Annotated in this window: 45 protein-coding genes and 1 pseudogene (1 of these 46 running past the window's edge); 22 read left to right on the top strand and 24 right to left on the bottom strand. The window is 42.2% G+C overall.

The window, feature by feature from the left end; genetic code table 11:
* The 4 genes from V7K40_RS13720 to V7K40_RS13705 form a co-directional block, all read left to right on the top strand.
* On the top strand, positions 1-364 hold the 3' end of the coding sequence (locus tag V7K40_RS13720; RefSeq protein WP_334960392.1) for an NAD(P)/FAD-dependent oxidoreductase. Its footprint begins 941 nt before the window's first position; the window shows 364 of its 1,305 coding nt (coding positions 942-1,305); its start codon lies off the left edge, out of view; its stop codon occupies positions 362-364.
* Positions 365-367: 3 nt separating this feature from the next.
* Entirely contained in the window at positions 368-1,183 is an 816-nt protein-coding gene (locus V7K40_RS13715) for a glycosyltransferase family 2 protein (RefSeq protein ID WP_334960390.1), read from the top strand.
* A gap of 327 nt (positions 1,184-1,510) precedes the next feature.
* Positions 1,511-2,983, top strand: coding sequence for a TldD/PmbA family protein (locus V7K40_RS13710; RefSeq protein WP_334960388.1), 1,473 nt, complete (start codon positions 1,511-1,513; stop codon positions 2,981-2,983).
* Between the two features lie 150 nt (positions 2,984-3,133).
* Positions 3,134-4,474: a TldD/PmbA family protein gene (locus V7K40_RS13705; protein ID WP_334960385.1), complete on the top strand. Its 1,341-nt coding sequence runs from the start codon at positions 3,134-3,136 to the stop codon at positions 4,472-4,474.
* A gap of 71 nt (positions 4,475-4,545) precedes the next feature.
* On the opposite strand, the gene V7K40_RS13700 is transcribed toward V7K40_RS13705, so the two are convergent.
* From V7K40_RS13700 to V7K40_RS13665, 8 genes and pseudogenes are all read right to left on the bottom strand, one after another.
* Entirely contained in the window at positions 4,546-4,986 is a 441-nt protein-coding gene (locus tag V7K40_RS13700) for a pentapeptide repeat-containing protein (RefSeq protein WP_334960383.1), read from the bottom strand.
* Between the two features lie 236 nt (positions 4,987-5,222).
* On the bottom strand, positions 5,223-5,693 hold the full coding sequence (locus V7K40_RS13695) for a Clp protease N-terminal domain-containing protein (RefSeq protein WP_334960618.1): 471 nt from the start codon (positions 5,691-5,693) through the stop codon (positions 5,223-5,225).
* Positions 5,694-5,834: 141 nt separating this feature from the next.
* Positions 5,835-6,080: pseudogene (locus V7K40_RS13690) on the bottom strand (metalloregulator ArsR/SmtB family transcription factor); the annotation flags it as partial.
* A gap of 118 nt (positions 6,081-6,198) precedes the next feature.
* On the bottom strand, positions 6,199-7,254 hold the full coding sequence (locus V7K40_RS13685) for an aspartate carbamoyltransferase catalytic subunit (protein WP_334960381.1): 1,056 nt from the start codon (positions 7,252-7,254) through the stop codon (positions 6,199-6,201).
* Positions 7,255-7,553: 299 nt separating this feature from the next.
* Entirely contained in the window at positions 7,554-8,906 is a 1,353-nt protein-coding gene (gene mgtE, locus V7K40_RS13680) for a magnesium transporter (RefSeq protein WP_334960379.1), read from the bottom strand.
* A 941-nt stretch (positions 8,907-9,847) separates the two neighbouring features.
* A complete protein-coding gene (locus V7K40_RS13675; RefSeq protein ID WP_298904763.1) occupies positions 9,848-10,048 on the bottom strand; it encodes a hypothetical protein in 201 nt (66 codons plus the stop codon).
* A 58-nt stretch (positions 10,049-10,106) separates the two neighbouring features.
* Positions 10,107-13,493: a maltose alpha-D-glucosyltransferase gene (gene treS, locus V7K40_RS13670; RefSeq protein ID WP_334960376.1), complete on the bottom strand. Its 3,387-nt coding sequence runs from the start codon at positions 13,491-13,493 to the stop codon at positions 10,107-10,109.
* A gap of 533 nt (positions 13,494-14,026) precedes the next feature.
* Positions 14,027-14,227, bottom strand: a complete 201-nt coding sequence (locus V7K40_RS13665) for a hypothetical protein (protein ID WP_334960374.1) — start codon at positions 14,225-14,227, stop codon at positions 14,027-14,029.
* Positions 14,228-14,508: 281 nt separating this feature from the next.
* On the opposite strand from V7K40_RS13665, the gene V7K40_RS13660 reads away from it, so the two are divergent.
* Positions 14,509-17,715, top strand: a complete 3,207-nt coding sequence (locus tag V7K40_RS13660; protein ID WP_334960373.1) for a glycoside hydrolase family 15 protein — start codon at positions 14,509-14,511, stop codon at positions 17,713-17,715.
* A 62-nt stretch (positions 17,716-17,777) separates the two neighbouring features.
* Here the strand turns inward: V7K40_RS13660 and V7K40_RS13655 are convergent, their stop codons facing one another.
* On the bottom strand, positions 17,778-18,092 hold the full coding sequence (locus V7K40_RS13655; protein ID WP_334960370.1) for a YkvA family protein: 315 nt from the start codon (positions 18,090-18,092) through the stop codon (positions 17,778-17,780).
* Positions 18,093-18,145: 53 nt separating this feature from the next.
* Here V7K40_RS13655 and V7K40_RS13650 point away from each other — a divergent pair, with 53 nt between their 5' ends.
* From V7K40_RS13650 to V7K40_RS13635, 4 genes are all read left to right on the top strand, one after another.
* On the top strand, positions 18,146-18,598 hold the full coding sequence (locus V7K40_RS13650) for a hypothetical protein (protein ID WP_334960368.1): 453 nt from the start codon (positions 18,146-18,148) through the stop codon (positions 18,596-18,598).
* Positions 18,599-18,782: 184 nt separating this feature from the next.
* A complete protein-coding gene (locus V7K40_RS13645) occupies positions 18,783-19,511 on the top strand; it encodes a MotA/TolQ/ExbB proton channel family protein (protein WP_334960366.1) in 729 nt (242 codons plus the stop codon).
* A gap of 41 nt (positions 19,512-19,552) precedes the next feature.
* Positions 19,553-20,233, top strand: coding sequence for a biopolymer transporter ExbD (locus V7K40_RS13640; protein WP_334960363.1), 681 nt, complete (start codon positions 19,553-19,555; stop codon positions 20,231-20,233).
* A gap of 305 nt (positions 20,234-20,538) precedes the next feature.
* Positions 20,539-20,901 carry a phage holin family protein gene (locus tag V7K40_RS13635; RefSeq protein WP_273766785.1) on the top strand — a complete coding sequence of 121 codons (363 nt, stop codon included), beginning with the start codon at positions 20,539-20,541 and terminating at the stop codon, positions 20,899-20,901.
* A 61-nt stretch (positions 20,902-20,962) separates the two neighbouring features.
* Here the strand turns inward: V7K40_RS13635 and psb29 are convergent, their stop codons facing one another.
* On the bottom strand, positions 20,963-21,670 hold the full coding sequence (psb29, locus tag V7K40_RS13630; protein ID WP_334960360.1) for a photosystem II biogenesis protein Psp29: 708 nt from the start codon (positions 21,668-21,670) through the stop codon (positions 20,963-20,965).
* Positions 21,671-21,873: 203 nt separating this feature from the next.
* On the opposite strand from psb29, the gene V7K40_RS13625 reads away from it, so the two are divergent.
* Complete coding sequence (locus V7K40_RS13625) at positions 21,874-22,479, top strand: chromophore lyase CpcT/CpeT (RefSeq protein WP_334960358.1); 606 nt, start codon at positions 21,874-21,876, stop codon at positions 22,477-22,479.
* An 81-nt stretch (positions 22,480-22,560) separates the two neighbouring features.
* Here the strand turns inward: V7K40_RS13625 and V7K40_RS13620 are convergent, their stop codons facing one another.
* Together V7K40_RS13620 and hemF are read right to left on the bottom strand one after the other, a co-directional pair.
* Entirely contained in the window at positions 22,561-22,929 is a 369-nt protein-coding gene (locus V7K40_RS13620; RefSeq protein WP_334722308.1) for an STAS domain-containing protein, read from the bottom strand.
* A gap of 243 nt (positions 22,930-23,172) precedes the next feature.
* A complete protein-coding gene (gene hemF / locus V7K40_RS13615) occupies positions 23,173-24,216 on the bottom strand; it encodes an oxygen-dependent coproporphyrinogen oxidase (protein ID WP_334960356.1) in 1,044 nt (347 codons plus the stop codon).
* Positions 24,217-24,605: 389 nt separating this feature from the next.
* Between hemF and V7K40_RS13610 the strand changes: the two genes are divergently transcribed.
* The 8 genes from V7K40_RS13610 (at position 24,606) to V7K40_RS13575 (ending at position 34,783) form a co-directional block, all read left to right on the top strand.
* The gene (locus V7K40_RS13610; protein WP_273766779.1) at positions 24,606-25,130 is read left to right on the top strand and encodes an SRPBCC family protein; all 525 of its coding nucleotides are present in this window, start codon (positions 24,606-24,608) and stop codon (positions 25,128-25,130) included.
* Between the two features lie 278 nt (positions 25,131-25,408).
* On the top strand, positions 25,409-26,479 hold the full coding sequence (locus V7K40_RS13605; RefSeq protein ID WP_334960355.1) for an Mrp/NBP35 family ATP-binding protein: 1,071 nt from the start codon (positions 25,409-25,411) through the stop codon (positions 26,477-26,479).
* 272 nt (positions 26,480-26,751) lie between these two features.
* A complete protein-coding gene (gene rodA, locus V7K40_RS13600; protein WP_334960353.1) occupies positions 26,752-28,068 on the top strand; it encodes a rod shape-determining protein RodA in 1,317 nt (438 codons plus the stop codon).
* Between the two features lie 535 nt (positions 28,069-28,603).
* The gene (locus V7K40_RS13595; RefSeq protein WP_334960351.1) at positions 28,604-28,801 is read left to right on the top strand and encodes an NAD(P)H dehydrogenase subunit NdhS; all 198 of its coding nucleotides are present in this window, start codon (positions 28,604-28,606) and stop codon (positions 28,799-28,801) included.
* Between the two features lie 143 nt (positions 28,802-28,944).
* Positions 28,945-29,601 (top strand): HAS-barrel domain-containing protein, encoded by a 657-nt coding sequence (locus V7K40_RS13590; RefSeq protein WP_273766773.1) that lies wholly within the window; start codon positions 28,945-28,947, stop codon positions 29,599-29,601.
* A 141-nt stretch (positions 29,602-29,742) separates the two neighbouring features.
* Complete coding sequence (locus V7K40_RS13585) at positions 29,743-31,884, top strand: cation:proton antiporter (RefSeq protein WP_334960349.1); 2,142 nt, start codon at positions 29,743-29,745, stop codon at positions 31,882-31,884.
* A gap of 416 nt (positions 31,885-32,300) precedes the next feature.
* The gene (locus V7K40_RS13580) at positions 32,301-33,251 is read left to right on the top strand and encodes a UDP-glucuronic acid decarboxylase family protein (protein ID WP_334960346.1); all 951 of its coding nucleotides are present in this window, start codon (positions 32,301-32,303) and stop codon (positions 33,249-33,251) included.
* Between the two features lie 140 nt (positions 33,252-33,391).
* Positions 33,392-34,783, top strand: coding sequence for a UDP-glucose/GDP-mannose dehydrogenase family protein (locus V7K40_RS13575; RefSeq protein ID WP_334960344.1), 1,392 nt, complete (start codon positions 33,392-33,394; stop codon positions 34,781-34,783).
* Between the two features lie 228 nt (positions 34,784-35,011).
* On the opposite strand, the gene V7K40_RS13570 is transcribed toward V7K40_RS13575, so the two are convergent.
* The gene (locus V7K40_RS13570; protein ID WP_334960342.1) at positions 35,012-35,806 is read right to left on the bottom strand and encodes a DUF2993 domain-containing protein; all 795 of its coding nucleotides are present in this window, start codon (positions 35,804-35,806) and stop codon (positions 35,012-35,014) included.
* Between the two features lie 202 nt (positions 35,807-36,008).
* Between V7K40_RS13570 and V7K40_RS13565 the strand changes: the two genes are divergently transcribed.
* Positions 36,009-37,541, top strand: a complete 1,533-nt coding sequence (locus V7K40_RS13565; protein ID WP_334960339.1) for a hypothetical protein — start codon at positions 36,009-36,011, stop codon at positions 37,539-37,541.
* 135 nt (positions 37,542-37,676) lie between these two features.
* Here the strand turns inward: V7K40_RS13565 and V7K40_RS13560 are convergent, their stop codons facing one another.
* The 6 genes from V7K40_RS13560 to V7K40_RS13535 form a co-directional block, all read right to left on the bottom strand.
* A complete protein-coding gene (locus tag V7K40_RS13560) occupies positions 37,677-37,871 on the bottom strand; it encodes a type II toxin-antitoxin system HicB family antitoxin (protein WP_334960337.1) in 195 nt (64 codons plus the stop codon).
* Between the two features lie 272 nt (positions 37,872-38,143).
* A complete protein-coding gene (locus tag V7K40_RS13555; RefSeq protein WP_334960335.1) occupies positions 38,144-40,150 on the bottom strand; it encodes a cytochrome c peroxidase in 2,007 nt (668 codons plus the stop codon).
* 1,251 nt (positions 40,151-41,401) lie between these two features.
* Positions 41,402-41,530, bottom strand: a complete 129-nt coding sequence (locus tag V7K40_RS13550; RefSeq protein ID WP_334960333.1) for a hypothetical protein — start codon at positions 41,528-41,530, stop codon at positions 41,402-41,404.
* 134 nt (positions 41,531-41,664) lie between these two features.
* On the bottom strand, positions 41,665-42,915 hold the full coding sequence (locus V7K40_RS13545; RefSeq protein WP_334960331.1) for a competence/damage-inducible protein A: 1,251 nt from the start codon (positions 42,913-42,915) through the stop codon (positions 41,665-41,667).
* Positions 42,916-43,372: 457 nt separating this feature from the next.
* On the bottom strand, positions 43,373-44,656 hold the full coding sequence (glyA, locus tag V7K40_RS13540) for a serine hydroxymethyltransferase (protein ID WP_334960329.1): 1,284 nt from the start codon (positions 44,654-44,656) through the stop codon (positions 43,373-43,375).
* Between the two features lie 415 nt (positions 44,657-45,071).
* Positions 45,072-47,849: a pitrilysin family protein gene (locus V7K40_RS13535; RefSeq protein ID WP_334960327.1), complete on the bottom strand. Its 2,778-nt coding sequence runs from the start codon at positions 47,847-47,849 to the stop codon at positions 45,072-45,074.
* A gap of 411 nt (positions 47,850-48,260) precedes the next feature.
* On the opposite strand from V7K40_RS13535, the gene V7K40_RS13530 reads away from it, so the two are divergent.
* The gene (locus tag V7K40_RS13530; protein WP_334960325.1) at positions 48,261-48,746 is read left to right on the top strand and encodes a hypothetical protein; all 486 of its coding nucleotides are present in this window, start codon (positions 48,261-48,263) and stop codon (positions 48,744-48,746) included.
* Positions 48,747-49,287: 541 nt separating this feature from the next.
* Here V7K40_RS13530 and V7K40_RS13525 read toward each other — a convergent pair.
* From V7K40_RS13525 to V7K40_RS13505, 5 genes are all read right to left on the bottom strand, one after another.
* A complete protein-coding gene (locus tag V7K40_RS13525) occupies positions 49,288-49,785 on the bottom strand; it encodes a hypothetical protein (RefSeq protein ID WP_334960322.1) in 498 nt (165 codons plus the stop codon).
* 395 nt (positions 49,786-50,180) lie between these two features.
* Complete coding sequence (locus V7K40_RS13520) at positions 50,181-50,654, bottom strand: Uma2 family endonuclease (protein ID WP_334960320.1); 474 nt, start codon at positions 50,652-50,654, stop codon at positions 50,181-50,183.
* A gap of 173 nt (positions 50,655-50,827) precedes the next feature.
* Positions 50,828-52,921 carry a prolyl oligopeptidase family serine peptidase gene (locus V7K40_RS13515; protein ID WP_334960318.1) on the bottom strand — a complete coding sequence of 698 codons (2,094 nt, stop codon included), beginning with the start codon at positions 52,919-52,921 and terminating at the stop codon, positions 50,828-50,830.
* Between the two features lie 419 nt (positions 52,922-53,340).
* The gene (locus V7K40_RS13510) at positions 53,341-53,556 is read right to left on the bottom strand and encodes a DUF2839 domain-containing protein (RefSeq protein WP_334960316.1); all 216 of its coding nucleotides are present in this window, start codon (positions 53,554-53,556) and stop codon (positions 53,341-53,343) included.
* Positions 53,557-53,672: 116 nt separating this feature from the next.
* Complete coding sequence (locus V7K40_RS13505; protein ID WP_334960314.1) at positions 53,673-55,286, bottom strand: ATP-dependent DNA helicase; 1,614 nt, start codon at positions 55,284-55,286, stop codon at positions 53,673-53,675.
* Between the two features lie 144 nt (positions 55,287-55,430).
* Here V7K40_RS13505 and V7K40_RS13500 point away from each other — a divergent pair, with 144 nt between their 5' ends.
* Both V7K40_RS13500 and V7K40_RS13495 read left to right on the top strand, forming a co-directional pair.
* Positions 55,431-56,393, top strand: a complete 963-nt coding sequence (locus V7K40_RS13500; RefSeq protein WP_334960312.1) for a M48 family metallopeptidase — start codon at positions 55,431-55,433, stop codon at positions 56,391-56,393.
* A gap of 482 nt (positions 56,394-56,875) precedes the next feature.
* Complete coding sequence (locus tag V7K40_RS13495) at positions 56,876-57,301, top strand: hypothetical protein (RefSeq protein WP_334960310.1); 426 nt, start codon at positions 56,876-56,878, stop codon at positions 57,299-57,301.
* Positions 57,302-57,671: the final 370 nt, after the last annotated feature.

The raw sequence follows: 57,671 nt of genomic DNA, 5'->3' as shown, positions 1-57,671 counted from the left end.
CTTAGTTTCTTTGCAAGAGACAGCAGGATATCACATGACATTCCTACCAAAATATATACTTTCCACTGACGCGTTATTAAAACAGCCAGATGATGAATTGCGTCAAGTATTTTTCCAGGGTATACGTTTGATGTTCCCGGAACTCAAAGCAGATGACATTGTAGCAGCACACATTAATCGAGCTATTAAAGTACAGCCACTACAAGTTTTAAATTATTCAAGCCTTGTTCCAAAAGTGAGTACTGAAAACGATGATTTTTTCGTCGTCAATACCTCACAGTTGGTCAATGATAGTGTCAACAATAACGCAGTTGTGCGACAAGTTGATGATTTTCTCAAAAAATCAACATTACTGAATTCTTGAAATTTGAGTAATGATATTTTCTTTTCTAAATCACACGAGGTCTTTATGAGTCTTTTTGTTCTTTTACCCGCATATAACGAGCAAGAATCAATTCGCCCCTTGTTCAAAAAGTTTCAGATATTGCAGCAAATCTCTAATATGGAGATCCGACTGATTCTTGTTGACGATGGCAGTAGTGATGCAACTGCTCAAACTGCTTTAGAAGAATCTCAATCATTGGGGATATTACTGAAATTAGTCCAACATTCCAAAAATGCTGGTTTAGGTCAAGCAATCAAAACAGGTTTCACAACTTTCTTAGAAGTTTCCAAAGAAGATGATTTTTTAGCTGCTATGGATTGCGACAACACTCAACCACCAGAACTGTTAATAAAGATGTATGACACGATGATAGCTGGTAGCTATGATATTGCGATCGCATCTAGATATCGAAAAGGCTCTAAAGTCATAGGCTTATCAACATTTAGACAGATAATGAGTTACGGAGCCAGCTGGCTTTTTAGAATTGCAGCCCGTGTAGCAGGTGTAAGAGACTATACTTGTGGTTACAGACTGTATAACCGAACTTTCGTCAGTAAACTGGATATGTATTATGGGGACAGTTTATTTACTGAAAGTGGATTTGCTTGCATGATAGATTTACTGCTGAAAGCCAAAGTGCTCAAACCAAAAATCGTAGAAATTCCAATGGTTTTGAGATACGATCAAAAGCCTACTGCTAGCAAAATGAAAATTATTAAAACTATTACTCGAACTCTAAAGCTCCTGTTTAAGAATCTATTATCCACAGGACAAATTTCCAATTTGATGAGGTCATAGCCAGTATAATGAACCAGAAGGTTACGTGAATTATCTGAATTGGGCGTATTAAACTGTTTAAGCGATCGCTGTGCTGCATTTTTAGCAATAGGATGGACAGCATGAAACTGAGGATTTAAGGGATTTGCGGTTACATCAAAATAGCGATCGCTCTAGAAAGGGCGTTACTTATAATATTTCACTGACTTTTAAGCGAGGAGTGAGTTTCCCAGGTGAGGAAACCTCTACTGCCTTTCTACCGACTGTGGCTTTCACTGATTTGTTAGACTGAACACACCAGGATTTTTCAGTCAAATCTCTGAATTACGCCAGCAGACGAGGCTACCCATGATTACAAGTACGCTACTTCTCTCGAATCAACTTCCCACCCTGCAATATTCCTCCACACTAGAGCGTTTCGATGAAACCTGGGAAGCCCCCCTGGCTACCCTCTTGGGACTAGGACGCGCCGCTGGCGCTGACTTCATCGAATTATTTTTAGAGCGTCGCAACTATATTAGTTGTCTTGCAGAAGAGGACTCCATCACCAGTATTTCACCCAGTCTGTCTACAGGTGCGGGAGTCAGAGTATTTCGCGGTAAAGCTGACTGTTATGTCAGCACTAATGATCTTTCTTTTTCCGGCTTGAAAGCAGCCTTAGAAAAAGGTCTTTCTATCTTGGGATTGCAATTACCTACTCCTAAAGCTTTCATCCCAGAAATCAACCTAGAATTATTGAGAGATTACGCCACCAAAAGAGGCAAAGATGCCTGGCTACCAGTGTGTAGCTCCATCCGAGAAATGGGAGAAGTCCTCCTTGATGGTACTGCCCACCTGAAGCAAAAAGCTAGCCACGTCCAATCCCGGCGTGCTAGCTATTTCCGGGATTGGCAAGAAGTCTTAGTTGCTGCCAGTGATGGTACTTTTGCCCGTGACATTCGTCTTACCCAATCAGTAGGATTTAACCTATTGTGTGCTGATGGTGCTAATCGTACCTCAATTGGCGATCGCGCTGGTAACACTAGCGATGCTAACTTCTTGAGAACTTGGGATTCTCAACAAGCCGCTGAGAAAATAGCAGAATCTGCTGGAAAAATGCTCTACGCAGATTATGTGGAATCAGGTACTTACCCGATTATTATGGCCAATCACTTTGGCGGCGTAATCTTCCACGAAGCCTGCGGACACCTGCTAGAAACCACTCAAATTGAACGCAATACCACTCCCTTTGCTGACAAAAAAGGCGAAAAAATTGCCCACGAAAGTTTGACGGCCTGGGATGAAGGGCGCTCTGAAAATGCCTTCGGGACAATTGACATGGATGACGAAGGTATGCCTGCTCAAAGAACCCTATTAATTGAAAAAGGTGTTCTCAAAAACTTCTTAGCAGATAGAACAGGTTCTGCACGTACCGGACACCCCAGAACTGGAAGTGGACGCCGCCAAAATTATACCTTTGCCGCTGCTAGCCGGATGCGTAATACTTATATTGATTCTGGTGAATATAACATTGATGATTTATTTGCCTCTGTTGATAAAGGTATTTATTGTAAAAAGATGGGTGGTGGTAGCGTTGGTGCTACAGGTCAATTTAATTTTGGTGTCGATGAAGCTTATTTGATTGAAAATGGCAAAATTACCAAACCGCTAAAGGGAGCAATTCTGATTGGTGAAGCTAAGGAAATTATGAATAAAATTTCTATGTGTTCCCAAGATTTGGAAATTGCACCAGGTTTTTGTGGCTCTGTTAGTGGCAGTATTTACACCACAGTAGGACAGCCTCACATCAAGGTTGATTCTATTACCGTAGGTGGACGATAACCTCGTCAACTCGTTTAACTCGTTCCCAGGTTCCACCTGGAAACGCCTTCCTTGTGGTGCCACTTATTTTCTCTAAGAGGCAGAAGCCTTCCAGTATTACACTCCCGATGTTAACCAGGGAGCGACAAAATCCCAAATTAAAAATTGACTATGCCGAATATCAATGAGATTGCAAATTCTGCCAAGGACAATGCTGAGAAGCTTGGTATTAAGAAATTTGACATTTATGGCTCAACAGTAGATGACACTAGCGTGCAAGTAGACCAAGGTGAGCCAAAACAAGTCAAAGCCTCAAATCGCTCTGGTGTTACTGTTCGTGTCTGGAATGAAGAGAATACAATGGGTGTCACCAGCACAACAGATGTAGATCCCAAAGGACTGGAATTAGCTTTGAAAACTGCCTACGAAGCCAGTTTCTTTGGTGTTAAGGAAAATGTTCCTGATTTTAGTCCCGAAGCCACTGTTACTATTCCAAATAAACCTCAGGATAAGACACCTCAAGCACCTGTTGCTGAACTTATAGAAAGATTGTTGGTAGCTGAAAAAGAATTATTGGCAGCTCATCCAGCAATTAAAGGTGTGCCTTATAATGGGTTATCGCAAAGAGATATTGATAGGTTTTATCTAAATAGCGACGGTGCAGTGAGAACTGAATCTCATTCCTTAGCATCAGTTTATCTTTACAGCAAAACTGAGGAAGAAGGGAAAAAACCTCGTAGTGGAGGTGCTTTTAGAATCAACCAAAGTTTAGCTAATCTAGACATCAATGGTTGCATTAAAGAAACTGCCGATAAAACTATCAGCCATTTGAACTATGAAAAAATCAAGACTGGTAAATATCGAGTTGTTTTCTCACCGGAAGCTTTCTTAAGTCTATTGGGTGCTTTTTCTAACTTGTTCAATGCTCAAAGTATTTTGGACAATCAAAGTCTATCTACTCCTGATGATTTAGGTAAGCAAATAGCTTCTCCTCTACTTTCGGTTTTTGATGATGCACTTCACCCAGCTAACGTAGGGGCAGAGACTTTTGATGGTGAAGGAACTCCTACTCGTCAGATTTCGCTGATTGAAAATGGTGTTTTAACAAGCTTTCTCCACAGTTCAGGCACTGCTAAAAGGCTAAATACCCAGCCAACAGGTAATGCCAGTATTGGTGCAAAAGTCAGCGTTAGTCCCAATTTTTATCACGTTTTTACAACAGCAACTCATAAAGAAGAGTTGAGCTTAGAAACGGCTGAAAATGTGATTTTTATCGATGAGTTACAAGCTCTCCATGCCGGAGTAAAATCCTTGCAAGGTTCTTTTTCTTTGCCGTTTGATGGTTGGCTAGTTAATAAGGGTGTCAAGACAAGTATTGAGTCAGCAACAGTTGCTGGCGATTTTTTAGAACTCTTAAAGTCAATTATTTATGTAGAAAAAGAGCCAGAGTTAACGCCAGGGGGAGTTTGCCCGAAAATCTGGGTTAATGAACTGTCAATTACTGGTGAATAAAACTTACCAAGTACAGAGTTAGGAGTTGAATAGTAACTCTTAACTCATCACTTTGAAATCATAACTCATCATTAGTATTCACCACCAATGCTAATGGCAGTATTAAATACTTTAGCACCGCTTAAATCAATATTAGCCAAAACTGCGCCATTTACGTCACTATTATATAAACGGGAATTACTCAAATTAACGTTGGTGAGATTGGCTTTATTTAAGATAGTATCGCTGACGAATGCTTTTGTGAGATTAGCAGACTTCAAATTAGCACCAGTTAAATCGGCACCTTCTAAGTTAGCACCTTCGAGATTAGCTCCTTTTAAATTTGCATTTCTCAGGTCAACACCTATTAGATGAGCGCCTTTGAGGTTTGCACCTGCTAAATTACATCCCAAACATGCTCTAGTTTCCAGCAAACGCCGGATAGGGGCGGAGTTTTCTGCTTTGACGGGAATGGGAGCAGCTAAAGATAGCGTGCTGAGTATGGCTGCTGCCGTCAAAAAAATTCGTTTCATATTTACCTCCGACACTTCTAGAAGTCTTTAAATTCTTAACTTCTACGCTACTAGTGTGCCAAGATTACAGATTTATGTCCTCATGCGATCGGAGGAATACATAATTTCTATGAGACTATGTATTTTTCTGTAAGGTAGTCCGATCGGACTAAAATTAAAAGATTATTAGTATTAATTTTACGTATATAGAGACGTAAAATATCGCGTCTCCATATACGTAGAAACGTCTCATCATCTTAAGTCAAAGGTCTTCGCAGTCGTTGTTCTAATGAAACCAGGTCTACCCCAAGATTTTGCAGAACCCTAATTGCTACTCCCTGTCCTCTACCTATTGCAGCTTCACAAAGAATACCTAACAGCAGATGCTCTGTGCCAATATAGTTAACGCCAAGTTGCCCAGATTGTTCTACCGATAGTTCTAATGCCTGCTTGGCTCTGGGTGTGAAAGGAATATCTAAAGGTGTATTACCTTTACCTCTGCCAATAATTTTTTCTACCTCTATCTGTGCATTTTCCAAATTTACCCCCACAGAGATGAGAAACTGCGATCCCAAACTGCTACCTTCGCCAAGCAATCCCAGCAAAATCTGTTCTGTACCAATATATTGGTGTCCCAAGCGGCGAGATTCATTTTGAGCAATAGAGATGGCTGTAACAGCTGTTTGAGTAAATCTTTCAAAACCTCTAAGGTGAAATCTGGTAGACATAAACCCAAAAAGTTTATCAAAAATAGACTCAAAAAATGTTTCAAACATAAACCCTTCCTGTTTTGATATATTGTTGACTGGCTCAATAATGCGATCGCATTTATTTTTCCCTGTAGTTAAAAAAGACAGCAAATTCTCCATCGTCTTAGCATTTGCTGAGTACCATAGAAATTGCTTCTCTCTTCGGCTATTGACTAACTCTTCAATCCGTAGCTTCTCCAAATGATGGGATAGCGTTGAGTTCGGGATTTTTAGCTTTTCTTGAATTTCTCCTACGGTCATCCCGTCTGGATAAGCCGCAAATAGCAGTCGCATAATTTCCAGCCGAGGCTCCGACCCCAATGCTGCAAAAATGTCTGCATACCGGGCCGTTTCTTTATTATCCATATTTCTAGAATAATAGAAATGAGCAATTTGTCAATAGCAGCATCACAGGTTAGAGACTTGCTTTACCTGATCGCGCTCTTTTTTCATTTTGACTTTTGTACTCACCTAAGGATACCAATTAAGCCTTGCCGCTACCTAACAAATACAGCAAGGCCATGCGAACGGCGACACCGCTGGTAACTTGCGATTGAATAAGACTAAATTCCGGGTCATCCATCAACTCAGAACTAATTTCGACACCACGGTTAACTGGGCCTGGATGCAAAACTTTGACATTAGGTTTACAAAGTTGCAACTTTGTGCGTGTAATGCCAAATAGCTGATGATATTCTCGCAAACTTGGCAGCAAATGAGCCGTCATGCGTTCCTTTTGCAGGCGCAAAGTCATGACAAAATCAGCATTCTGCAAAGCTGGTTCTAGCAGCCAATGTAGAAAAAGTTGTTGATTTGGGGAAGTGGAAAATGAGGGGGATAAGGGGGATGAAGAGATAATAAACTCTTGACTCCTGATTCCTGATTCCAAGATAAACTCGGCAAATAACTTGGGTAAGAGGGTGGGTGGCGCTGCCAGATGCACTTCGGCACCACTGGCAATTAAACTCCAGATATTCGATCGCGCTACGCGAGAATGGAGAATATCCCCAACAATAGCAATCTTTCTACCCTTTAAAAGTTCAAGTCGGGGGTGATCTGGGTCAATTAAAGTACAAATGGTAAATAAATCTAGCAGGGCTTGGGAAGGATGCTCATGTTGACCATCACCAGCATTGAGGACGCTAACTCGTACACCTAAACGATCCATTTCAGCCGCGATCGCATTCGGTACTCCTGCCTCTCGATGGCGGACTACCATAATATCAGTTCCCATGGCCAAATAGGTTTTCGCCGTGTCGAGAATTGTCTCTCCTTTAGTCATAGAGGAAGTGGCTGCGGCGAAGTTCAGTGTATCAGCACTTAAGCGTTTGGCAGCGATTTCAAAACTGCTACGAGTTCGGGTAGAGGGTTCAAAAAATAAATTTGCCACCACCTGTCCCTGCAAGGTTGGCACTTTCTTCGTCCGCCGTGATAGCACCTCTTGAAAACTGGCAGCAGTTTGCAAAACTGTATCATATTCAGCGGTAGTGAAGTCAGCTAGGGAAAGAATGTGATGACGATTCCAGGTGGTAGTAGGCATAAATAGCAATCAGTTTCCTGCATAGAGAGCGATCGCGTCTCTACAGCTTTTTAATTTACATATGCAGAGGAAATAATACCACCTGTCTTCTATCAAATTAGATATCTATTGTTTTGTCACTAGTCATTTCTATTCACAAAGGACTAGTAGAGCACAGCGCAAATCCAGCTACCATCTTAATTAACCAGACAAGTTGCTTTGAGCAACTGGTTAAAGGTAGGCAAACTTCCGCCACGGTGTACTAGTGACTAATGACAGTTTTCAGGAAAAAATCCGCTATTTGAATGCACATTAGCTGATTAACTTGGTAAATGTAATACCTGCAAAGCAAACGAAATCAGGGTAAGAAACGTTAAAAACCCAATAGTATCTAGCATTGTAGTCACCAACGGCCCGCTAACTAGGGCCGGGTCAAGCTTCAGTCGTTTCAAAGCCATTGGCAGTAAAGTACCAAGTGTAACAGCCACAATTGTATTAGTTGCCATTACGATTCCGGCAATTAAAGCCACCCATCGCTCTTGAGGTCGTGCCCAAATTAAGGAAAGCAGGATCATCGTTGTGGCTAAAACTAGGGCTGTGGCTAAACCAGCTAAAAGTTCTTTGCGAAGAATTTTCAAGGTATCTTTAGGTGTTACCTCACCTACTCCCAAGCCGCGGATTGTCACCGTTAATGATTGAATACCAACAGTGCCACCAGTGTTGGAAAAAATCGGCATGATTACTGCTAAAACCGGCACTGCGGCAATTACAGATTGAAAAGGCGCGATCGCACTGGCGGCACCAATATACAGTGCCATGATGCCCAACAGCCAAGGTAAGCGGTTGCGGATGGTAAGTAGGGGAGAGGATAAAGCTGCTTCATCACCACCCACACCCGCTAGTTTTTGAATATCTTCTGTGGCTTCCTCTTCCAAAATATCCATTACATCATCAATGGTGACAATGCCAACCAATCGGTCTTCTCGGTCAACTACGGGGATAGCGATTAAGTCGTAGCGCTGCATGATTCGCGCCACTTCTTCTTGCGGGGTTTCGGTTCTAACTTTGATGACGCGATCACTGGAAATATCCTTGATGAAAACATCGGGAAAGGTAAACAGCAACTGGCGCAATGAAACTACCCTCACCAGTGTCCGGTTATCATCTGTGACGTAGGCGTAGTAAATCGATTCCTTGTCTTCGTCCTGACGGCGGATTTTACTTAAGGCTTCACCTACAGTCAATCCTTGCCGCAACCGGACATATTCGGTTGTCATCACCCGCCCAGCAGTGCCTTCTGGATAGCCGAGAATCGTTGCTGTTGCTTGTCTTTGTTCTGGACTGAGTTCTTGCAATAGTCGTTTGATTACGCCAGCAGGTAGTTCGTCAAATAATTCTGCCCGTTCATCAGGACTCATTGCTTCTACAAGATGCACTACCTGGACATCATGCAGAGAATTAATTAGTTCCTGCTGCACCTCTGTGGGCAAATATTCAAATACATCAATTGCCTGACCTTTGTTGAGTAAACGGAATGCGATCGCACGTTCTTTTTTAGGCAATTGTGTAATGTATTCTCCTACATCCACAGGTTGTAAGCGATTTAAATCCCATTTCAACTGGTTTAAATCGGTAGTATCAGTCAGCAAATCACGAATATCTTCTGTGAGCATAATATATATCTCCTAAGTCTCCCCCGCGCTGGGAGACTTCCTCGCCAGATCAGAGGAGGTTTATACTGCCATCTTGTGGACTATGGTCCATAAAATCTCAACAATTCAATATCGATATCTAATTCAAGGCATCGCTAGTCATCATCCTAACCCGGAATAGCCCTCTCCGGTAGATACTGAATATTAGTATTCAATATTTGCAACAATTGTTACTATAATTTACTTGATTACCCTTAGTTTCAGGTAATTTTCATTAGGGCTGATATCATGTTCGGTAAATCACTTACGATTAAGCTCCAATTTTTATCCACCATTGAAAACTAGTTAATCCTTGAATCAAATCTTGCTGTTGAAGTAAAGTTTGACAGCGATGAAATAAAATTTATTCCAAATCATTGAGTGTCTTAAATGAACGAGAAGGTAATTGGTTCGTTAACTAAAGTCCACAATCTAACTGAAGAGTTGTAATTCGGGTGAATATCATAAGTCATTATCCGAACATGATATTACGTAATAACTCTCTAAAACTCTTATTCCTACCCTGCGGGAAGCCGCTGCTTCGTCTATGTGTACTTTGCGCCCTTCTCTGCGAGACGCTGCGCGATCACGGTTCGTTTTTTCGTAAGTCCAGTTCGTGTAACTTAAAGTAGATTTTACAATAGCCTCCCACTTTTTAAACACCCTCTAATAAAGCAGTCATTTCGCGATACATAATAGTAAAAACTTACAATTCAAGCTCTTTTATTACTGTTATTAGAGAATATTTAAACCCTTGTTTTTTGTACTTGATTACTAATATTAATCCTGAAACATTACGAGAAATAGTTCATTAATCTTGAATTATCTTCGTGTCTTTGTGCCTTAGTGGTTTCAAAATAAATTTTATTAACCACCAAAATACAAAGACACTAAAATTAGTTGATTCAATAATACTGGTGAAACTATTTATCTCCCAAAATAATAGTTATGTCATCTATTTCGGGAGTATAAATAATTCTCTTCACTAGCCATGTTTTGTTTTTTAATTGTACTTCTTCACCTATTCTCGGAATAAATTGTAAATTATAATACTTACCGAGAAATTCTTCTGCATTCCCTTTCCAAAAAATTGTTCTTGTCAGTTCACCAGTTTTGTTGCTCATTTTTCTTACTTCTGATATTATTTATTTCTTGCAGTTATTTTGTACTATGAAAAACTGTTTAAGCAGTTTCACTCAATAATTGCAGAATAAATTTGAGTGGAATTTCTACCCAATCAGAGCGATTATTTAGTTCATCGCCTAGTGCATCAATCGCTTCCTCTAGAAGATAGGCAAAAAGTAGCACATCTAGTTCTTCTGTTGTCTTTGGAAGGAAAGATTCTTTATTAGCAGTTTCTAAATAAGAATTCAAAAAGCTAGTACTGACCCAGGTATACCAAAACTGTCCCCATTGTTCTATAAGGGGTAAATTTTCAGGGAGGATCATGCCAGATTCTTTTTGATAGTGGAGAGCTTCGTTAACTGCATAGTTGAAAGATAGCAACATTCCTGCGACATCTCGTAGAGGTGATCGCTTTATGCGTCGTTCGCTGAAACTACGATCTGCTTCGCCTTCAAAATCAGGAATAATAAAGTCTTTTCCTGTGTAAAATACTTGCGATAAATGGTAGTTTCCATGATGACGAGTACGCAATGCAGTAATTTTTTGCCCGACAATTAACTGAAAGCGTTCTAAGATTTTCTGTTGGCTATCAAGAACTTCTAATGCTAATGGTTGAGTATCGGTTGGCAAGTAGTTTGCTCGTTCTTTTAACAACCGAAATACTTGTCCAGTTAAGTTACGTGCATTTTGATATATCGAACGTTGATAAAGTGATGAAAAAGATTCTGGAGCAAAGTCTGAGCTATCTATATTTGTAGCCAACGCTATATGGAATTCAGCTGTGGATTTACCCAACAGTTCAACACTTTGCAGGTAAGAAGTGATGGTTGCAATTGCCAATTCTGGAATCTCAACTCTTTGTAAATCCAACAAGGAACCTGATGGCAGAGGCACTTCGGTAATAGTGACGTGTTCTGTGGTCACTAAATCAAAGTACTTTTGCAAACTATCAAGGGTATAGTCCCAGCCACTACGAATATCTGAAATAAACTCTTGTAATATGCCTATAGTCGTGGGTAGGGCAGTTTTATTACCTGTTTTATTTGCACGACGGTACTCTAAAGCACCAGCTAGAAAAACTGAGTTTTGCAAGCGTTTTTTCTGGTATAGGAAACGCCGGATTTCTAAATCTGGGTGCAAACCTTCCTCAACTTTGCGGAAGAGTTTCAACAACAAGGGATCGCCATAAACTATATAAGTATTGGTTTGTTCTTCTTTATTTAGGACAATCGGCTCATGATTGCTTAACTGTCGGCGCAATTCGGAGAATGAATCAGTAGTAGTGCCAAATAATTCTCCGGTTATCCCTTTATAAGAATGATGATTAGCGATCGCATCATCTAGCAGTGAGGTGAGAAAGTTCTTGTCTGCTAAAGCATCAAATAAAATTCCAACTTCTTGAGTATTAGGTGGAGGAGGGTCTATTTTACCTTGCACCCCAAGCCGTGCAATTATAGCTTGCGGCATTTCTGCCAAAAGCTGTGTTGCTTGCTCACCTTCTGCATAAGCGAGAAATAACAGATAAGTTTCGTGGTTTCCTTGGCTATAATCTACCTGCAACCAAACAATTTGAGCTATCTGCTGATTATAGGGTAAAGAAATCGCTTCAATGATTTGTGTTGATTGTACAGTCTTAGTTTTGCCGCCAAACCAGCTACAGGTATAGAGATAATCCCGCAGTGTTGATTCTAGAATGCTTTTTGACTCTCGTTGCCCAATCACATTCTCCCATGAACCATTTACCAGCAGAGTTACTAAATCTGCTTGGGGTTTAGGGGGTTGAGTTGAGCTAGGTTTGCGTTGTAAGGTGAACCAGTAAAACCCGTAAGGACTTAAGCTGAGGAAATAGGGCGATTCTGTAATCGGTGGAAACTCAGTGGAACCAAAAATTTCTACTGGTAGTAGCCCATTGAAGGTTGATAAATCTAATGCCACCGTTTGCACATAATGAGATAAATTTGCTACTACCAAGACATCTTCTTCAGAGGTAATCCGGCTGAAGGCAAAAACTTTGCGATTATTAGACTGTAGTAATTCAAAACGCCCTTCACCCAATGCCGGAAACCGTTTGCGAGTAGCAATTAAACGTTTCATCCAATACCAGAGAGAATTGCTATTAGTCCGTTGTGCCTCGACGTTGAGTGCTTCGTAGTGATATTCTGAGTCAACGATGACGGGTAGATATAAGCGTTGCGGGTTGGTGCGACTAAAACCGGCGTTGCGGTCAGAACTCCACTGCATAGGCGTGCGAACACCATTGCGATCGCCTAGATAAACGTTATCTCCCATGCCAATTTCATCACCGTAGTAAAGTACGGGGGTTCCTGGTAGAGATAACAGTAAACTATTGAGTAACTCAATTTGGCGGCGATCATTGCCTAAAAGCGGCGCTAATCTGCGGCGGATGCCTAAATTTACCCGCATCATTGGGTCTTGTGCATAGGCCCCATACATAAAATCCCGGTCTTCATCTGTCACCATTTCTAGAGTCAGTTCGTCATGGTTGCGGAGGAACAATGCCCACTGACAGTTATCAGGAATCGATGGAGTTTGCTGAAGAATATCTACAATCGGGAAATTATCTTCCATCCGCACTGCCATAAACAAACGCGGCATTAAGGGAAAATGAAAGTTCATGTGACACTCATCCCCTGCACCGTAATATTGCGCTGCATCTTCAGGCCATTGGTTCGCTTCAGCTAGTAACATTCGGTTAGGAAATTTCGCGTCGATGTGCGATCGCAACTCTTTCAAATACGCATGGGTTTCGGGTAAGTTTTCGCAGTTCGTTCCTTGCCGTTCGTATAAATAAGGCACAGCATCCATGCGTAGTCCATCTACACCCATCTCCAACCAAAAATCTAGAACATCAAATACTGCCTCGCGCACCAAGGGATTGTCATAATTCAAATCCGGCTGATGGGAATAGAAACGATGCCAGCAATAAGCTTTAGCAACTGAATCCCAAGTCCAGTTTGATGTCTCAAAATCTTGGAAGATAATTCGCGCTTCTTGGTATTTTTCAGGAGTATCACTCCAAACATAAAAATCTCGCTCCTGACTTCCTTTCGGGGCGCGACGTGCCCTTTGAAACCAAGGATGTTGGTCAGAGGTATGGTTAATAATTAACTCAATAATTACACGAATACCGCGCTGATGAGCAGCGCTCAAAAACGCTTTAAAGTCTTCTAACGTGCCATAGATAGGATTGACACTAGTGTAATCGGCAATATCGTAACCATCATCTCTGAGGGGTGAAGGGAAAAAAGGTAACAACCAGATAGCAGTAATACCTAAATCTTGTAAATAGTCTAGTTTTTCTGTCAGCCCTTGAAAATCACCAATACCATCACCATTACTGTCAGCAAATGTCCGAACACCTAGTTCGTAGATAATTGCATTTTTAAACCATAATGGGTCATCTTTCAAGCTGGAGTTTGGCATTTTAAAAAGATATGCGATCGCATATCTAATAGAAGTATATTTTTACTTGATACAATCGCTGAGATTATCAGCTTATTTATCTTACACGAGGAATGTATAAACTTTCTTACTTAAGTAATCAAACTATCAAACTAGCTATATTTAGTGATAAGTAATCATACCAACTATGTATATACATTTAATTTTTATTTAAATTTTTAAGGTGTAAATATGTAACAAAACTTATCCCACTTTTCTAGGATCTAGACAACGCGAAGCATCCACCCCGCAGACTGGACAGATATCTTTTGGCGGTTCCTAATACCCTAGATGTAGTTTTTTTAACAATTTATATGAGTAGATCACCACTTGACAGTTACCCAAAGTCCTAAATATTTATTCTCTTGCGTGAGTGCTAGCACAAGTCTTAGTTTAGAATCTATATTCTTATTTTGGGAATATAACTCGACTACACTACAGGTTGTATGCACAGCTTTATCTTTGACCGTTTGGGAACGAGGGGCAAATTGGCCCAGGGCAATATCAGATTTTGATCAACCACTCCCTTTGTTAGCAGCCATTGGTTGGCGCGTGTAGGAAAGCGGGTATAAGAGGATTTCTGTTGGTGTTACTACGGCTATTACATTCAGGACATAAACCAGCAGCAGGGTGTAAATAGAAAGCATTGCAGCAATATCTGCGACAATAAAGGCGTTTACGCACCGATATCCTTGATTTTTAGCCGACGGTAGCATTAAATAAAGTTTATTTGGATTTTTGATCCTTCTTTAAAATTATAAAATAATATAGGTATAAAGTGTAACATATATGAAAGAGGATTTGAACAAATATCGTATTTTAGCTTAGGAATCACTAAAATTCAGTACCCAGAAACTTTTTAATACGAGATAATAATAAACTCACACCACCCTTAGCTGTTGTCCCATCAACCATTACAGAACTTGTTTTGGCTTAGTTTAAGTAATTCATTTCACAGCCATAAGGTCGAATTCTGCAAGTAGTTCTAAACCAAATCATGAAAACATCTACCAAATTGCTAGCTCGCCTGGAGTATTACTACCAGCAAATCAAAACGATCATTCTAACTCGGCAGAATCCGATTACTGGTTTACTACCTGCGAGTACAGCGATTACAGCCCATGGTGATTATACTGATGCCTGGGTGCGAGACAACGTTTACAGCATTTTGGCAGTTTGGGGTTTAGGACTTGCATACCGCAAGATTGACGACGATCAAGGACGCACCTATGAACTAGAACACAGTGTGATCAAACTGATGCGCGGGTTGCTCTTTGCGATGATGCGACAGGCTCATAAAGTAGAGACATTTAAACATACTCAGTCGCTACTGGATGGACTGCACGCCAAATACAATACCGCGACTGGCGACATTGTTGTTGGTGATGATCAATGGGGACATTTGCAACTTGATGCCACATCTATATTTTTACTGATATTGGCGCAAATGACCGCTGCCGGATTGCAAATAATTTATACGATTGATGAAGTGAATTTTGTCCAAAATTTGGTTTACTACATTGGACGAGCTTATCGCACACCAGATTACGGCATTTGGGAACGTGGTAATAAAATTAATCGTGGTAATGCTGAGTTAAACGCCAGTTCTGTGGGTATGGCAAAAGCTGCTTTAGAAGCTATCAATGGACTAGATTTGTTTGGTGTGCGTGGTAGTCAAGCATCGGTGATTCATGTGCTACCAGATGAAATCGCCCGCGCCCGAATTACTTTAGAATCCTTATTACCGAGGGAATCTGGTTCCAAAGAAATTGATGCGGCGCTGTTAAGTATTATTAGTTATCCTGCCTTTGCAGTGGAAGACTCGCAGTTACGCGATCGCACTTTAAACGATATTATCAACAAACTCGCTGGTAAATACGGCTGCAAACGCTTCCTGCGTGATGGACACCAAACCGTTTTAGAAGACAATCACCGCTTACATTACGAACCGTGGGAACTGAAACAATTTGAGCATATTGAATGCGAATGGCCATTATTTTTCACTTATTTAGTTCTAGATGGATTATTTTGCGGCGAGCCAGAACAAGTTAAAAAATACCAAGAGCTTTTAGAATCATTACTTATAGAACAAAATGGTTTACGTTTATTGCCAGAACTTTATTATGTCCCAGCCGAAAGTATAGAAGCAGAAAAGGTAGCACCACAAACGCAACCACGTTTGCCCAATGAAAATATTCCCTTAGTGTGGGCACAGAGTTTATATCTTCTCAGTCAAATGTTGAGTGAAGGGTTACTTGCTGTTGGTGATATCGACCCTTTGGGAAGACATTTGTGTGTGGGAAAACAGCGTGAGGCATTGGTACAAATTGCTTTATTAGCAGAAGATGAAGATTTACAGACGAAACTAGAAGTTCATGGAATCGAAGCACAAACACCTACCCAAGTAGAACCGATTCAGGTGAGAAAAGCTGGAGAGTTTTCCGCTATTTATACCCAAATTGGACGTAATGAAAAACTTGGTTTAACTGGGCGGCCAGTGCGGCGGCTGCGGAGTTTGACAACATCTAGAATCTTTCGGATTCGCGGTGAAACAATTGTATTTTTACCTTCATTTTCAGACTCTCAACAGTTTTACTTAACCCTTGATTACCATTTTTTGCTGGATCAAATTAGAAGCGAACTAGCTTACATTCAAAAATATTGGAGCGATTTAGGACGTCCGACTCTGACTTTAATGTTGACGCACACCATGTTAGAAATCGGTTCTGAGGCATTACTAGAACTGATGCAAGAACTAAAAGATGGTGTTTGTAACGGTGTGCGGGTGAAATTAGGGCGGCTAAATCAGCTAATGCTGACAGCTGGAATCCAAAGAATTGATTTTCTCCCAAATGCAGAATTCTCGCGATCGCCAGTGAAAAATGCTGGACTACGTTGCTATTATCTAGCTTATCATCCTGAGAAAAACTGGCGCTTAGGACATACCCAAGAATTTCAAATGGAGTGTGAAACCAACTTAGGATTATTACTTTCTTATTTGCGCTCATCAGAGAATATCTACGAGCAAATTGAGTTATTGCAAACTTTAATTCGCTTACAGGGAATGAAATTTGATACGGGCTATGGTGGCCCAGGATATCCTGTTACCGTAGCCGATTTACTCGATGAAGTTTACACCAAAGCTGGAGATTTAAGTATTTGGGCAGTGGTACGCCGGGCTGCGGGGTTACGGCAAATGGTTGATATCAGCCTATCAGATGCAGTAACGAGTATTTTGGTGCGGGGTAAGCAAATTGCTGTGGGTAAAGCTTACAGTGAGGCGTCTCTGATTACCGTACCCATGTCTCATAATGAAATTGCTGATAAAATTAATCATTTTTGTCGTGAAGATATACGCGATCGCGTCCTCACTCAAGAGATTTTAATCTATCTTGGTATTTTAATTCGCTCAGAACCCAAACTATTCCAGGGACTACTAACGTTGAGAGTCGGCTATCTCATCTTATTGATTACCAGCGAACTAGCGCGAGAATTGCATGTTACCCAAGATGAAGCATACGATTACTTAATGCAACTTTCACCCTTTGAAGTAAAAATGCGCTTGCGTCAGGTATTAACTGGATATAGTGGCATGAGTAACCTGTTGCGCCAGCAAGAATCATTGCATGTCAAACAAAAAGAAAGTGATATTGCTTGGGTAGTGTTACCAGCAATCGCCGAAGAAATACAAGTCCCACCAGGCGGTTGGCGGCGGTTCCGTCAAGCCGAGGGTGCGACGGGGCGCGTACCAAAAGAGTTTTTTAAGCAGGTTTGGCTATTAATGCGACATTGCAAAGGGCTAGTAATTGGGGATAAACTAGAGCGGCGCAATCGTTTAGATAGTGAGATAATGCTGTCGGAAATGACAGCGGGGGAAAGAAATTTTGCTTTGTTAGTTGAGCATCTGTTGAATAAAATCGAAGCTTCAGAATACCGCCAAGTTAATATTGAAGCATTAATAGAATTAGGAGCGATCGCAGCTAATAATCCCAACCTCCAAATTGAAGAATATATCGTGTTAGATGTGTTAATAGGTCATGCAGTGCGATTAGCATGGCTAGAAAACCATACTCATCGCAGCGATCGCTATGATGAAGATAAGGCGAGTGCGTGGCGATCGTTTTACAATACCTCTCCTAGAGATTGTGCTAGTTATATTTTGAAGGCATTCAGGTTCTTGACGGAATTTGTGAAAGATTTTTAAACGCATAGGCGTTAAAAAAATATCCCCCACCTTAGATTTCAAAAGCAGGGGTTTTATTAAATCTACTTAACAGAAACAGCATCAACATCAATCGTACTTCCATTAGAGGTAGAAGCCTCAGTGGTATTAGGTGCTTCAGTGCCCACATCACCCTTACGAGCTTTCCAGCCCTCAATTACTAACCCAGACACCTCAGAAACCAGCAAAGTCAAAAGGAAAACATCATCAATCTGCCCGACAACGGGTATAAAATCTGGAAGAATATCAATTGGGCTAGCCAAATAGACTAGTGTTCCTAAAATTGCCCACCAACGGTATTTAGGGTTACGAAGCAAATCGCCATACCAGGTGTAAAGTGATTGGATTGAAAATTTCATATTTTGAACCTCCAGTTATCTTTAATTTTGACAAATTATGCTAAAAATTCCTGGTGGGAATAACCGCCCTAGTTAGTCTGGAAGACGCTACTCGTAATCTGTCACCAAATATCTACTCTGTGACTCTGCCTAGTACGACAGGAGTTGCTCGTTTCGCTCCCAAAACCGTCACGATTGATGATTGGGGTGTCAAGCCTCCAAAAAATGTCTCTACTTATGCAACAAATAATCAGGGCGATCGCACCCATATCACTACTATTTATGATTGGGACAACTTTAAGGAAACTTGGTATACCGAAGCCATAAAAGCGGGTAAACCTATCTGGTTGCGGATTTTCACCTGGAATTATCCCAATCATCCATACATTGTTGCTTCAGCAGATCGTCCCATTTATGATGTGCAGAATCGATTCCTGGGGATGGTTGCAGCTGATATCCATTTATTATCGAAAAACATGGTGACAAACTGGAATGTTTTTCTACTCTTGGTGAAGGAAGTGAGTTGATCATTCAATTGCCTTACCCAGCAGCAAGTTTGTCCAGCAGTCTAAGTCAAATACGCCATGCTTACACTGTCTTTTTAGGTTTTCGAGAAATTTATATTTTGGAAGTCCCTCATTTTGCATTAATCTCTAGAATTAAAATGCTTTAGCACATTTGCTCTAGTCATAGAAGGAGGAAATTTAAACAGTGGATATTTTAGATTTGTTTTATAAGGGCGGGCCAGCGATGTGGCCTTTGTTAGTTCTGTCGATTCTGTCTTTGAGTGTGATTTTCGAGCGTTTGTGGTTCTGGTTGCGAATTTTGACTCAGGAAAAGCAAATAGTTGATCGCATCCTGGATGCTGCACAGGATAATTGGCAACTAGCTGCGGACATTGCAAGACAAGCAAGCCATCAGCCTGTCGGGCGTTTTCTCTACGCCCCCTTACGTTTTCCAAAAACTGATGCCGAAACCTTTCGACTAGCACTGGAGGCTACAGCAGAAGACGAATTGGCTGGAATGCGGCGAGGTGAAAAACTTTTAGAAGCCGTAATTGCCCTAGCGCCACTGCTGGGATTGTTGGGCACGGTTTTGGGTTTAATCCGCGCTTTACGAGCAATTCGGATTGGCGATTTGGGAACTGAATCTACAGCTGGGGTCACTACTGGTATTGGTGAATCACTAATTGCTACAGCAACAGGGCTAATAGTTGCCATCATCAGTTTGGTATTTTACCGCCTATTTCAAAGTTTTGCAGTTAACCAAGTCAAAGTTTTTCGGAAGGCAGGGAATGAGATGGAATTGCTCTATCGCCAGTCTCCGCCTGATTTTAGTAATAGTACATCTGCAATTGTGCCGGAAAATTTCACTCCACCCCGCAAGCCAGGAAAGACTAAGGTTTCTGAACCTCCTGAACCGCCGAATACATCTAATTAGTCAAGAATTCAACCCCAAAACCAGGCGTTTAAATTGAGAAAATGAAAGTTAATCTACATACTCCAATTGAAGAAGTCCAAATTCAAATCATCCCTTTAATTGATGTCGTTTTTTGTATTCTGACGTTTTTTCTATTAGCGGCTTTACAATTTACACGGCAACAGGCAATAAATGTTGATTTGCCCAAAGCCAGCGCCAGTTCAGTATCTGGAATAACATCACAGAGTGGAAGTCTGATTGTAACTATCGATGCTGTTGGCAATACTTACATAGAAAAACAGCTTGTCAAACGGGAGGATTTGGGAGCGAGGTTAAAACAGTATCTCCAAGCAAACCCTAGTGCTGTTGTGGTGCTGAATGCTTCGCGGACAGCAACTTACAATGATGTAATTGAGACATTGGATTTGCTGCGACAAGTAGGGGGCGATCGCGTTTCTTTGGGAATTATTCCTGGCCCATCTCAACCACCCACAAACTTACTCAACCAGCCTAATATCCCCTCTTTCCCAATCAATCCTGGTGCTGCACCAATTCCAGGCATCAATCCCCAAGGGAATCTTAACCCTAAATTTCCCTTAGCACCCAATTCCGTCCCCTTTCCTGGCGTAAGTCAACCTCCAACTGGACAAGGCATCAGTCCTATCAATCCTGGTATTTCCAACCCACCAGCATCTCAAGCGCCTGTAGCACCTAAAAAAACCCAACCTCCTCTTAAAAGATGAGATAGGGCAAGGGGGAGCATACAACTCTACCAGAGGCTGCGCTCTAAGCGTAGCTATGTCGCAGGCTTTACGGCTAGACTCAGGACAAGCTCAGTAACCAGGGGAGCAGGGGAGAGTTAGAATTTCTTTCATCTTTCCACTCCCCTTCAAGCTCTTTCCCAAACCTAAAGATATCTAAAATAAAATTATGTTAGAGAAAAATCTCCTGCTAATTTATAGATAATTGGTTGAGCTTTAAAGATTTTTCCATCGATAAACTGAAGTAATTTATCACCAATTGCCATTCACGTTTCAGGGATTGTGGCATGAATATTATGACGCTTTTAATTGTTTGGGTAGTAACAGCTATCAGCTTGTTGATAATTAGCAAATTGCCTCTGGGAGTTGAAATTGACACTCCAGGTAAAGCCTTCCTTTCTGCCGCAGTGCTTGGTATCGTAACAGCAATAGTTAGACCGATTTTAAGTATCGTTTTTGCAGTCCCAAATTTACTCACATTGGACTTGTTATCCAGCATTTTCACATTTATGATTGCCGTAGTTTGCTTTAGTATTGCTGCTTTGTTAGTAGAAGGCTTTCGCTTGCGTTACGGGATTTGGAGTGCTGTTATTGGGGCATTTATGCTGACTATAATTAACAGCTTAATTTACAAATTATTGGGCGTCTAAAGTTAATAGTTAGGAGTTCTTAGTAATTCCTAACTCCTAACTATTAACTTTTAACTCCTAACTATTCGTTAGAACTTGGGGGAGCAACTGGAGTAGTTGATTGTTGTTTACGTTGTTCGCGTTTTTTGCGATCGGCTGAGAGCATATCTGCCATCACCACCAGTGCTTGCGCCATCTTATCCAGATTAGAACGGTATAGTTCCAAATCTTTGTTGAGTTTGTCATCAGACAGGTGCAAGCCAGCAGCGATCGCTTTCAGCGCCTCCGTAAGTTGCTTTTCATCTTTGACCAATTCGGGATCTGACTGTTCCAATAACGAAAATACACCAATTGCGAACAAACGGTTGTATTTAAAGTTAGAGTTATTGGCGATCGCTTGCAGTTGCGCTTGCAAGTCACCATCTCGATCTAAGAAAGTAGTTTGGCCCAACCATGCGATTAAATCTTTAACTGGCAAACCTTTAGCTACAGCTTGCAATCTTGCGGCATCCTGTCGATAGTGTTGCGGATCTTGTTCTATAGCCCGACATAGGGCGTTAAAAATTGATTCTTGATCCCGTTCTGGTAGATAGCCTTGCATGAAGCGGTCAAAGGTAGTGACGACGCCCAAGGCATAAATTGGATTGTAGCTAAAATCGATATTTACTGACAGCAGATGCATTTCCACCATCAATTCTTCAACTACCCGACGATAAATAGTGTTGATCGGACGGGTGTGAAGATTGTAAAAAGTTCGTTTTGTATCAGAGACAGTACGGACGTTATTCACAAAGAAAATGTTAAGGGCGACGTATTCTTATTTTCTCGCTTAAAGGCTACTTTGCCAAGTTTAGCTTTTGGCTGGTGACGGTTTCATTTACAATATAGATAAATCAGAAGTATTTTCTCAGCTGGTAGCCACAGGGGATAAGACCCTTTCCTCTAAAAAACTAGCCAAAAATTATCATCTTTAATGATTCGTTTTTCACATTTATGAATTTCTCGCCACACTTAATTGCTTTAGGTGAGTACCTAGCTGGTGAATTTGATAATCGAGAACAAGCCATAGGAGAACCAGTTTGGTATGTCCACCTGCGCCTGTGGCAAAGACCAGTTAATTTGTTCACAGAAGATAGTATCACCCTGTTTGCCGAACAGGCTAACGTTATTAACCTAGATAAACCTTACCGCCAGCGAATTATCCGGTTACGTCAGAGGAGCGACTCTGACACATCTCTGGAAGTGCAATACTATATGCCTCAAGATCCAGGTGCATTAATCGGCGCAGGTCATAACCCAGCTTTACTAAACACACTGACACCCGAACAATTAGATTTACTACCAGGTTGTATCCTAACAGTAATTCAGGAAACACTAGCCCGCGATCGCTATAAGTTTACCACTACCCCACTACCAGAAACTCGTTGCAGCTTTACTTATCTTGGCAATAGCGTGGATGTTTCCTTGGGATTTGAAGCCACAGCGGCAGAATTTCGCAGCTACGACAAAGGAATTAATCCAGCAACTGGAAAAGCAACTTGGGGAGCGATTATGGGCCCTTATCGCTACACCAAGCGAAATCAGTATTCAATAAGTTAAAGTTATGATTTATAAGTCATGAAGTTTAATTAACTCCCAACTCCTGCACGGACACAATTAATCGCGTCTCCTAACTCTTTTTTAGCTAGCGATGCTACGAGGTACACCTTCTAAAGCTTCCTCTTCTGTTTCAAAGATTTCAAAGACAGTATCCATCATCGTCACTTCAAACACGAGTTTAGCTTCTGGATGTACATTGCAGATGCGGAAACTGCCCTTGACTTTATCAGCATCACGCATTCCAGCTACCAAAGACGTAAGACCAGAACTATCAATAAAATTTACCTGAGCCAGATTTACAACTACATGACGACTGAGTTTGGAAATACACTCCTGTAACTTCAGGCGAAATTGCCAAGCAGTGGTGATATCTAGGCGACCTGCTGGCGTCAGGACAATAACGGTGTTTCCGTCTTGGGTTGTATAACTTTTTTGGTCTATCTGAATCACTAAAGCCCTCCCCGTGGCATTCCTCTTAAGATTAACTACTTACAGAATTTTCTAATGCTGTCACTAGAGATTAACAAGCTATAGCTAAAATTGTCACCTTTTTCTGCTAAGTGCTTACCTTTGGTAGTTTAACTCACCAAAACAGTGCTGAGTAGCAATTTCAAATGAGGGAGTGGGGAGTGAAGGAGATGAGGAGGATATGGGAGATAGGGAAGAACTCCTAACTCCTAACTCCTGACTCAACTATTGTCTGGGTGTCCAGTTGCTCCAATCTTGAGGCTTAAGGAAGGTTTCATACAACTCGGCTTCGGGGGAATTGGGTTCTGGTTGATAGCCGTATTCCCAGCGCACTAAGGGTGGTAGGGACATGAGAATTGATTCGGTGCGTCCGTTGGTTTGCAGACCAAAAATAGTGCCTCGGTCATAAACTAAGTTAAATTCTACATATCGTCCCCGGCGGTAGAGTTGAAAATTCCGTTGGCGATCGCCATATTCTATCCCATGTCGCTGTTCTACAATTGGTACGTAAGCTGGTAAAAATGCTCTGCCACAGTCTTGCACAAAGGCAAACAAATCTTCCCAACTGCGGGTTGCTGGTGTTCCCACCTGATCGCTATAAATAGCCGCTTTCCCATTGGGATTTGGTCCGCGATATAAAGCACCCTGGCCATCTTGGTAATCAAAAAACAAACCACCTACGCCCCGTGTTTCATCACGATGCTTCAGGTAGAAATATTCATCACACCACGGCTTAAACACCGGGTAATAGTCTGGGTGGTGTTGGTCACAAGCCTGTTTTAATGTTTTGTGTAAATGTGCCGCATCTTCGGCAAAGGGGTAATAAGGTGTCAAGTCAATACCACCGCCGAACCACCACACTGGCCCCGCTTCAAAGTAGCGATAATTTAGATGGACTGTAGGCACGTAAGGATTGTGAGGATGTAATACCATTGAAGTGCCCGTGGCATAAAAGCCATACCCTGCTGCTTCAGGGCGTTGGGTTAAAATTGAGGCTGGCAAATGGGAACCCGAAACTTCAGAAAAATTTACACCTGCTTGTTCAAATATTGCACCTTCGCGCAGCACGCGCGATCGCCCTCCACCTCCTTCTGGGCGTTCCCAACTATCTTCGAGAAACTTGCCCACACCATCTAGTTTTGTTAACGCTTGGGTGATTTCGTCTTGCAGCTGTTTCATAAACTGACTCACCCTAGTCTGAGCGTCAGTTGCTGGCAAAGACTTCGATGATTCTGCTGCTACAGTTGGTATTTGCGAGTTGGTCAACATAGATTCCTGAACCTAAATTACAATTTCCAGAAAGCCACAAATTTCTTATCTTCAAATTTGGGGGAAACACGCGCCAACAATCAAGCTGTATTTGCCTAACCCGCTTTTTTATTACTGGTTAAGCATTTATCCGATTGATGGGCATCATTAGAGTTATTTTCCCTCAAATGCGTATAGGCTTATATATTGACTGAGTTTTTTTGTTAATTTTAACTATTTCGCGCCCTCGTCCCCCACGCTCATTTGGTACTCCAAATCAGTGGCGGGATATAAAGCGGTTATAAATGTAGCAAGATCCCGTAGGGTAACGCCCTTGTCACAAACTGAGCGTAGTTGCCCACCATACCAGAGTTACCAGAAAGTGTCTAGGAAGGAGGAGGATTAAAAAAATGCAAGGTTGGTTATCCAAATTCATCCACCGCAAACGTCGTCGGTTTTGCGCTTCTCTGGTGCGGACGTATCGAGAGATTAGTTCTGCTTCTGTAGATGAACTGTGGCAAAAAGTGGCTGACTTAACAGATGTTTCCTGGCATCCACTACTTAAGAGTACTAACGTGCCCTACGGATTAGTACCCAAACCAGGATTAATTTTTCATGCTGTAACACGCTTTTGGCCGATTCCCATCCGAATTTTTGTGGAGCGCGTCAATCATAGAGAGATGTTGAGTATCCGAGTGCTAGCGATTCCTGGGATAGAAGAACGGGTGACTTATCAAGTAGAGTCAACAGTTTGTGGTACTTGTCTGTCTTATTCCGTAACCCTACGCGGTTGGTTATCGCCCCTGATTTGGTCTTTATCCCGTCCTTATGCAGACCGCGTAGCACGGTCTTTAGTAGAGGCAGTAGAAAAGACGGCATTATCAACGGTATCTGGTAAGAAAAAATCCCTTAATGACAGTTGTTTTGATTTTTAGGTGATGGGGACTGGAGACTTTTAAGAGGCAGAGGGGCAGCTCTTGTAAGTGAAAGGGGGAAAATACTCCCCTCTGCTCCCCTGCTTCTTTTTCCATGCCAATAACTAATCCCTAAAGAAAGTTAAGATTCTATTAGGTGATAATGCAATTTGCTAAGTTTTGTTACGGCAGTAACAGTGAAAACACTAAGCTGACCTTACTTAAAAAAGCATCCAGTTAATAACTAAGATGTTCGCTACGAGTGTATTTTCATTTTCAATTTTGAATTTTGAATTTTTATGTACGATGTCCTCGACTCCCGCTCTGTGTTAGAAGTGTTGCGACCAGTAGAAGACCCAGAACTCCGCAAAAGTCTGGTAGAACTGAATATGATTCGCAACGTGAAAATTGACGATGGTAAGGTTAGCTTCACTTTGGTGTTGACCACTCCTGCCTGTCCTTTACGTGAATTTATCGTTGAAGACTGTCAGAAAGCTGTCAAAAAGCTCCCAGGCGTTACAGATGTAAGCATAGAAGTGACGGCAGAAACACCGCAACAAAAAAGTTTGCCTGACCGCACTGGTATTTCTGGAGTCAAAAATATCATTGCTGTTTCCAGTGGCAAAGGTGGTGTTGGTAAAAGTACGGTGGCGGTGAATATAGCAGTAGCTCTAGCCCAAACTGGGGCAAAAGTCGGCTTGTTAGATGCTGATATTTACGGTCCCAATGACCCCACCATGCTGGGTCTGGCTGATGCCCAAATTGTAGTGCGTTCCACTCAAACAGGTGACATCCTGGAACCTGCTTTTAATCACGGCGTCAAATTAGTTTCAATGGGCTTTTTGATTGACCGAGATCAACCAGTAATTTGGCGTGGGCCTATGCTCAATGGTGTAATTCGCCAGTTTCTCTATCAAGTGCAATGGGGAGAACTGGACTATTTGATTGTAGATATGCCACCGGGAACCGGAGATGCTCAGTTAACTTTAACTCAAGCAGTGCCGATGGCAGGGACGGTAATTGTCACCACGCCGCAAACTGTAGCCTTGTTAGATTCTCGCAAGGGATTGCGGATGTTCCAGCAGATGAATGTCCCGGTATTGGGAATCGTGGAAAATATGAGCTATTTTATACCCCCCGATCAGCCGGATAAGCAGTATGATATCTTCGGTTCCGGTGGTGGCTCGAAAACAGCCGCTGAATTGGGAGTGCCACTGTTGGGGTGCGTGCCACTAGAGATTTCCACACGAGTTGGCGGTGATAGTGGTGTGCCGATAGTCGTTGGTGAACCAGATTCAGCTTCAGCAAAAGCATTAACAGCGATCGCTCTTACCATTGCTGGTAAAGTATCAGTTGCTGCTTTGACATAATTAATTTTAATTTCTATCTACTTCTTGGGCTATAGCTTGGGAATACTAGGGATTGGGTATGGGGACTGGGGCATGGGAACAAGGAAGATAAGTAGAGAAGTCTGAGGTAAAACTTCCTTAAATCAGAACTTTAAAGGGACAACGAGAATAAGCAATGCCCAATACAACTCTTGGAGAGGCTGCGCCCTAAGCGTAGCTATGCCGCAGGCTTTACGACTTCGCTCAGTACAAGTGCCCAATGCCCAATATTTAAAAAAGTCTAAATTGGCACAATGTTATTAAAACGATCGCTCCCCAAAATTCGCTGGAAGTCTTGGGTTAAGCCCTGGCAGGATGTAGATTGGCTACTATTTTGTTTGCCAATTGCTGTCAGTATCTTTGGTGGCATCATGATCCTCAGCACGGAACTGAAGCAGCCAGTAACTGACTGGTGGTGGCACTGGCTGGTAGCGGGTATCGGTGTGCTTATAGCTCTATTTTTATCTCGCACGCGTTACGAACTCTTGATGCAGTGGCACTGGGTAACATACGCACTAACGAACTTTAGCTTAATCGCTGTGATGATTGCTGGTACTAGCGCCAAAGGGGCGCAGCGGTGGATTAGTATCGCTGGTTTTAACGTCCAACCCTCAGAATTTGCCAAAGTAGGCATGATCATCACCTTAGCAGCTTTGTTACACAGGCGCACTGCTTCTAGTCTTGAAAGTGTTTTCCGGGTTCTGGCAATCACTGCTATACCTTGGGGATTAGTATTTTTACAGCCAGATTTAGCAACATCACTGGTATTTGGTGCGATCGTTTTAGGAATGCTTTACTGGGCAAATGCTAATCCAGGGTGGTTAGTTCTGATGATTTCTCCGGTGGTTGCTGCCATTTTGCTGAGTTTATCTTGGCCATTAGCAGAGCCGATCATTTTATTCAAAGAACTATCTTTTGGCCCATTAGGGCTAGTTTGGTCAGTTGCGATGGCTATTGTAGGCTGGCAAACTCTTCCCTGGCATCGATTTAGTTTCGGTGCTATCAGTGCATGGAGTCTCAATATACTGGGTGGCGAATTAGGAGTCTTCGCTTGGAACCATATTTTGAAACTGTATCAAAAAGAGCGGCTAACTGTATTTATGGACCCCGATCATGATCCACTAGGTGCTGGGTATCACTTAATCCAATCTCGCATTGCTATTGGTGCTGGTGAAATTTGGGGATGGGGTCTGTTCAAGGGGCCAATGACACAACTGAATTTTGTACCTGAACAGCATACAGACTTTATTTTCTCCGCAGTGGGGGAAGAATTCGGTTTTGTTGGTTGTTTGGTAGTGCTGTTTGTCTTCTGCTTAATTTGCTTCCGTCTGCTGCATATTGCCCAAACCGCCAAAGATAACTTTGGTTCCTTGTTGGCTATTGGCGTTTTGTCCATGATTGTGTTTCAGGTGATTGTGAATGTTGGCATGACTGTAGGTTTAGCGCCTGTGGCAGGAATTCCCCTACCTTGGATGAGTTATGGGCGTTCTGCTATGCTGACCAACTTCATTTCCTTGGGAATAGTAGAATCGGTAGCAAATTTTCGCCAAAGACAGAAGTATTATTCATGAGTCAAGGGTGAAAAACTCCTAGACTGTGGACTTTAGGACTTACCGCACAAGAGATCCTTAAAAAGGGGGCTTTTGGTTCCCCCTCCTTTTTAAGGCTACCGTGTACACACAAGTCGGAAAACCTCATCCACATTGGCTTGAATCTCGTAGGGTGCGTTATGGACATTAGTCATAACGCACCGAAAATCTGGGGTAGTGCCTTACCCTACGGCATAACACTAATTAGCGATCGCTTTCCTACTCTTGGGTAAACCGAAAATCTGGGATGGTGCGTTAGCCATTACCCACATTTTGTAACAGAACACTTCGTACCCTTCTTGTGGCAAAGACCAAGGCGAACGGGTTATCCTTTGGAGTACGCAATGACGAACTATCTTATATTTATTTAGATCCATCTACTTAGCCTGAGAATTTATTCCAAGGCGGGTTGGCAACGAAGCCAGAGATTAAAAAGATATGGGTAACAACAAGCATTTAGGCTGGAGGCTGTCAAAAGTATTAAGCTATATAACAGGAAACAAGCGAGGCTAAAAACATGATTCTGCCTGGAGCAACTGTTCGCGTCAACAATCCTGCAGATACCTATTACCGCTACGAAGGACTCGTACAACGGGTGAGTGATGGCAAAGTAGCCGTATTATTTGAAGGTGGGAACTGGGATAAATTAGTTACCTTCCGCCTGAGGGAATTGTCACTCGTAGAGACCACAGCCGGACGTAAAAAAGCCAAATAAGATTAGTTAAGAGTTAGGAATTAAGAGTTATGATTCCTCAACTCATCACTCATAACTCCTAACTCAGCACTCAGCACTGGCTCAACCATAGCTATCCGCTAACAGCACGGGCTAAACGCCCCACTACCGCTAACAGCACTCTCATGCGCCTCCCCCTACCACAGTTTGCTACTGGCGATCGCCATCCCAACCACATTGCGGAGGTGATTGAGACTAATAGTACCGAATTTTTGGCCCAGTGTTTGGAACCGGAAGATTTGAGCTTTCCCTCCATGCCACCTTTTGGTAGTTGGGTCTGTTCTGTAGATGAAGAATCTGGCAATCAAGTTTATGCTGTGGTGTATTATGCCACAACTATGCCCATAGATTCCGTACACCGGGCCAGAGCTTTGGGGTTGTCATTGCAAGACTTACGCGAGGAACAACCCCAAATATTTGCCATGCTCAGAACTGAATTCCGGGCTGCGATCGTGGGATTTGAGCAGTCTTCCCAAAATCGAGGTTATAACCAAAGAATATATCAGTATCTACCACCCCGTCCCCCGCAAATTCATCAAGCTGTTTATCGGTGCGAACCAGAAGCAATCATTAAATTTACTGAAGAACTAGATTTTTTGCGGACACTGCTTTCTATAAACGGTGCGCCAGTAGAGTCTTTAAGTGCAGCTGCCATTCGAGATGTATACCAGTTACGCAAAGCTGACCGAGAATGGCTAATTAAAGCTGGACGTAGCCTGAGCGTGCTACTTAAAGACGACTACGATCGCTTGCGGTTCATTTTGAGTCAAATCCATCCGTAGATAGTTAGTTATTAAATAATTGCCTGGTTAGTGTAAGTTAATATTTTTGATTTTTCGTCAGGTGGCTTCTACATTTATATCGCTCAGGCGATCGGCCCCAAGGTAATTGCAGTTTTACCATAGCCCCTTCAATTCCTACCTATGGAACTCATATCACAAGTTCTTGTTCTGGAACCAACTTCCCAAGTTCTTGGCAAGGAACCAATTGTTCCCTTTGCTATTTTGCTGGTGGTCATCTTAGTTATACCCATCATGTTTGAGCGGCTAAGATTACCAGTATTAGTGGGTTTGGTTTTCTCAGGGCTAGTACTTGGGCCCTCAGGCTGGAATCTATTTCAGTCTGACTCGCCGCTGATTAACCTGCTATCAGACATTGGGTTAATTTACTTGCTGTTTGTCGCAGGGTTAGAAGTTGATCTAAAACAGTTCCGCCGCCAGAAAAGTCGTGCCTTTGGGTTTGCTAGCTTGACTTTCAGTGTACCCCTAGTGATGGGAACCTTAGTAGGGCTAATTTTAGGCTCTGGCTGGAATACTTCAATCTTAATTGGCTCTTTATTCGCTTCCTATACCCTTTTGGCATATCCCATAATCAGCCGTTTAGGAGTGGTAAACAATGATGCTGTTACTGTCACCATTGGAGCTAAGATTTTTACAGATATTGGTGCAGTGCTGATATTGGCTGTTTGTGTAGGCATCACTCATGCTGGAGCATTCAGCTTTGCTAAACTACTCACCTTGTCGGGTTGGTTAACCATTTACTCTGTTGCTGTTGTCACAGGCTTTGATTGGGCAGGTAAAGAATTTTTCAAACGGTCTGGAGACGACGAAGGAAACAAGTTTTTGTTTGTGTTGCTTTCTGTGTTTCTGGCGGCTGTAGGCGCTCAATTGATTGGGGTAGAAAAAATTGTTGGTGCTTTTTTAGCGGGTTTGGCGGTGAATGAAGCTGTGGGTGAAGGCCCAGTCAAAGAAAAGGTGGTATTTATTGGCAGTGTGCTATTTATTCCCATTTTTTTTGTTGACCTTGGCTTACTGATCAATCTACCTGCCTTTGTGAACAACCTGGACACGCTCAAGTTAACGCTGTTGATGATAGTCGGTTTGATTGTCAGTAAATTAATTGCAGCTTTGTTCACAAAACTGGTTTACCGCTATAAGTGGCAAGAAATCCTAACCATCTGGTCGCTATCACTTCCCCAGGTTGCTACAACCCTTGCAGCAACGTTAGTGGGATATCGGGCTGAGTTGCTGCCACTAGAAGTATTACACAGTGTCATTGTCTTAATGCTTGTCACATCAACCTTAGGGCCGTTGATAACTAGTAGAATAGCTGTTGGTTTGAATTCCTCACCAGCCGAAGATCCAGCACCACCCCTACCTGACCAAAACGCACCAGAAACAGGCAGTGCCTTTACTATAGTCGTACCTGTCTATAATCCTCAGACCGAGCAGTATTTGATTGAAATGGCGGCATTATTAGCGCGTCAATCTCAGGGCAAAATTGTACCACTAGCGATCGCTGCTGCTGCTGCTCAGATGGATGCACCGCAGTTAGAAGCCTCTCTACAACGGAGTGAGCGGTTATTGACCAAAGCCACGGCACAAAGTCGAGTATTGGGTGTGGCCGCAGAACCACTGCTGCGAATTGATGATGCCTTTGCTCAGGGAATTAGCAGAGCTGCTCGTGAACAAAATGCTAATTTAATTGTTATGGGTTGGGGTAAACGGACTGGGTTACGAGCACGTTTATTTGGGAATGTGATTGATGGTGTGCTTTGGGCATCCCATTGTCCAGTAGCAGTAACACGTCTAGTAGAATCACCGAAAAAAATTCAGCGCATCTTAGTACCAGTAGAAAACTTAACAGCACCTACATTACAGCCTGTGCAATTTGCCCAGATGCTGGCAGAGGCAAATCAGAGCCACATTACCGTGCTGAATGTGTGCGATCGCCGCACTAGTTCCAGTAAAATTGCTTGGAGGCGATCGCATCTCTCCCTATTGGTATCTAAATTAGCTTTGACCAATACCCCAGAAATTCAAATTATCGCTCATGAAAATGTTGCCCAAGCAATTTTGCAGGCAGCACGATTATATGATTTAGTAGTTTTACCTTTTATACGTAATCGTACCAGCCCTGGAGGGTTAGCCATTAGCGATGTCACAACCCAGTTAGCCAGACAACTCACCTGCTCCATTATCATGATTGGAGAACCGCAAAGCACTCAAACCACAACAAATGTAGTTATGTCTAACCCGGTTACCAGCATTACATCTGCTGTATGATACAAGGCAGAGTTCACTCTATCAATTTTGGATAATGAAATAATGAAATTTGGATTCACCCCAGCAAGATTGGGTGTGGGGCAAGCCGAATTTTGGATAATGGAATAATGGAATTGTTCCGCCCACACAATGTCGAGGCATGAACCGAAATTATCCGTAAAAACACTTTATATTATTGAAGATTTGATGAACTTTAGGTGGAAGACTGACAATCTTGAGACTAAGTTTGTTATTTTGCTAATTAAATTCCTAAGGAAACAGGTAAAAATATTACAAAACTATAACCTAAGTAAGTTCAACAACACTTTTTGATTGAACCTTGTTCTTTTTTTCGTTTTGTATTTTTGTCCTTAAGCTGGGTAATCTAAAAGTAAGTGCAATAGCTACTGAAAATATTTGTAAGTAACTGGGAAACTATGAGAATTTTGGTGACGGGCGGTGCTGGGTTTATTGGTTCCCATCTCATCGACCGACTAATGACTGATGGGCATGAATTAATATGCTTGGATAATTTTTACACTGGTCACAAACGCAACATTATTAAATGGTTAGGTCATCCGTACTTTGAACTGATCCGCCACGATATTACCGAACCAATTCGGTTAGAAGTGGATCAAATTTATCATTTAGCTTGTCCTGCTTCTCCAGTACATTACCAGTACAACCCAGTTAAAACCGTAAAAACTAACGTCATGGGAACACTGAATATGTTGGGGCTGGCTAAACGTGTTAAAGCTAGGTTTTTCTTGGCTTCAACTAGTGAAGTATACGGTGATCCAGAAGTTCATCCCCAACCCGAAGAGTACAGGGGTAGCGTCAATCCCATTGGGATACGTTCATGCTACGACGAAGGCAAAAGAATTGCTGAGACTCTAGCATTTGATTACTACAGGCAAAATAAAGTTGATATTCGAGTTGCTCGGATTTTCAATACCTACGGACCGAGAATGTTAGAAAACGATGGTCGGGTGGTGAGCAACTTTATAGTTCAAGCCTTGCGAGGTAATCCTTTAACCGTGTACGGTGATGGTTCGCAAACTCGTAGTTTCTGCTACGTTTCCGATTTAGTGGAAGGATTCATCCGCCTGATGAATGGCGAGTACATTGGCCCAGTGAATTTGGGCAATCCTGGTGAATACACGATTTTACAATTAGCACAAGCAGTGCAAAATATGATCAACCCGGACGCACAGATTAAGTTCGAGACACTACCTTCGGACGATCCCCGGCGTCGCCAGCCTGATATCACAAAGGCAAAAACTTGGTTAAATTGGGAACCTACAATTCCTCTGCAAGAGGGGTTAAAACTAACAATAGAAGATTTTCACGCTCGCATTCAAAGCGATGTCAATAATTCAACTATTTAAAGCGCCTAACGTCGCTCTGAATTTTCATACAGGTTCGCTCTCGATAACTAATATCCTTAGTGGCTGAGTTTCCTCGGAGTGTATAAGTGTCTGAGAATTTCTTTTTGAAGACTAATCCCAAAAAAGTGAGGAGTTAAAAAATGCGTGTTTGCGTGATTGGTACTGGTTACGTTGGTTTAGTTACAGGTGCTTGCTTGGCTCATATTGGACATGATGTAATTTGCGTAGACAACAACGAAGAAAAAGTTAAGTTAATGAAGTCTGGACAGTCCCCAATTTTTGAGCCGGGACTCTCAGAAATTATGCAGTCTGCCATTCAAACAGAGAAGATTCATTTTACTAGTGATCTCGCTGCTGGAGTTGCCCACGGAGAAATTCTGTTTATTGCTGTGGGAACACCACCTTTACCCACTGGTGAAAGTGATACTCGTTATGTTGAAGCTGTAGCCCGTGGGATTGGGGAAAATCTCAACGGTGGTTATAAAGTCATAGTGAATAAATCTACAGTCCCCATTGGCTCAGGTGACTGGGTGCGGATGCTTGTTCTAGATGGTACCGCTGAACGGCAGAAAACACTAGTAACCGCAGGTGGGGTGTTGAGTGATGACAAATTACCTGAGGTTGCAGCCCAGTTTGATGTGATCAGTAATCCAGAGTTTTTGCGCGAAGGTTCGGCAGTTCACGACACCTTCAACCCCGATCGCATTGTACTAGGAGGTAATAGTCAAAGGGCAGTAGCCTTGATGCAACAACTATATGCCCCAATTGTGGAACGCAAGTATGCTGAAGATCAATCTTTACCCCCTGTGCCAATTTTGGCAACAGACCTGAGTTCGGCGGAGATGATCAAATACGCCGCTAATGCCTTTTTAGCCACTAAGATTAGTTTTATTAACGAAGTTGCTAATATTTGCGATCGCGTCGGTGCTGATGTTACTCAAGTAGCTAAAGGTATTGGTCTAGACTCCCGCATTGGTAACAAGTTTTTACAAGCTGGTATTGGTTGGGGCGGTTCCTGCTTTCCCAAAGATGTTTCCGCCCTGATTCACACTGCTGATGACTATGGTTATGAAGCCCAGCTACTGAAATCTGCTGTCAGTGTCAACGAACGTCAGCGGTTGATTGCTTTGGAGAAACTCCAACATGTTCTGAAAATTCTCAAAGGCAAAACAGTCGGACTACTCGGACTGACCTTCAAGCCAGATACCGACGACTTGCGCGACGCCCCAGCACTCAACCTAATTGAGCAGCTAAACCGACTAGGAGCCAAAGTCAAAGCCTATGACCCCATTGTTTCCCAAACAGGTCTACGTCATGGGCTTTCCGGTGTACTAGTAGAAACCGATGCCGAAAGACTTGCTGACGGCTGCGATGCTTTAGTACTCGTCACCGAATGGCAGCAGTTCAGCACTCTGGATTATGTGAAGATGGCAAAATTGATGGCTCATCCCGTTATCATCGATGGTCGTAACTTCCTCGACCCCGAAGCAATGATCCGGGCTGGATTCCAATATGTAGGTGTGGGACGGTAGATAGTTAGGAGTTAGGAGTAGAGACGCGATTAATCGCGTCTCTACAGGAGTTAGGAGTAATAAACAAAAATTAATTACAACCTATAATCAATAACTCCAAACTCCCTTCAAAACCTAAAGATTTAAATTACCGCCTAGAATAGTCTAGGCGGTATTTAATTTGTTTAAAGCTTCACGCAAAGCTGCTCAGAAAAACTTTACTTTGCATTTGTGAGTGTTAATTTCATTTTAAGCAGTACTTGGAATACGCTCGATTTCAGCATATCCACTGAAAATAAGTTTTTGACCTTCAGTTTCTAATCGATTGAGCCGCATTTTCACTCCATCGAGGTCAAAGCGATCCAAATCAACCATATTATCCAAAATTTCTACCAGTGCCACGCTCAAGGTTTGCGAGATTTCCCGTTGGGCTTGTGGCACTTGGTCAAGTTCAATTTTCGGATCTTTGAAAGAAACTCGCCGCCGCCTTTCAATGCCTATAGTTAGAATCATGCTCAGGGGTACAAGTTCACCATTGTTTAAATCTGCTTTTGCTATAAGCTGTAAGCGATTTTCAGGTAATAGCTGTACCTGAACTTCCGTAAAGGAGACTGGTTCACCGCCAGATAATGCCGTCAGTGATGGTACCGAGAGATTAAGCAGGCGCTTTTTCACCAGTTCCGCATTAAAGGCTTGGTTTATGCCTGCTTCTGATAGAATTACTTGAGCGATCGCTTGAGTAGGTTGCTTGAGACTGAGTTTGCCCTTTAAAACAGAGCCGAAGTCAATGGCAACCGCATCGGTTTCAAAAGACATTTCTTCTACCGCGAAATCTCTCCGAATCACCAAGCCACTACCGCTCATTTTGAAGCTATCAATGCTGCCTTGCAACAGTTTGCTGGAGGGATAGCAACGCACAAAAACTTCTACTGACTCGCTTTGGGTAAACAGGTGGCGAATCGTTTGGCTGGCGACTGTGTTGAGCATCCGCTCTCCCCAATCTGTGCCTTTAGGATTTTGTAAACCAGTAAGTCCGCCGAACATGTGGTTTTTAGTCTCTAGAAGTTCTTTGTACTTTTGTAACAAACTGTGAAGAATACAGCAAGCGATCCCATGATTAATTGTGCTGATGGATAGGTATGAGATCGCTGATGGTTATAAGTTCAATGTGTTAAATGTTACTTTTTATATATTGAGTGGGAATAATTGAACTAAGTTATTGCTAAGATTCTCACCAGTACTAAGTATGATACAGCTAAACATTCTAGAACTTGCCAAGCAGGGCGATACAAACGCGATCAACACTCTGATAAGTCAGTGGTTAAATTTACCCATAATTACACCAAAAACTAGTTTCAAACAAAATTGTCTACAGATAATGCTGGAATCAATTGAAGTTCCAGTACAACAGTTAGTAGTCCCACTTATTTGTAATGGATTAATTAATTTAGGCATCCAATCTTTTAAGAATGTTAAAATATACGGTAGAGTAACAGGCGAATATTTTCCCGATTGGCAACAAGAAATTGAGTTAGAAGCATTAGTAAATTCAGCTGTAGTAACACCTCAAATAGATATTGAAGTGAAATCTTCAATTGCCATTACTAAAACAACAACAGATAAGAAATTAGCTGTACAAAAACCATCTTTTTTGGGATCATTGTTTGGAGCAGTAGCAGGAACAGCTGGAGTAGTTGGAGGTGCTGCTGTTCAAGCTGGACAAGCTGCTACAGGAGCAGCTATAGGCATTAGTCGGACTATTGGAGGCGCTGCCGTTCAAGCAGGGCAAGGTGTTGCAGGAGCGGCTGTAGGTATTGGCGGTGCGATTGGTAGTGCAGCTTTTCAGGGAACACAAATAGCAGGGCAGGCACTAGCAATTGTTGGTAATAATCCCCAATTGCAAGTAGCAATAAAATCTCTAAATCAAGATTGGTTAAATCCTTTAATTGAACAGGTTGATTTAGTGAAAGCTGAGGCTTCTGTCAGAAAGTTACAGCAAGAACACCCAAATGAAAAACCAGCGCAAATTGCCCATTATCTCATGCTGGAAAAAGCTGTTTTAGCAGGAACAACAGGGTTTGCTAGTAGTCTTGCTCCAGGACAAGCAGCTGCAATGTTTGTAGTGGATTGGGCTGCTACGGCTGCGTTATCGGTAGAGTTAGTTTACCAAATTGCTGCCACCTATAGCATGGATTTAGAAGATTCCGATCGCAAAGCGGAAGCAGTAGCAATTTTTGGTTTAGGGCTGGGTGGAAAAACAGCAGTAAAAGCAGGTTTGGGTTTACTACGAAATCTGCCAATAGCGGGAGCCGTCATTGGTGCTAGTTCAAATGCAGTCATGATTTACGCATTAGGTTATGCGGCTTGTCAGTTTTATGAAGCAAAGCAGAATCCATTAACTTTAGAGGCAACTTTAGTAGATGCTCAGGTAGAGAGTGAAAAATTTATTGAAGCTGCTATTTCCCAAGAAAAGATTATGGATCAGATTTTGGTTTACATTGTCTTAGCGGGTAATTTAGATAAATCTTGGAAAGATATTTTACCAGAATTACAAGCTGCCAACCTTAGTCCTGCCTCAATCGATGCGATCACAGCTAATATAAAATCGCTACCATCTTTAAAAACCTTACTTGAGCAAATTAATAGTGATTTCGCCGTAGCTCTACTAGCACAATGTCAAAAAATTGCTGATCTAGACGGAGTAATTACGCCAGAAGAAGCTAAGGTGTTAGAAACGATTAACAAAAAGTTAAACCGTGATTTAGCTGCAATCAAATAACCTGAATATTGGTGTTAACATTTCTTAATTAAAGGCGATCGCAACCTCTACGCAAAAATGCGTAGACGCAAAGCGGCTTGTCGTTAGACATCGCACCAAATCCATTAATCATGAGGCTATCTGGTAAATTGCAGGTCAATATCTCGGTTCAGGAGTTGATTTACCCTCCATTTTGGCAGCATCTAACCATGCTGTTTTTGTTTGCAAAACTTCACAAAGTGATTTCTTTTCAGTTGAACCAAATGCTGAACAGTATTTCAGATCAGGAATATCAACAATGTAGCCATCATCTTCTTCACTGTAGAAGATATTAATGTGATAGTTTTTCATCTTTGATTCTCCAAAGTCACCATTTTTCTCAGCAACCGAGTATTGCCACCAAAATACGAAGCAAGTCCTCTATGTCAGCAGGAACTCTCAAAATAGCTTTTGAAAGTGTATGAGTGATCTGGTTGAAGGATGGGAGTTTTGCTCATAGCCACATAATTAAAATAATTCGTATTAAGTGATATTCATCCCTAAGTTAGAAAATCTGCCCAATGCTGCTACTTTGGATAAAGCAATGCAACAAGGGCAGATGGTTACGTTTCAAGTCTAGAGTCTTACTCTAAGAAATTTGACCTGCGAGTAGCGACACCTTTACGACCAACTGCGGGTATTTCTATTAGCTGATCTGTAGCAGTAGGAGTTCCATTAGTATTGCCACTGGCAGTCACTGAACTTTGATTGCCGGGATGTCCATTGGGGATGAACAATTGCGGATGGTCAAAGGGTGCTTGTTCAAGGAGGACTCGCTGATCGGTAAGTCCGGTTCTTAAGAAAGCGACCAAATCAGCTTTTTTAGCATCGGTTAAGTTCAACGGTGCTGCACCAGGTCCACCGTCGTCACCTCGACCACGATTGTAAAAGTCTACTACTTGCTCCAGAGTTGCCTTCCCACCGTTATGCATATATGGAGCTGTCAAGCCGATGTTACGGAGGGCAGGTGCTTTGAACAGTGATGTGGTAGTGTTTCCGGCTCCTGGGTCATCTGAGGCAGGTCTGACACCGTAGTTAGGAAAGAAGCCGTTAGTTGGATTATTAATCAGCGGATCAGTTGAATCAGTTGAAGCTACTCCTGCGGTTCTTCTCACCGAAGCTCTGGTGAATTCTGGAATCGTATGGCAGATGTTACAATTACCGCCACCATTAGCCTGAGTATTGACAAACACAGTCAGACCGCTTTTTTCCGGCTCGGTGAGAGCATTGGTATTTCCCGCTTGAAATTTATCAAAAGGTGTCTGGTCAGACACAAGAGTAGACAGATACTTTTGCATTGCTAACGCAGAGAATAAGGAAAAGTTCCAATCCCTAAGCGAAAACTGATTTTTAGGTAAAGTCAGTCCTTCCTCACTCTCATTATTATCATCATTTTTGCCGAGGACTGTTGGTGTTCCATTACTGTCAACTTGAATGATTGACTTTGACTTCCACCATTGCTTCTTAAAGGCTTGCCGAATCAGCTGATCATAGGATGCGGTATCCAGACCGGGCTTAGGGGATCGACTGTCAGATCCTAAAACACTGTCTTGCCGATGTACAACTTGTTTACCTAAGGGTCTGAGGCTTTTGAGCTTCTGACCTTTTTTCCGCAGAAACTTAGCACCGACTTCAGGTAAAGTACGACCACCAGCAGATGTCTCAAATGGACTCAATAGTGGCCCGGTTACTAGGGAAGCTAGAGAGGAATTGTTGAGCGAAACGGAAACAGGAGTTAGTTGGTTTGCTTTTGTAGCTATGTAAAGTTTAGCACTAAAGTCTGCTGCTCCTTTTGGATTCACCCCATTGAAGGTTTCCTTGGCGCGACCATCCCAAAACTGGAGTTTGTTGAAGATTGCATTAATTACCGTTGGGGTATTACGCGGCTCAACTCGACGCACATTAATTCCATTGACCTGAAAGCCGTCTGGATCTGGCACAGATGTAGTCGAATCCTCTGCTTGACCCGGATTAGTGTTATTAATAACACTATTAAACACACCTTGGGATGAGGCGACATCGTTAGGGTCAGAAATAATAGTACTGGTTCGATCGTTAGGATCTGCCAGTTTGTGAAATGGAAAATCTGCCGCCGTGAGTTGATAGTTTGCACCACCACCTACCTGGAAAGTTGTATCTTTCAGTGATGCCAAAAAACCAGGATTGATTTGATTCTTTGATCTGTTATCAGCTCCGGCATGAAAGTGACAAGTAGCACAGGACTGAATGCCGTCACTACCAAGCTGCATATCCCAGAATAGGGATTTTCCTAGCTTGAGTAGGGCTTTTTCGTCTTGAACAAAGTCTGCGAGATTGCTTGGTTGAGCCACTGCTGTCAGGAGTGGTGGGTTCGCCGGATTAGGGTCTCCAGTTGTAGCCGCTGGTAAACTAGTTATGTTATTTAAGGGAGCCGGGTTCGGTGTTACTGCGGATACAATACCTCCACCAGCGATCGCTAGAGAAACTATGATGAAAATTGCCAGAGGGCGTGAATATCTTGATACTATTCTGGTTTTATACCTTAAATAAATCCAAAAAAGCATCAAAATTAGCACTAGTAACATTGCTAATGCACCATTTGAGGGTATCATTAAGACCTCGCTATACGTGTGGGAATTATGACGTTGAGGCCATTCTTGACAGATTAAGATAAAATTAATATTTGTCAATAGTATTTACGCTGTAAATTAACTCCAAATGGGGCTATTCAATTCAATTTGACACAGAATTTTGAAGACAAAAATGAGTGATGCTTTTTCAGATGACGCATAGGCAGAGCCAGCCGTAGGCACTGCTAGTCCAAAACTTGTGTTTTCTACCCTCATTTTTGCGAAAATTTTAAGCACTATTACTTATTGACAAATTGATTATGATCTTAATCTTTCAAGAAGGGGTTGAGACTGACTCACAAAAACTCAGCCTTCCTTTAGATAGTACGAAACTACTAATGGGGGATTCTAATTATCTACAAAATACCAAGCAGTACCGATCTGATTCTCTAGGCATTTTGAGAACAAAGAAGTTTTTCCTACCAAACGAGATTTCGTACTTTAAACGCAATACCTGTGAATGAAACTGTACGAACAATAAACTAATCAGGAAAAGATGATAAAAAATATAATATTGTAGTTATTAACAAGCTATTAACAAGATATTAATAATTTATTAATAAGATATAAACAAGATAATAACTTGTTACTCACATTCTGCAAGTTAGTTTTAAAATCTTGATATTTTATATAAACCAACTATTGTCTTGGGTTTCAAACATTGAACCTGTATAAAGCACTCTGCGTTAGCGTAGCTCGCCGCAGGCATCACAAAGAAAACAAGTATCAAAAGCTTTTTGACACTATTGTCAATAATTTTAGCATGTTTGAAACTAAAAACTTTGCTCACTCCCAATAGATGATAAAAAGCGTGAATTGATTGCCAGCAATGAATTCTAGCCGTTTTATAACATTTCAGTTTTTCACAAAATAACGTGCATAGGGTAAATTTTGAAGTACATTTACTCGTGTAGAATGTGGGTTGTAGTCTCAAATTAATGGCATTAATAAAAGCTGAAATACTTGTTCACCTCAAGCGAAAAATTATCCCTGGTTTAGAATACGAAACTACTGGTAATCCTAGCTAGGTAGATTATATAATTACCCTGCGGCCTCGCTCTTTTGATGAGTTTAGTCTGTGAGTTTATACAAAATTTAGTTTTATTCTATAAAACTAAAGGCGATCGCAATCTCTACACCCTATACCTTTTTTAAGAAGACATTGCCATCTTTCTCAGCAACCCAGTATCGCCACTACGCTGAAGGATGGGAATTTTGCTCATAGCTGCATGATTAAACCTCTAACTGTACCCGATCTGCCTGACCACAACCAATAAAGCCTGTTTGGTTCAGCATCGACAATGCGTTCTTTTGCTCCTGCTGAAGCTGCTGGTAATACAATTCAAGAGCAGACTTAATCACATCCGTTACTGCCTGATTAGTCTGCTATTGTATGTAAACTAATTTGTCTAGCATACTCTTCATCTAATCGCGCATTAATTCGCATCGTTAAGTACGCTTGTCATCCAAATCGGATGACAAACTTAACATACCTCCTATCTCGTCAACAACTTCCGGCGCAAATTATCCAACGCTGCGTTTGCACTCACATGACGAATTAAACTTCGACCTCGCACTGTACCAAACTGATACTCAAAACTTGCCACTTCATCCTTTGGCCCAGCCAAACCAACGTAAACTAAACCCACTGGCTTGGTATCTGTCCCTCCAGTTGGACCAGCAATACCAGTAATACTCAATCCCCATGTTGTTGCAAGGCGGGTTTTGACTCCAATTGCCATTTGCTGTGCAACAGTAGCACTTACCGCCCCAAATTTATCTAAATCTTCTGGGTTAACCCCCAGCAGCCCAACCTTCACTGAATTGTCATAAGAAATTACTCCACCCCAAAAGTAATCAGAACTCCCAGAAATCTCAGTTAACATTTGCCCTAAACCGCCACCAGTGCAAGATTCTGCCACTGAAAGCGTTTCTTTTGATGCAAGCAACAACTGACTGACCACGGAAGCAAGAGTATCATTATTAACGCCGTAAAAATCTAGTCCGGCGATTTCTTTAATTTGTTTCTCAATGGGCGCAATTAAGGCTTCTGCTGCTGCTTCTGAATTTGCTTTGGCAGAAACTCGCAATCTTACTTCCCCCTTACCTGCATAAGGGGCTACTGTGGGATTTGGCAAGTTTAAATAGGAAGCAACTTTTTCTGCCAAAGCAGATTCACCAATACCCCAAAACTTTAAACTCCGGCTGTAAATAATTTCTTTACCCCAACCTTGACTTTTGAGAAATGGGACGGCTGTTTCTTCCCACATCAGGTGCATTTCACTAGGAACACCGGGAAAGGTAAAAATCGTGATTTCAGGACGAGGTTGCCAAATGATACCGGGTGCTGTTCCAGTGGGGTTGGGTAGAATTTCTGCACCTTGGGGAATTAAAGCCTGCTTGCGGTTACTTGGTGACATAACCCGACCACGTTGGGCAAATTTCTGGATTATGTCTTCAATGATGTCAGAGCGTTCTACCAACGGGACTTTAAAAAAATCAGCGATCGTTTCGCAGGTGAGGTCGTCTGGTGTCGGGCCGAGTCCACCAGTAAAAATGAGAATTTGCGCTCTGGAAATAGCAATTTCTATAACTTGCTTCAACCGTTCTGGATTATCCCCAACCACTGTTTGATAGTAGTGGGGGATACCTAGTTGCGCTAATTGTTGCGCCAAAAATTGAGCATTGCCGTTAAGGATATCTCCTAGCAGCAGTTCAGTACCAACACAAATAATTTCTGCACTCATTGGAAAGAATAGTTAGAAGTTAGGAGACGCGATTAATCGCGTCTGTACAAGAGTTTGGAGTTATAGCAATTCTATGTGAGGTCAGGGCGAACGCATCTAAATTACTCCTGATCACAACCAAGATTAAGAACCAATGAAGAAATCAGGATTTATCGTTTGATTCACATCCTAAGACTCAATGCGATCGCTAAAATATTTGTCAATAAGCAGGGATTAATGAGATTGTTTTTCAGTCTATTGAGAATAGACTTGTCTTCTTGACATGATGCGGCCGCCCTGTATGTGAGGTTGCGTTTTGTTTAGGTAGTAGGGGCAATTCATGAATTGCCCCTACAGGGTGTTGTTTTGTCTAAGTCCTATAGGCACATCTTCATACAGAATTGGTATTAGGAGTTAGGAGTTCAAAACTTAAAGCTTATCACTCCTAACTCTTAACTCTTAACTCCTAACTATCATCTCAGGCTAGGGCTGGTACAGGAATTTCCAGGTGAGAATATAAGGGGAAGCGATCGCACAATGCTGCTACCCGTTGCCGACAATTTTGGGTAACTACTTCGGAATCTGGAGAAAGCAGGCGATCGCTAATAATATTTCCAATCTCGGTAAATTCTGCTACTCCTAAGCCCCTTGTGGTCATTGCCGGCGAACCTAACCTCAGACCACTGGTAACAAATGGCGATTGCGGATCAAAGGGAACAGTATTTTTGTTAGCAGTAATATTCACGGTACTGACTAGCTGATCCGCTTGCTTACCAGTTAGACCAATAGAACGTAAATCCACGAGCATTAAATGATTGTCAGTCCCATTTGACACAATCTTTAAACTCCGGTTTTGCAATTGTTCTGCCAAAGCACGAGCATTTTCGATCACTTGGGCAGAATAGGTTTTAAACTCAGGCTTCAGGGCTTCTCCAAAAGCTACTGCCTTACCAGCAATGACGTGTTCCAATGGTCCGCCCTGGCTACCAGGAAAAACAGATTTATCTAGCTTTTTACCTAGTTCTGCGTCGCTGGTCAAGATTAAACCACCTCTAGGGCCGCGTAGAGTCTTATGTGTAGTTGTTGTTACTACATGACAATGAGGAATGGGATTAGGATGAAGACCACTAGCAACCAAACCAGCGATATGGGCAATATCCGCCAGTAAGTAAGCGCCGATTTCATCAGCAATGCTGCGGAACTTTTCAAAATCAATTACACGGGGATAAGCCGAATAACCACAAATCAGCAGCTTAGGACGCTCCCTCAGCGCCAGCTCCCGAATTTGGTCGTAGTCAAGTTGTTCTGTTTGTTGGCTGACACCGTAGTGGCTAACTTGGAACCACTTACCTGAGACATTCACAGGTGAACCGTGGGTGAGATGTCCCCCATGAGACAAATCCATCCCCATAATTTTGTCACCTGGTTCCAGCAGGGATAAGAACACTGCAAAATTAGCTTGGGCGCCAGAATGAGGTTGTACATTCGCGTGAGCAGCACCAAATATCTGTTTAGCCCGATTGATCGCCAGTTGCTCGATTTTGTCGATAAACTCACAACCGCCATAGTAGCGTTTACCAGGTAATCCCTCGGCATATTTATTTGTCAATACCGAACCTTGAGCCGCCAGTACAGCAGCGGAGGTAAAGTTTTCACTAGCAATCAACTCCAAGTGGTCTCGCTGACGCTGTAGTTCATCGTTGATTAACTCCGCGATCGCTGGATCAGAGGAGGTAAGAAAGTCTGAATTAGTCCTAGTCACTTCAATTGTCCTTGTGGAAATTTGTACAACGGCTGATTTTGATTGGGCGCAGCACCTAACAGCTTTACAAAGGCGATTAATCGTCTCCGTACTCTGGAGGTTTATTTGTGCCAACTTATTTATTATTAGACGCAAGCTCGATTAATGCATTAATTATCATAACGTTGCTTTTTGAAACTGGGCTAAATAAAGCTTTTTGCGAGCGCTCCTCTGTGGGACAAAAAGCTGAAGCTTCGACAATTGACTGTGCATAATACAACGCTTGCGGTACATGACTGTGAAGTTATCCGCTAGAAAATTTAAACACCCTACATTATTTGTACATTTGTAGGGGCGCAAAGCCTTGCGCCCCTACGTTCGCGGAGCGTCCCGCAGGGATGCGATGTTTTTTTAACTGGAAGTCCCTTATGTGAAATTACGATCCAATCTTGGGTACAGTATCTCCAGGTCCGGCGGTGACAATTACCAGATTTTCCGGCTTAATTAAATCCTCAATTGCCTGTTGCAGTTGAGCTATAGTGACTGCTTGAATCTTTTGGGGAAACTCTCGGATTTCTGCTCGTGAAAGTCCCAAAATAGCATTACTCAAAATGATGCTTGATACATCACTGGGATTAGCTAAATCCACGGGATAGCTATTAGTAATTGAGCGTTTTGCCGTGTTGAATTCATCCTCAGTTACTCCTTGTTCGCGCAACTGTTTGAGTAAAGCGAGAGTACTGGCGATCGCTTTTTGGGTATCTCCAGGAGCAGTCTGCATCTGAATCAAGAAGGGGCCGGGATTGATTCCGGCGGCAAAACCACTATAGATACCGTAGGTTAGACCTTGGCGATCGCGCACTTCCGTACCCAAGCGACTTGATAAGGTATCACCACCCAAAATTTGATTTAGCACCAGTGCCGCATAATAACGTGGGTCTTTCCGAGCGATGCCGTTGTAGCCGATGTAAGTAACAGCTTCTGTCTTACCGGGAATTAGTTTATTTAGACGTGTTAAAGTTTGCGGTAATGATACGGACGCTATTTTAAGAACAGGTAGCTTACCTGTGGCTTGCCATTTGCCAAACGCCTGATTCAGCAAAGCTTTCACCTTAACTGGATCAAAGTCTCCTACTAAAGCGATCGTTGTGGTATCTGGTCGGTAGTGTGTCTGGTAGAAGCCAAGCAAATCATCACGAGTAACGCTCTTTAAGCTCTCGGCCGTGGGAAAGCTATGGAATGGATGATTTTCTGGGTAAATTGCTTGCTGAAATACTTGTCGTCCCAGTCCTCTGGGGTCATCTAGCTGGACTTTGAGACTTATCAACGCCCGCTGGCGACTCAGTTCTAACTGGTCGGCTGGGAAAGTAGCGTTTTCTAACACATCTGCCAGAGTTTGAATCAATATCGGCAGGTTCGCTGAAAGTCCCTCACCGCTGACGCTAACTCCCTCGCGGCTAGCACCGAAGTTCAAATCGGCTCCCCGGTCTTCTAAGGTTTTTGCTAGGGTAAGAGCGTTTTTAGTCTGCGTCCCATTCATTAAGTTAGTCGCAGTCAGATTCGCTAATCCAGCTTTTTGATTGCCGTCAAATTCAGTACCGGCGTCAATTTGTCCACTCAGGTTAATCGTGGGGAGGTTGCGATCGCTCAAGAGCAGAACCCGCAAACCGTTATTCAAGGTAAACTCTTCTGGTAGTGATTGTTTGCCCGAATCTGTAGCTGATGTGGCAGGTGGAAGATATTTAGCCAGTTCTGCTGGATCTACAGGTTTACCGGGGCTGAAATTTTCCACTGTTCGACCAGAACCAGCGCTAGAAGTCCCTGGTTTACCATCTGGTTGAGTTGGCTCAAAGAAGCCGATGGTTTGTTTAGCCGGATTTAGGTAAGTTTTTGCTATTTGCTGCACCTCGGCTGGGGTGACTTTAGCGATCGCAGCCAGATACTTTTCAATAAAACGATAATCGCCGGCCACAGTTTGGTTATATCCCAGTTGGCTAGCTTGACTAGTAATGTCTTGGTTACCCAAAATATACGAGGCTTGCAGTTGCGTCTTCGCTCGGTTTAATTCTTCTGTAGTGACTGGCTGCTGTTGCAATTTTGCTAAAGATTCCTGGAGCACCTGGTCAATCTTCCCTAACTCTTGACCCGGAGCCGCCGTAGCATTAATTTCATACCAACCTGGTTCAATGAGTTCGGCTGCACCGCCATTCACCGAACTAGCGAGTCCAGATTCCACCAACGCTTGGTAAAGCCGAGAGCTACGTCCGCCTGTGAGAATGGCATCCATCACATCAATTGCCGGCACATCAGGATGCTTGATATCTGGTAACGGATACACCGCTTGCAGTAGTGCCGCACTTCCAGGCTGCTTGAGGACAATCGGCGCTTTTTTAGCAACAGAGGTAGAAGCACTCACCTGGGCGGAATTTTTAGCCACAGCCGTCTTGGCTCGTTTTGGCAACTTCCCATAAGTTTCTTTAACAACTTTCAGTACAGGTTCTGTGGCAAAATCCCCTGTGATCACCAACGTGGCATTTTCTGGGCTGTAGTAGGTTTGGTAATAATTCCGCACCTGCTCTACCGTGAATTTTTCTACATCTGCTTTTGTACCTCCCACAGGTAAGCCATAGGCTCTGCTAGGAAAAGCATCTTGCATCACTGCCCGACTCAAACGATAGCCTGGTGAATTTTCGTACCCCTGTAACTCGGAGATCACCACCCGCTTTTCACTTGCGAGTTGTTCAGTCCCAACTAAGGAGTTTTCCATGCGATCGGCTTCTAGTATCAACAATGCTTCGAGTTTGTCTCGTTGCACTGTGCCAAAGTAAGCTGTTTCGTCATAACTAGTAAAGGCATTGAACTGGCTACCCAAGGCACTAAACAACCTTCCAAACTGCACTGGACGGTCAGTTGTACCCTTGAACATCAAATGTTCTAGCTGGTGAGAAATGCCATTCTCTCCCTTAACCTCGTTGCGTGAACCAACTTTATACCAAACTTGTACACTCACAACTGGAGCGGTATGGACTTCCTTGGTTAGCACTGTTAAGCCGTTGTCCAATACCGTTTTTTTCACTCCTTGGGTGAATGAGAGAGCAGATACAGGTGCGACTGCTGTCGGTGTTGCAGCATTCGTAAAATTCCTCGAAAAAGGCACAATACTTAGGAGAAGGCTAAGTAAAAACCCGATAAGCATATATGAGCGTAACTTCATAAGCAATGCAAAATTCAAAATCTCTAATTATAAAACAAAATTCTAGTACCGTTTTGAAAAAGTCAAAAGACTTATATTTTCAGCTTTTTTACCATTTTCAATGGTAGCTTTATTTTCGCCATGCCGTAATAGTCGGTTTTCAAGTTTATCTATTTGCAAGACACCTACGAGCAATAGCCGACAACAAGGGTATAAAAATAACCTTACCTATTTCTTGCCACTTATTCCCTATTTTCAAGATAGATGTAACTTTACGCACTGTTACAAATTTTTGCAGGTATATTAACAAGGATTGCAATGTGTTCGATTTGACAAGTTTTTCGGAATATCCACCTTTATAATTGGTTTAATTCTTATTGTCATCCCATCAGGGTAGATATCTTGATCAAACTAGCAATAAATTTTTGAGATATGCAAACAAGAAACTTAATTGCATCATTCACATTAGGTATAACCTTAGCAGCAATACCTGTATCACAATCTCATGCCTTAGAAGAAAACACACCGGACGTGTATAGTTTTACAGGGTATAATTTAAACGGTGAAAAAGTCAGTATTAATTACTCAACAACAAGCTTTATTGGCAAGCCCTCTTTCCAATATAAAGACCAGAAACAGACATTAAACTTTGAAGGAGAAAAGCAGATCCGTACTGTAGAAACAGAAATTGGTACATTAGTGACTGTGACTATTAAACAGACGCTAAATGGTGACTACACCACATTTAGCTTGCTCATACCCCGTGTAAAAATTGGATTGGGCGAGGAAGTAAAAGTTGTAACTAACGGAATCACAACATTAAATCGTTTTTCTACGATTCCTCAATCCAACCAGCAGCAGAAACAATTTTATACAATAATCAATCTCAAGGGTACAGCCCGATTTGTCGTGTTTTAAGCACAAGAGGGATATAGAAATTAGACTTCTTGCTCAGATGAAGGAAAACAGTAAGGGTGAAGGTAAATAATTGTTTATTTCCACCCTTATTGCCAGGGCTATTTCATTCTAAATCCAGGGCTATTTCATTCTAAATGTAGACGCGATATGGTAAGATACAGCGCCAGTTCTACTTCAAGCATCTATATACCGTGTCTGAAATCGAAATTATCAAAGCTTTTGCAGGTCTAGAAGACCCCCGTCGCCGCGCCGGACACAGACATAATCTACCATTATCTTTGGCACTTTTCACATTAGCGTAGGCGCAGCCCGCCGTAGGCATCGCAGCAGGGAACAAAGGATTTTTAGCAATTGGAGACTGAAGTGACGGCAAACTCCCTATTTTGATATTAAACATCAAAACTATTACTCAAAGGGCATCCTGCACTTTTTTGTCTCTATCAGAGAACTCAACAAGCATAACGATACAGTTCTCTCAGTATTACTGAGGTTTGAGAATTTTTAGTAAGTATCTATTTTACTAAGTTACTAAACTTTCTGTTTAGCGATAACCTCCGTCGGGTCGGAGCATTATCACTCGTTTTTGTCCGACTTGAGAAAATCGCGTTGCTCCCTTTATCCTTTTATAAACCTGTGAACGGCTGATGAGGTGGAAAATGATCGGCGGTTTATTATTTTTTGTCCTTAGATCTGTGCGCTCTACGAGAGTACCATTTTTCCTATCTAGTTCATATTTTGCCTTAACCTTGTATAGGGATGGAGGAGAGTTAGAGCATGTGAGCGTAACATTAGTCTCAAGAACTATGCCCTGAATTTCTCCTGTACCATTGATGACCCCACGTAGGCCATTACACAACGAGAAATAGGTAGAACTCCCAGTCAAACTGAGCGTGCCAGCTTCGTTGAGTGTAATTGAACGCAACTGGTTCCCACCATCATCAGGATCGATACCTTCCCATAGACCAACGAAAGGAATTTCTCTCTCAGTATTTGCTAAGACGCTCTGACTAGTGAGTCCCGTAATAATGAGCGTAGCCATTACAATCGTTTTACAAAGTTTCATGTTTTTCTCCTTGTTGCTTTTACTACTTTCAAACAACTACTAACAACTTTATCTACTTAAATCTGTCCGGCACGGCGACGCGGGTCTTTTATATCTGCAAAAGCTTTTATAATTTCGATTTTAGACACAGTAGTAGGAGCAAAAAGCTATAATTTGCGTTATATTATACCATATTGCGCCTTCCTTTAGAATGAAATAGCCCTGCCCTTATTGCTTAACCTGATTCCCTTTTAATTTGGCATCTGGATGATAACATCTTTTGATCAAAAGCTTAGAAGTAGCTCAATGGCTTATTACAACAGATTTTCCCACTTGTGATTTTTATGAGCGATCGCCTTTATAGACCAAATACGGTTCAGTTAAGGGTTTAATTAGCGTTTAATTTGCTTAGGAAAGCTAGGAACTAATAAAGATTGCTCTAATTCCCCTTGCTCATTATAAAATTTAATTTGACCTTGTTCATTACATAACCATACTTCCACAGCTTGGGCTTCTAAATATAAATTTCTTTTAAATTCCATTTCTTCCAAAGTGTTACCACTGGATTTAACTTCTACACAAATTTCTGGTGCAATAGATGCTGATACTTCGTCTTCAATTTCAGAAAATCGTTCCTCTGAACACCAGACAACATCAGCAACTTTCACACCATCTGATGTGTTAATAGCACATGGCATTACTTCTCCTCTATTCAATAAAGATTCTAATAAACGTTGGATTCTTCCTTGATAAAAAGAATGTTTAATTTTGACTGGAATCATTACGATTTGACCCCATTTATTTAATTCAAATTTGAAGGGTAAATCTTGTACTTGTTTGTGTTCACAAACTTCTTCCCATCTCATAGTTAATATTTGGCTAGAGTGATTGATTTAATTTTAACTCATCTATCAATATCGAGTCTCCTCCTCTCATTGCTAACATTTACCGTTGATTGATAGCAAAAACACTCACGCAAAAACGCAAAGTTTATTTGAGCGGCTTGGCGTATTTGCGTGAGATAATCAGTTACATTATTCTAAACTTCAACATTCAAAGCACGCACCAAAAAAGCCCATTTATCTGCGGCTTCTTCGATGATTTTAGCCGTGGGTTTACCCGCACCATGTCCTGCTTTAGTCTCAATTCTAATTAGCGTTGGCGCATCACCTACGTGAGCTTCTTGTAAAGCTGCGGCAAATTTGAAACTATGAGCAGGGACAACGCGATCGTCATGATCGGCTGTGGTAATTAAGGTTGCTGGATAAGCTGTATCTGGTTTGAGATTCTGCAATGGCGAATAAGCATACAGTGCTGGAAACTCTTCTGGATTATCTGCTGAACCATATTCGGAAGTCCAAGCCCAACCGATGGTAAATTTGTGGAACCGCAACATATCCATCACCCCGACTGCTGGTAAGGCTGCACCAAACAAATCGGGACGTTGTGCCATGCAAGCACCCACTAATAAGCCGCCGTTACTACCACCTGCGATCGCCAGCTTATCAGTCTTAGTATACTTATTAGCAATCAGCCACTCAGCTGCGCCAATAAAGTCATCAAAGACATTCTGCTTTTTATCCTTTATTCCTGCTTGATGCCATTCTTCGCCGTATTCTCCGCCGCCGCGGATATTGGGCATAGCATAGACACCACCCATTTCCATCCATACCAAAAGACTCACAGAAAAACTAGGTGTCATTGAGGCATTAAAACCACCATAAGCATAGAGATAAGTCGGGTTATTTCCATCTAATTTAATGCCCTTTTTATGCGTAATAAACATTGGCACTTGAGTACCATCTTTACTATCATAGAATACTTGTTTTGTCTCGTAATTATCAGGATTAAAATCTACCTCTGGCTGGCGAAAAATGGTACTTTTACCAGTTATCATATCGTAGCGATAGATAGTTCCTGGTGTGGTGAAACTGGTGTAAATATAAAAAGTTTCGGTATCATTACGTTTTCCTCCAAAACCTCCGGCTGAACCAAGTCCAGGTAGTTTTACCTCGCGGATAAACGCACCTTTGAGGTCAAAAATTTTAATTTGGCTGTGAGCATCTTTGAGGTAATCTGCAACAAATTGGTTATTAAGTATGCCTACACTTTCTAACGTTTCTGCCGATTGGGGGATGATTTCTTGCCAATTTTCTGGAGCAGGGTTTTTGGTGTCAATCGCAATAATTCGTCCTCGTGGTGCATTTAAATCCGTGCGGAAATAAAACAGGCTATCATCATTATCAATAAAGCTGTAATCTGCCTCAAATTGGTTAATTAATTCTACGACTTCCGCATTATGGTTAGTCAAATCTTTGTAGAAAAATAAATTCTTGGAGTCAGTTCCCAGCCAAACAGAAATTATTAGATAGCCTCCATCTTCAGTAACACCGCCACTAAAACCCCATTCCTTTTGGTCAGGACGATGATAAATTAGTATATCTTCTGATTGGGGTTTACCTAGTTGATGATAGTAGAGCTTTTGATAATAGTTAACATCTTCTAATTGAGTTTTTTCATTCGGTTCATCGTAGCGACTATAGAAGAAACCTTGATTATCGTGTGTCCATGATGCACCAGAAAATTTAATCCACTTCAGGTGGTCTTGCAGGTCTTCACCAGTTTCAACATCGCGGACTTTCCACTCTTGCCAATCAGAACCAGAGGCGGATAGACCGTATGCTAAAAGTTTGCCATCCTCGCTAATAGACAATCCTGAAAGAGCAACAGTGCCATCTTCTGAAAGTTTATTGGGATCGAGTAAAACTTTGGGTTCGTCTTCGAGGGTTTTCAGGGTGTAGAAGACACTTTGGTTTTGCAGTCCGTCATTTTTGAAATAAAAGTAGCGTTCGGTGGAACCGTCTTGCAGAGATTCACCTTCTTTAAAAGGGATACCATATTTTTCATAATCCCAAAGTTTGGTGAGGCGCTGTTTAATTTTTTCCCTGGTAGGAATTTCACTCAAGTAGCCAAAAGTAACTTGATTTTGTGCCTCAATCCAAGTCCTTGTTTCTTCAGAGTCAGGATCTTCTAACCAACGGTAAGGATCTGCGACTAAAGTCCCGTGGTAATTATCGACTTGATTGCTCTTGTGGCTGGATGGGTAGGCGAGGGGTTTTTCAGAGGAGGGCATAATCTCAGGTCAAAAGTGCTTCTTTACATACTACAAAGATAGACCCAAGACGTGGAGCATACACTGACTAAACCTGGGGGAAAATTCCAATTGGAAAGAGTACCTGCTGGGGTACTACTAAGTAGCAAGCAGTCCCGTTAGGATTTTAATCAGCAAGCAGGATAAACTAATCCGCTTGGGTTAGGGAGGATCAAGCCTTAATCCAAGCGAATTGAAGTATAAACAAGCGATGTCTAAGGGCGGGCTACGCCTACGCTCATTTAATTTGCATCAGTTTTAAGCCAAACCCCTTATCTGGTATATTTCTATAGCGTTTCTCAGTTGAGTCCAATAGAGACCTGACAAGAGCAGCTCGTTCCCTACTAGCGTTGGGGAGTAAGATTCAAAGTCTCTCTGAGTCACAAAGCTAACAGCAAGATTTAGAAGACTACTTGCCACCAACCGAAGGCTGGGCCGATAAAACGGATAGTTGCCCATCCTACAACCATAAGGATAATGCCTATCCAGGCACCACGAGTAGTCCAACTGACAAATAGTTCGGATTGAGCTTTTGTGATGGGAACCCAACGCAAGATCCGAGTCTCTTGACCGTATGTTTCCCCTTGTCTGGTTTTACGACGCTTTGCTTCACCCATAATCAGCAACTCAAATTTTACTTAGGTTCTAAATTTATCTTGCCAGGAATCATGGCTATAGAGAGGCAATGAATCGCATTACCTTCATAAAATGTAAATTGGGTGACAAATTGACCTTAAGCGGAATTTTCTTCACTAGTATTAGAAAACAGGCTTGGATCAAGATAGTTAATCCGTGCCACAGGACTTAAGGCAGCAAGAATTTGAGCGCCGTAGCTACGATTAACTACACGACTATCAAGTAAAGCAACAATGCCTTGACTTTCTCTAACTGGAGCGATCGCTCTTTGTAATTCATTCAAGGCTGCTGGCAACAAATATAAACGGAACCAATCTTGATGCGATCGCTTATAACGAGCTACCCTACCAGCTACTAGAGGATTTTCCAAAGATGGTAGGGGTAAAGTAGCAATAATTAACAAATGAGGTGCAGGCAAAACTCGTTGATGTTCTCGCCAAAATTCCCAACCGCTAATCAAAATCCCATTTTCATCTAAACAAGTTTTTTCTACTTGCACCCGCGAACCAAACTCTGAGGCCAGAATTGTCGCCACTTGAGACTTGAGTGGTACATCCCCCACCAAGACAACCGTTAATCCTGGTGCTGTAGCACTTAGACAAACCAGTGTGCGGACTTTGTGAATAAATGCCGCTTGAAATTCTGGTGTGTTAGGTAGGGGCAATTTATAGGGTACATACAGTTGAATTGCTTCCGCTTGACTTTCGGAAGAGAAATTTAGACAAGTTAAATCGTCCAAACCCAGGCGCTGTTGGAAAAGAGGAGCATCAGTTTCCGGTTCTATGGCGCTACCAATTAAAACTACTGGTTGTCGTTGCCAAATGGGCGAGAGGATTTCCCCTAATTCCATTGGGGCGTAATGCAAAGAAAATAAACCTTGTCGATGGGCAATAGTCGCCCAGAAGAGAGGAGGGGGAGCAGGGGAGGCAGTGCGTTGCGCGGGTTCCCCGCGTTGTAGCAACTGCCGTGAGGCAGGGGGGGAAAGATTTTCATCAAGGATTTGTAATTGTTGCCAGAATTGTTTCCAAGGTTCTGGCAGTGCTTGTACTGACTCTAAAGCAGAATAGAGACGGCTTAAAATCTCTATTTCTGGCTGGGAAATTAGATAGCACTCATAGGGATTGGCAGGATGCTGAAAAAGTTCGTGTGTTAGTTGTATCCGTGCCTCGCTAATTGCCTCAGCTTGGTTTGGGCAAGCTAGTATCAGTTGATCCCAATTATGGGGTTGAATATCTTGGGTAAGTTGATGACGCACCCAATCTTCAAGATCATCTACCCCATCAATAATTGTAGGAATGCCTTGGGGAAAGCGATCGCCACCAGCAAATTGTCCTCTTAACCAAGCTTCCGGGGAGGTCAACAGTAGCCCTTGAAACTCAGCATCAGGCCAAGCGTCACCTGTTCTAATCGATTTGTTAGCTGGTAGCCACTGCTGTAGACGGGGAATTTCTACCTGTAGCAGAAGTTGCTGCACCGCTTCTTGAGCAACAATAATTACAGGACCATGCCACATTAGGGCTGATGCTACGAAACTGGTGCGATACCGCCCTTGATAGCCACAAACCGCCCCTACTTGAATTAGGGCACTACGTCCCAGGCGCAAGGCGCGTGCTACCAACCGTGCCATCGTCAAATGATGGGGCCAGGAAGGGAACCCCGCTTGCGATCGCAAAAAGTTATGTAGTGACAAATGAACTTCTGCCTCAATCACACGCTTTTAATTCCATACAAAGTGACTTTTACTTCCAATTGCCCCATTTCTATTATTCAGTTCTCAGCTCTCAATTACCAGTTAATAGACTGTTTACTGATAACTCTTCACTGATAAGTGTTCACTGACCCAATACCCTGAATTATGCCAACTTACACAGGAATTTCCAGCGAAGCCTTTAGGCATCCACTAGATCGCCAAGCCGAGCAAGCTTTACGAAATTTACCGGGATTTGATTTAATCGCTCGTAAATTTGTGGAATTTATCTACGAACGCCCTCAATTAGTCTATCTAATGGGTAACACCATCCAAGTCGGGCCGCGTCAATATTCCACTATTTACCAGATGTTTCGGGAATGCGTCCGAGATTTGGACATTTACCCAGAACCTACACTGTTTGTCTCGCAAAATCCCCAAGCAAATAGTTATGCGCTGGGGCAAGAGAATCCTTACATAGTCATAAATACAGGGATACTAGACTTACTAGACGAAGCCGAAATTCGGGCGGTGCTAGCCCATGAACTGGGGCATATTAAATGTGGTCATACTATTTTAATTCAAATGGCGATGTGGGCGATGAGTGCTGCTTCTGCCTTGGGAGAATTGACCTTCGGCATCGGTAATCTTGTAACACAAGGCTTGATTTACGCCTTTTTTGAGTGGCGGCGGAAAGCCGAGTTATCGTCAGATCGTGCCGCACTTCTGGTGATGGATGACTTGAATCCCGTGATGTCAACGATGATGAAACTCTCTGGCGGTAATAATAAATATGCCAATGAATGTAGTTTACAAGAGTTTATCAAGCAGTCAGAAAATTATCAGGCACTCGATGAAGATGGACTGAATCAGGTGTATAAATTCTTAATGTACAATGGCGCTCAGGGTATGATGTTGAGCCATCCTTTCCCAGTTGAACGCTTGCATTACTTACGGACGTGGGCAATATCCGAAGAATACCAGCAAATTCGCCAAGGAAATTATCAGCGATCGCCTGCTTCTGGATCAGTAAATGTTTCAGCAGAATCTTCCGCAAATCAAACAGAAGCTTTACGCCGACAAATTGAAGAATTACAACGAGAAATCGACAGAATAAGAAGGTCTGAGTAAATTGCATTTTATCAGCACTTACGCATTGACAGATTAACATAAATGAGCAGTAAAACGATAATTTTGTACAAACTTGGATTTGAGTCTAGATTTTGGCAAAAGTAAAACTCCTCTTGCTTACTTAGATAAACTGAAAGTACTGCTAATCCAGTTAACTTTGCCACTCTAGTTTTTTTGGATTCCCTCAAAGCGGATAATATTTTCTAGCTGGACTACCATCCTCTTGGGGTGGGACAAGTCCAAGATTCAAAATTAAGACTTGAAAATTGCTTAACTATCAGGACTTACGCACGGGTCATGAAAGAACGAACCACAGAGACACAGAGAAGCCAGTGCGTTGGGCGGGTTCCCCGACTTGTTCGCGCAGCGTCTCCGACAGGAGAAGCAACTGGCGCAACACGGAGGAATGAGAGTTTGAGAGGTTTTTTGCGTAAGTCCTAAACTATATCTCAGCATTAAATTAGATGTAGGCATTTCTCAATATGGCAATTCACTTGACAAAACGGCTTTTTGTGTTTGCTGCTATTCTAGCTTTTGTCCTTTTCATGCCGGGAATTGCCTTAGCTGCACCCGTTCAACTCCATACTACTTCTAGTGTCATTTTCACCCAAACTACTAAAACTGCAAGCTACTCCACCTCGTCGGAGATTAACCTGACTCCCTTACAAAGTCAACAACTCCAGGCTGTGCGTCAGAGAAGAAATAGAGAAATTGAGGCAGTTTTAAATACATCACAACGTGCCCAACTCACTCACAATCTCCGGAATGGTAATAATATCAATCAAGCCCTAGAAAAACTGAGTTTACAACCAGAACAGCAAGATTTGGTAAAGGCGATCGTGCAATTTACTAACTTGAAAATGAAGGCTGTTTCATCTAGACATTCGCTAAAAATAGTACACAAATAAAGCTTAGAATTGCATAGGAAAATATTGAATCTTTGTCAGAGAAGATATCAATAATATTTTCTCTGACAGCCTTTTGGATAAAATGCGATCAAGCGCTCGCACTTTTTCTTATAAATATCTCATCGAAACAGTGCAAAGCAATCAGTGCTGAGTGTTAACGTTGCACAAGGCTTGTCATTACCCACATTTTTGTAACAATCAAAGTATCGCATTGACAGACATCCTGCCTAGAATTTCAGTTCAGCATATTAGAAGCCAATACAGTTCGATTAATATCAGGACTTACGCAACTGGCATAGTGTTGGCACTAGCTCTACAGATGGCTCTTGAGAGAAGAACGCTGGGAGATGGGGCAGCAGCGGTTTTTGGA

The organism is Nostoc sp., assembly GCF_036917195.1.
Classification (GTDB): Bacteria; Cyanobacteriota; Cyanobacteriia; order Cyanobacteriales; family Nostocaceae; genus Nostoc.
The sequence above is the reverse complement of the archived record's forward strand: the minus strand, read 5'-3'. Positions and strand labels throughout refer to the sequence as shown.

Bases quoted from the DNA above. Each gene is read 5' to 3' on its own strand.
- V7K40_RS13710 (WP_334960388.1), top strand. From the start codon at position 1,511: ATGATTACAAGTACGCTACTTCTCTCGAATCAACTTCCCACCCTGCAA.
- V7K40_RS13705 (WP_334960385.1), top strand. From the start codon at position 3,134: ATGCCGAATATCAATGAGATTGCAAATTCTGCCAAGGACAATGCTGAG.
- V7K40_RS13700 (WP_334960383.1), bottom strand. From the start codon at position 4,986: ATGAAACGAATTTTTTTGACGGCAGCAGCCATACTCAGCACGCTATCT.
- V7K40_RS13695 (WP_334960618.1), bottom strand. From the start codon at position 5,693: ATGTCTACCAGATTTCACCTTAGAGGTTTTGAAAGATTTACTCAAACA.
- V7K40_RS13685 (WP_334960381.1), bottom strand. From the start codon at position 7,254: ATGCCTACTACCACCTGGAATCGTCATCACATTCTTTCCCTAGCTGAC.
- mgtE (WP_334960379.1), bottom strand. From the start codon at position 8,906: ATGCTCACAGAAGATATTCGTGATTTGCTGACTGATACTACCGATTTA.
- V7K40_RS13675 (WP_298904763.1), bottom strand. From the start codon at position 10,048: ATGAGCAACAAAACTGGTGAACTGACAAGAACAATTTTTTGGAAAGGG.
- treS (WP_334960376.1), bottom strand. From the start codon at position 13,493: ATGCCAAACTCCAGCTTGAAAGATGACCCATTATGGTTTAAAAATGCA.
- V7K40_RS13665 (WP_334960374.1), bottom strand. From the start codon at position 14,227: ATGCTACCGTCGGCTAAAAATCAAGGATATCGGTGCGTAAACGCCTTT.
- V7K40_RS13660 (WP_334960373.1), top strand. From the start codon at position 14,509: ATGAAAACATCTACCAAATTGCTAGCTCGCCTGGAGTATTACTACCAG.
- V7K40_RS13655 (WP_334960370.1), bottom strand. From the start codon at position 18,092: ATGAAATTTTCAATCCAATCACTTTACACCTGGTATGGCGATTTGCTT.
- V7K40_RS13640 (WP_334960363.1), top strand. From the start codon at position 19,553: ATGAAAGTTAATCTACATACTCCAATTGAAGAAGTCCAAATTCAAATC.
- V7K40_RS13635 (WP_273766785.1), top strand. From the start codon at position 20,539: ATGAATATTATGACGCTTTTAATTGTTTGGGTAGTAACAGCTATCAGC.
- V7K40_RS13625 (WP_334960358.1), top strand. From the start codon at position 21,874: ATGAATTTCTCGCCACACTTAATTGCTTTAGGTGAGTACCTAGCTGGT.
- hemF (WP_334960356.1), bottom strand. From the start codon at position 24,216: ATGTTGACCAACTCGCAAATACCAACTGTAGCAGCAGAATCATCGAAG.
- V7K40_RS13610 (WP_273766779.1), top strand. From the start codon at position 24,606: ATGCAAGGTTGGTTATCCAAATTCATCCACCGCAAACGTCGTCGGTTT.
- V7K40_RS13605 (WP_334960355.1), top strand. From the start codon at position 25,409: ATGTACGATGTCCTCGACTCCCGCTCTGTGTTAGAAGTGTTGCGACCA.
- rodA (WP_334960353.1), top strand. From the start codon at position 26,752: ATGTTATTAAAACGATCGCTCCCCAAAATTCGCTGGAAGTCTTGGGTT.
- V7K40_RS13595 (WP_334960351.1), top strand. From the start codon at position 28,604: ATGATTCTGCCTGGAGCAACTGTTCGCGTCAACAATCCTGCAGATACC.
- V7K40_RS13590 (WP_273766773.1), top strand. From the start codon at position 28,945: ATGCGCCTCCCCCTACCACAGTTTGCTACTGGCGATCGCCATCCCAAC.
- V7K40_RS13585 (WP_334960349.1), top strand. From the start codon at position 29,743: ATGGAACTCATATCACAAGTTCTTGTTCTGGAACCAACTTCCCAAGTT.
- V7K40_RS13580 (WP_334960346.1), top strand. From the start codon at position 32,301: ATGAGAATTTTGGTGACGGGCGGTGCTGGGTTTATTGGTTCCCATCTC.
- V7K40_RS13575 (WP_334960344.1), top strand. From the start codon at position 33,392: ATGCGTGTTTGCGTGATTGGTACTGGTTACGTTGGTTTAGTTACAGGT.
- V7K40_RS13570 (WP_334960342.1), bottom strand. From the start codon at position 35,806: ATGTTCGGCGGACTTACTGGTTTACAAAATCCTAAAGGCACAGATTGG.
- V7K40_RS13565 (WP_334960339.1), top strand. From the start codon at position 36,009: ATGATACAGCTAAACATTCTAGAACTTGCCAAGCAGGGCGATACAAAC.
- V7K40_RS13560 (WP_334960337.1), bottom strand. From the start codon at position 37,871: ATGAAAAACTATCACATTAATATCTTCTACAGTGAAGAAGATGATGGC.
- V7K40_RS13555 (WP_334960335.1), bottom strand. From the start codon at position 40,150: ATGATACCCTCAAATGGTGCATTAGCAATGTTACTAGTGCTAATTTTG.
- V7K40_RS13545 (WP_334960331.1), bottom strand. From the start codon at position 42,915: ATGAGTGCAGAAATTATTTGTGTTGGTACTGAACTGCTGCTAGGAGAT.
- V7K40_RS13535 (WP_334960327.1), bottom strand. From the start codon at position 47,849: ATGAAGTTACGCTCATATATGCTTATCGGGTTTTTACTTAGCCTTCTC.
- V7K40_RS13530 (WP_334960325.1), top strand. From the start codon at position 48,261: ATGCAAACAAGAAACTTAATTGCATCATTCACATTAGGTATAACCTTA.
- V7K40_RS13525 (WP_334960322.1), bottom strand. From the start codon at position 49,785: ATGGCTACGCTCATTATTACGGGACTCACTAGTCAGAGCGTCTTAGCA.
- V7K40_RS13520 (WP_334960320.1), bottom strand. From the start codon at position 50,654: ATGAGATGGGAAGAAGTTTGTGAACACAAACAAGTACAAGATTTACCC.
- V7K40_RS13515 (WP_334960318.1), bottom strand. From the start codon at position 52,921: ATGCCCTCCTCTGAAAAACCCCTCGCCTACCCATCCAGCCACAAGAGC.
- V7K40_RS13510 (WP_334960316.1), bottom strand. From the start codon at position 53,556: ATGGGTGAAGCAAAGCGTCGTAAAACCAGACAAGGGGAAACATACGGT.
- V7K40_RS13500 (WP_334960312.1), top strand. From the start codon at position 55,431: ATGCCAACTTACACAGGAATTTCCAGCGAAGCCTTTAGGCATCCACTA.
- V7K40_RS13495 (WP_334960310.1), top strand. From the start codon at position 56,876: ATGGCAATTCACTTGACAAAACGGCTTTTTGTGTTTGCTGCTATTCTA.